The organism is Agrobacterium sp. 22-226-1, assembly GCF_053522345.1.
Window position 1 is genome coordinate 223776 of the sequence record NZ_JBNWCP010000007.1, and the last position, 40638, is coordinate 264413.

Genomic DNA, 40638 nt, shown 5'->3' on the forward strand with positions numbered 1-40638 from the left:
TATCTGATCGCGCAGGCCTATCTGCCGGCCGCCAAGGATGGCGACATCCGCTTCTTCATGATGAATGGCCGTCCGCTGATGCGTGAAGGCAAATATGCCGCCCTTCGCCGCGTGCCCGCCAAGGGCGACCTGCGCTCCAATATCCATGCCCATGGCACGGCGGAAGCCGTGAAGGTGACGGATGAGATCGTGGCGCTTGCCGAAATGGTGCGGCCGAAGCTGGTGGAGGACGGCATGTTCCTCGTCGGGCTCGATATCGTTGGCGACAAGATACTCGAAGTGAACGTGTTTTCCCCGGGTGGTCTTTCCAATATCCGCGATCTCACGGAGATGGATTTCAGCGACACGATCATCGAGGCCGTGGAAACCAAGATCACCATGCAGAGCGCTTCCGGCGGCACCATCTCCAACCGCCTGCTGGCGACGCTGTGAGGTTATTCCCGTAATTCGGCCGGGTGCATCTCGCGATACCAGGCGACGAGGGCCTTGATGCCCTCCTCGACCGGGGTTTGCGGCACATAACCGGTGAGGGCCCTCAGAAGATCGGGCGAGGCGAAGGTGCGGGGAACATCGCCCTGCTGCATCGGCAGCATGTTGCGGATCGCGGGTTTCCCGACCGCCTTTTCGACCGTTTCGACGAAATGCATCAGCTCCACCGGCTGGCCGCCGCCAATATTGACCACACGGAAGGGCGCGTGGTGCGAGAGCGTGTCGGTGACACCTTCCTGCGTGACGCGGTTTTCCTCGGAAGGGATGACCGCGCTCAACCGGACGATGCCCTCCACCAGATCGTCGATATAGGTGAAATCGCGGCTCATATTGCCTTGCCCGTAAATATCGATCGGCCGGCCGTTGGATACGGCGTCGACGAATTTGATCGGCGCCATGTCCGGCCGTCCCCACGGGCCGTAGACCGTGAAGAAACGGAAGGCGGTGGTGGGCAGCTTGTGCAGATGGGCATAGCTGTGCGCCATCAGCTCCATCGATTTTTTGGTGGCGGCGTAAAGCGTCATCGGCTCGTCCGCCTTGTCGCTTTCCGCGAAGGGTATTTTCTCGTTGGCGCCGTAGATGGAGGAGGTCGATGCCAGCATCAGATGCTTGACCTCAAGGCTTCTGGCGAGCTCCAGCATGTTGAATGAGCCGATGAGATTGGAATTGATATAGGCCCGCGGATTTTCAAGACTGTAACGGACGCCCGCCTGTGCGGCGAGGTGGATGATGATCTCAGGTTCGGCGGCCTCAGCCGCACGCTTCAGCGCATCCGTATCTTCCAGCATGCCGATTTCGGCCCGGAAGCCATTGGAGCGGGAAAGAATGGCGTGGCGTTTTTCCTTGAGGCTGACATCGTAATATTTCGTCATGCCGTCGAAACCGGTCACGAAGTGGCCGGCGTCCAACAGTCGCTTGGCAACATAAAAGCCGATGAAGCCAGCCGTGCCGGTAACCAGATAACGCATGATGATTATATCCCGAATCCGTTGGTGCGTTTGCGGCCTGACCGAAGCGCAGAAAACCTTTTAATGAAATGGCGAAAACGAAACCTCTATGCGCCCTTGTCGGAACCGCCTTCATGCGGGCGACCGACGGCGGCATAGATGAAACCATGCGCGGCGACCTCATCCGTGCGGTAGATATTGCGCAGATCCACCAGAACAGGGGTTTTCATGATCGCCTTCAGCCGCGGCAGGTCGAGCGCGCGGAACTGGTTCCATTCCGTCACGATCACCACGGCGTCGGCATCTTCCGCCGCCTCGTAGGGGCCGGCCGCGTATTCGATGTCTTCCATCAGATGGCGGGCATTCGCCATGCCTTCCGGATCGTAACCGACCACTTTCGCACCGCCATCCTGCAGGGTCTGGATGATGGCGATTGCCGGGCTGTCGCGCATGTCGTCGGTATTCGGCTTGAAGGTAAGGCCAAGCACGGCGATCTTCTTGCCGCGCACATCGCCGCCCACCGCATTGATGACCTTGCGGCCCATGGCGCGCTTGCGGTTGTCGTTGATGGCGATGGTGGTTTCGATCAGCCGCACCGGCGCATCATAATCCTGCGCGGTCTTGGCGAGCGCCAGCGTGTCCTTCGGGAAACAGGAGCCGCCATAACCGGGGCCGGCATGCAGGAATTTCGGGCCGATGCGGCCATCGAGACCGATGCCGCGCGAGACATCCTGCACATTGGCACCGACCTTTTCGCAGAGGTCAGCCATCTCGTTGATGAAGGTGATCTTCATCGCCAGAAAGGCGTTGGCGGCATATTTGATGAGTTCGGAAGCGCGCCTTGTGGTGAAAAGCAGCGGCGACTGGTTGAGATAGAGCGGGCGATAAACCTCGGTCATGACGGGGCGGGCGCGCTCATCCGAAAGGCCGACGACGATGCGGTCCGGCCGCTTGAAATCCTCGATGGCCGCACCTTCGCGCAGGAACTCCGGGTTGGAGACAACCGCAAAATCGGCCGAGGGGTTTTCCTCGTGGATGATACGCTCCACCTCGTCGCCAGTGCCGACGGGAACGGTGGATTTGGTAACGATGACCGTGAAACCGTCAAGCGCATGGGCGATCTCTTTCGCTGCCGCGTAGACATAACCAAGATCGGCATGGCCATCGCCGCGCCGCGAGGGCGTGCCGACCGCGATGAAGACGACATCGGCATTGGCGACGGCTGCGGAAAGATCGGTGGTGAAGCTCAACCGCCCGGCCTTTGCATTGTTGGCGACAATGGTCTCCAGACCCGGTTCGAAGATCGGAATATGGCCGTTTTTCAGGGCCTCTATCTTCTCCGGCATCTTGTCGACGCAGACCACATCATGGCCGAAATCCGCAAAACACGCGCCGGACACAAGGCCGACATAACCCGAACCGATCATCACAATCCGCATTCTTTTTCCTTTCGGTTAGCGAGGCCATGTTAACGCAGCAATATCAGCCGGGGAAATCGGCGGATGAAAATCGCACGATAATATTTAGCCGCCTTCATGCCCGTCGCCAAGCGCCACGATCAACACCGGCTAACCTCTTTCCATGACGGGGATGTGATGACCATGGCGGGACAAATTTGCCGCACCTTGCAGCCATTTGCACTGGCCGGGTCCAATCGGGCAATTTTGCCGTTTTTCCGGCTTGCACTCATAGGTAGCCGGGTCTAGCCATAGGGCTGAGGATCAAATCTGCCAGACTGTCTGTCCCTTGAAAGGGGCGTCCGGGTCGCGTTCCACGCGGCCGGGGGATGCTTTGCATTGCGGTCGGTGTTTGGGGACGTTCAAATGCAAAAGGGTTTTCTGCTCGGTCTGTTCGCTTATGCGACCTTTTCCATGGGCGATGCCACTATCAAGTCGCTTGGATCGCAGATCAGCGTTTTCGAAATCGGCTTCTTCAGCATTCTGTTTTCCGGCATCTTCATTTTCTTCAGTAAGCCGCGCGAGGAAAGGTGGCGTGAATTCTGGCGCATGAGCCGGCCCTTCGCCGTGCACGGGCGCGCGATCTCCGGCCTTTTCGCCGGTATTTTCGGCATCTATGCCTTCACCACCATTCCGCTGGCGGAAGCCTATGCGCTGATCTTCCTGTCGCCGCTCTTCGTGACCGTGCTTTCCGCCGTCGTGCTGAAGGAGAATATCGGCCCATGGCGCTGGGCGGCGGTTCTGGCGGGTATCGTCGGCGTGATCCTCGTCGTGCGGCCAGGCTTCAAGACGCTGGAACTCGGACATTTCGCCGCCATCGGCGTCGCCTTTCTGGCGGCAATGACCATCGTTTTGCTGCGCTCGCTTGCGGGCAAGGAAAAGCGCACCTCGATCATGGGCGTGCTGCTGATCTACGGCCTCACCTTCAATGGCATTGCCTCCATCCCCGAATTCGTCATGCCCAACCTGCACCAGCTCCTGGCCTTCGCCTTCATCGGCCTTTGCACGGCAACGGGGCAGATCACCCTTCTGGTCGCCACCCGCATCGCGCCGGCGAGCCAGATCGCGCCATCGCATTATTCGCAAATCCTCTGGGCCGTGGCGATCGGCATGGCTTTCTTCCACGAATATCCGGATGCTGTCGCCGTGCTTGGTCTGGCCGTCATCGCCGCATCGGGACTGCTGACGATGATCCGCGAAAAGGTGAGGCTCGGCACCGTGCGCTGGAACCCGTTTTTCCGCAATCGCCTGTGAATTCACCCTTGATCGGAAACAGTGCGTCAACCGAAGCGCGGCTTGTGAAGCGGCGGCAACCCGGCCCATAAGGCTTTCATCTTTAGATGAACGGAGAGCCGCAAATGCTCGTGGATGGAAAATGGACCGCCGAATGGCATCCGGTGCAGGCGACCGACAAGAAAGGCGGCTTCGTTCGCCAGACCTCCGGCTTCCGCAACTGGGTGACGCCTGACGGTTCGGCGGGGCCGACGGGTGAGGGCGGTTTTGCGGCCGAAAGCGGCCGTTATCATCTTTACGTCGCGCTGATCTGCCCATGGGCATCGCGCACGCTGATCGGCCGAAAGCTGAAGAAGCTGGAAGAGGTGATTTCCGTTTCCGTTGTCGAGCCCGCCCTTTCCGACGAGGGCTGGAAATTCGGCGACTATCCGGGTTCGGACCGCGATACGCTCAACGGCTTCACCTATATGCACGAGGTCTATACCAGCGCGGATCCGCATTATACCGGCCGCGCCACCGTGCCCGTGCTTTGGGACAAAAAGACGAAAACCATCGTCAACAACGAATCCGCCGATATTCTGCGCATGCTGAATTCCGGTTTCGGCGCTCTGGCCGATAATAGCCTGGACCTTTATCCGGAAGCTTTGCGCGATGAGATCGACGCTCTCAATGACCACATCTATCTGCGCCTCAACAACGGCGTTTACAGAACCGGTTTCGCCACCACGCAGGTTGCTTATGAAGAGGCCTTCGCCGATGTGTTCGCGACGCTTCAGGAGCTCGAAAGCCGCCTGGTCTCAGGCGGGCCTTTCCTGTTCGGCGATCTTTTGACCGAAACGGATGTCCGGCTTTTCGTGACGCTGGTTCGTTTCGATGCCGCCTATCATGGCCTGTTCAAATGCAATCTTCGCCGTATCGCCGATTACCCCGCCCTTCAGGCCTATATGATGCGGGTGCTGACCATTCCGGGCGTGCGCGACACGGTCAATATCGACCATATCAAGCGCGGTTATTATTCCATCAAGGCGCTCAACCCGACCCGGATCGTGCCCGTCGGTCCCGATCTTCCGGGGCTGTATGACGTTTCTCTCCGCCCGTCGAACTGAGCGGATGACGGATTACACCGGTTTGCCGACCTGATCGAGCAGCCAGGCCTGAAAGGCGCGGGCCAGCGCATTGTCCTGCCGTCCTTCCGGCAGGGCGACGTAATAACTCTTGTCGGTCTGCAGGGGAATGTCGAAGACGATTTCGAGGCGGCCGGAGGCGATCTCCGCCTCGATGAGATATTTCGGCAGAAGGGCAAAGCCGATGCCGCTTGCGGCTGCCTCGATGATCATCGAGAACTGGTCGAAACGGCTTCCCTGATAGGCATTCTCCGCCGTCACACCGTTCATCTCCAGCCATTCCGTCCATAGTTTCGGCCGTGTCGTCACATGCAGCAGCGGCTGCCCGGTCAGATCCTGCGGCTTGCTCACACTGGCGCGGCCCAGCAGGGCGGGGCTTGCGACCGGCACGATCACCTCGTTGCACAAAAATGTGCAGGTGCCATGCGCCCAGACCGGCTGGCCATAATGAATGGCGAGATCAAAACCTTCCTCGTCGAAGTCGAAGGGATGCGAGCGCGAGCCGATGGTGATCGTTATTTCCGGATTGGCGTCGATAAAGCGGTGGAGGCGCGGCATCAGCCAGCGGCTGCCGAATGTCGGCAGTGTCGCGACGGAAAGCGATGCGTGCGATGTTCCGGCTGAAACCGCGCGCACCATCAATTGTTCGGATTGCTGCAACAGGCGCCGCACATCCGGCAGGAATTTACGCCCCGCTTCCGAAAGCACGACCCGCCTGCGGATGCGCTCGAAAAGCTGCATTCCCGTCTGCGCTTCCAGTTCGCCGATCTGCCGGCTCACCGCGCTCTGCGTGAGGTTGAGTTCTTCCGCCGCACGCGTAAAATTGCCGTGCCGTGCCGCGCATTCGAACGCCTGCAGGGTAACGATGTCAGGGACCAGTCTTCTGCGCGGATCCATTCCATTCTCGCATCAACTTACCCGCTTTCCTCATTGGAAAAGGGTCATTATGGCCATATATGATTACGGGAAAGAATGGAACGGTGTAAAACATCAGTTCCACATAACGAATGGCAAATTCGGGGAAAGAAGAGTGACGGGAGTTGAAAGCGCCGTATCGAAACGGCCTTTCCTCCCCTTTTAAGCCAAAAGGACGATGGACATGGATGCGACCACGAAGCTCGACGTGAAACAGGAAGCCGCGGCCCTGCTCGACAGGATGGGCGTTGCCCGCGATCTCTATACCGGCGGCGATATGGCCTCCTTCAGCCCGGTGACGGGTGAACAGGTCGCGAGCCTGAAGACCGTTTCGGTCGCGGGTGTCGCAGCCGTGATCGACCGGGCCGATGCCGCCTTCAAGACATGGCGCAATGTGCCGGCGCCCCGCCGTGGCGAACTGATCCGGCTGCTCGGCGAGGAACTGCGCGCCTTCAAGGCCGATCTCGGCCGTCTCGTCTCGCTGGAAGCGGGCAAGGTTCCCTCCGAGGGCCTCGGTGAAGTGCAGGAAATGATCGATATCTGCGATTTCGCGGTCGGTCTTTCCCGCCAGCTTTATGGTCTCACCATCGCCACCGAACGCCCCGGCCACCGCATGATGGAAACCTGGCATCCGCTCGGCGTCGTCGGCGTCATCTCCGCCTTCAACTTCCCGGTCGCCGTCTGGTCGTGGAATGCGGCGCTTGCCATCGTCTGCGGCAATTCGGTTGTCTGGAAGCCTTCGGAAAAGACCCCGCTCACGGCGCTTGCCGTGCAGGGCATCTTCGAGCGCGCGGCCGCCCGTTTCGGCGATGCACCGGAAGGTCTTTCGCAGTTGCTGATCGGCGACCGTGCCGTGGGTGAAGCTCTGGTGGACAATCCCAAGGTGCCGCTCGTCTCGGCCACCGGTTCCACCCGCATGGGCCGCGATGTCGGCCCGCGTCTGGCGAAACGCTTCGCCCGCGCCATTCTGGAACTTGGCGGCAACAATGCCGGCATCGTCTGCCCTTCCGCCGATCTCGACATGGCGCTGCGCGCCATCGCCTTTGGCGCCATGGGCACGGCCGGCCAGCGCTGCACCACGCTTCGCCGTCTCTTCGTGCATGACAGCGTCTATGACCAGCTCGTGCCGCGCCTGAAGAAGGCCTATGCCTCCGTTTCCGTCGGCAACCCGCTGGAAACATCGGCACTTGTCGGTCCGCTGGTCGACAAGGCGGCTTTCGACGGCATGCAGAAGGCCCTCGAAGCGGCGAAAGCCCATGATGGCGTGGTGAATGGTGGCGGCCGCGTGGATACGGGTGCGCCGGATGCCTATTACGTCAAGCCGGCTCTGGTCGAAATGCCGAAGCAGGCGGGCCCTGTGCTGGAAGAGACTTTCGCGCCGATCCTCTATGTCATGAAATACAGCGATCTCGATCAGGCGATAGACGACCATAACGCCGTCGCTGCTGGTCTTTCCTCATCGATCTTCACCCGCGACATGCAGGAATCGGAGCGGTTCCTGTCGTCGGAAGGCTCCGACTGCGGTATCGCCAACGTCAATATCGGCACCTCGGGTGCGGAAATCGGCGGCGCCTTTGGCGGTGAGAAGGAAACCGGCGGCGGCCGTGAATCCGGTTCGGATGCGTGGAAGGCCTATATGCGCCGCGCCACCAACACCATCAACTACTCCAGGGCGCTGCCGCTGGCGCAGGGCGTTTCGTTCGATATCGAATAATCGCGTCCTCTATAGAGAAATTGATCCATCGTGCCGGCGCGGTTCCATCCGCGCCGGCATTTCTATTTGATGGGTCGGACGAGGGTGTCCGCGACGATTTGCGGAAAAGAGGCTTTTGCGCGGAATTTTATTCCCGCAATATTGCTCATATTGAATTATCGTCTCTCTATCGTTTTAATCGAAAATCCTAGCATTGCTCCATATCGCAACCCGGCAAGAGCGCCGGTGATAAGGAGATGAAATGCCAGCCGTCACCCGCCGCGCCCTTTCCGCCAGCATTCTTGTTGCCGCTGCTTTATCCGTTCTGCCTTTTCAGGCCCAGGCGGCGGAAGAGCTGAAGATCGGTTATCAGAAAACCGGCCTGCCGGTGATCGCCCGCCAGCAGGGCGTCATCGAAAAGGCGCTTGAGGCCAAGGGCGTGAAGGTTTCCTGGGTCGAATTCACCGCTGGCCCGCCGCTGGTGGAAGCCCTGAATGTCGGCTCCATCAATGTCGGTTGGACGGGCGACGCGCCGCCGATCTTCGGTCAGGCGGCAGGTTCCGCCATCGTTTATGTCGCTGCCCTTCCTTCGAACGGCAAGGGCGAGGCGATCTTCACCAAGCCTGAGAGTGGCATCAAATCGGTTGCCGATCTGAAGGGCAAGAAGGTCGGCGTCGGCAAGGGCACCAGCGCGCACAATCTACTGGTGGCGGCGCTGGAGAAGAACGGCCTGAAATTCAGCGATATCGAGGTGGTGTATCTCAGCCCTGCCGATGCTTCCGCCGCCTTCGCCAGCGACAAGATCGACGCCTGGGCCGTCTGGGATCCCTTCTATGCGATTGCCGAAACCCGCTACAAGCCGGTCACTCTGGCCCGCACAAGCGATGTGCTTGCCGTCAGCACCTATTTCCTCGCCAATCGCGACTACGCCAAATCCAATGCGGATACCATCAACATCACTATCGATGCTCTGGGCGAGGCGGCGAAATGGTCCGCCGCCAACCGCGACAAGGTCGCCGCAGCTTTGCATGAGGTGACGGGCGTGCCGCTGGAGGCGCAGACGCTCGCCGCGAACCGCTCGGAATTCGGCATTACCAAGATCGACGACAAGATCGTCGCCAGCCAGCAGGAAACCGCCGACCGCTTTTATCGTCTCGGTCTGATCCCGAAACAGATCAGCATCAAGGATGCCGTCTGGTCGGGCGCGACGAACTGAGCAAGAGCCGGAGGGTATGCCATGAGCACCGGAAAGCGTATCGAGATTGGCGGCATCACAGGCTGGCTGCTCCCCGCACTCATTCTTGCTGGCTGGGAGGCGGCAGCGCGTGCCGGTCTGATTTCCGCCAATGTGCTGCCGGCCCCTTCCGCCGTTGCGGAAGCCTTCTGGCGGCTTCTGCTTTCGGGGGAACTCATCGCCAATATCGGCGTGAGTTCTGCCCGCGCGCTCGCCGGTTTCGCCATTGGCGGCTCCATCGGCTTCATCTTCGGCCTGGCCAATGGCCTCTCGAAATTCTCCCGCAGCTTCACCGATACGACGCTGCAGATGATCCGTAACATTCCGCATCTGGCGCTCATTCCGCTGGTCATCCTCTGGTTCGGCATCGATGAGGAGGCGAAGCTGTTCCTCGTCGCGCTCGGCGTGTTTTTTCCGATCTACATCAATACGCTGCTCGGCATTCAGGGTGTCGATCCGCAACTGGTGGAAATGGGCCGTACCTACGGCATGTCGCCCTTCACGCTGTTCCGGCGGGTCATTCTGCCCGGCGCGCTGCCCGCCATTTTCACCGGCCTGCGTTATGCGCTCGGCATCATGTGGCTGACGCTGATCGTCGCCGAAACCATCTCTTCCTCGTCCGGCCTCGGCTATATGGCCATGCAGGCGCGCGAGTTCCTGCTGATCGACGTCGTGGTTCTGTCGATCCTCATCTATGCGCTTCTCGGCAAGCTGGCCGACAGTTTCGCCCGCTTCCTCGAAAGCATCTTCCTGCAATGGCATCCAGCCTTCAAGAAAGTCTGAGGTAACCCATGTCGACCGGCAATGTTACGACGCTGAGACGCCCGGATGCCCCGCCATCCCTCCCGTCCCAAGGGAAAATCGAACAACGCGAGAAGACGACAGAAGGCAAGGTCGCCTTCAGCTTCCGCAATGTGGCGAAGAGCTTCGGCGACAAACCGGTTCTGCGCGGCATCGATCTCGATGTGCGGGAAGGCGAGTTTCTGGCCATCATCGGCAAGAGTGGCTGTGGCAAGAGCACGCTCCTGCGCATTCTGGCCGGCCTCGACACGCCGACCACCGGAACCGTCTCGAAAGATGCATCGAGCCGCACCCGCATGATGTTTCAGGAGCCGCGTCTTCTGCCGTGGGAACGTATCGCGAGCAACGTCTCCGTGGGGCTGACCGGCATCGCCAAGGGCGAGGCGGCGCAGGAGCAGGCGCTTACAATTCTCGAAGAGGTCGGTCTGAAAGACCGGGCTGGCGAATGGCCCTATGTGCTTTCCGGCGGCCAGAAGCAGCGCGTGGCGCTGGCGCGCGCGCTGGTGGCCCATCCGCAAATCCTGGCGCTGGATGAGCCGCTCGGCGCGCTCGATGCGCTCACCCGCATCGAAATGCAGCTTCTGCTGGAGCGCATCTGGCGCAAGCAGAAATTCACCGCCGTTCTCGTGACCCATGATGTATCGGAGGCCGTGGCGCTTGCGGATCGCATCGTCGTCATCGACGAAGGGCGCATCGCGCTCGATCTCGATGTGAAGCTGCCCCGGCCGCGCCGTCATGGCACTGCGGAATTCGCAAGGCTGGAAGAGCAGGTTCTGAACCAGCTCTTCGGCCGCGGCGACACCAACGGATAAGGCATGAACCGGCACGGCAGAGACCCCGCCGGAACCTGTTTTAGCCAATGCTCATCAGGCTGGCATTGCCGCCGGCGGCCGTGGTGTTGACGCTGACGGAGACTTCTTCGACCAGCCAGTCGAGATTATAGGGCTGGCTTTCCCCGGAAAGCGCTTCCGTTGTCGCCGCCTGAACGAGAACCAGCGGGCCGGGCAGGGCGGCGATCTTTTTATTGACCGCCACGATACGCTCCGCATCGCCCTCGACCAGCGCGCCGGCGAAGGGCGCTGATTTTTCCCAGTCATCCGCCCAGACGATGCGCGAGGTCACGGTTGCCGGCAGTCCGTAAATGGATTTCTCCAGTCTCGAGGCATTATCGATGACAACCGCGTTTCCGGTTGCAAGCGCTGCCGCAAGCTGGCGGTAAAGCCCCTGTTCGGTTGCCGGAACCAGCAGAACCTTTCCACGCGGATGCAGTGCATAGACATTGCGCTCGCCGACGGGACCGGCCAGTTCGGTTTCGAAGCCGAGGCCGGAAAGAGCTGCCGCCTGCCGTGCGGCTTCGGCCGCGACTGTCTCGCCGTTTTCATCCAGCCAGCGGGCGAGATCGACGGCGGCCTGATCCTGCTGGCTGGCAATGCGGTCGATCTTCGGCGCTTCCTGTGTCATGCGGCCGAGATAAAGCGGGCCGCCGGCCTTTGGGCCAGTGCCGGAGAGGCCGCGTCCGCCAAAGGGCTGCACGCCGACGACCGCGCCGATGATGTTGCGGTTCACATAAAGATTGCCGGCCGCGACGCGCGACAGCACATGCTGGATCGTATCGTCAAGACGCGTATGCAGGCCGAAGGTCAGGCCGTAACCGGTGGCGTTGATCTCGTCGATCAGCCGGTCGAGATTGTCGCGCTTGAAGCGGATGACATGCAGCACCGGGCCGAAAACTTCGCGTTTCAGATCGGCGAGCGATTTCATCTCGATGATCGTCGGCGGCACGAAGGTGCCCTTGCCGGTTTCGCCGGCAAGCGTGATCTGTTCGATGCGATGGCCGAGCTCCCGCATTCCCTCGATATGCTTTTCGATGATGCCCTTCGCCTCGGCGGTAATGACGGGGCCGACATCGACGGAAAGCTTGTCGGTGCGGCCGATCCGCAATTCGTGCAGCGCGCCTTTCAGCATGGTCAGCGTGCGGTCCGCCACATCTTCCTGCAGGCAGAGGATGCGCAGCGCCGAGCAGCGCTGGCCGGCGCTGTCGAAAGCGGATGCAATGACATCGGCGACGACCTGCTCGGCAAGTGCGGAGGAATCGACGATCATGGCGTTCTGGCCGCCGGTTTCGGCGATCAGCGGCACCGGCTGGCCATTGGCCAGAACCCGGCCGGCAAGCTGGCCCTGAATGAGCCGCGCCACTTCCGTCGAGCCCGTAAACATCACGCCGGCTGTAAGGGGTGAGCCAACAAGTGCCGCACCCGTCTTGCCGTCGCCCGGCAGAAGCTGCACGGCATCCTGCGGAACGCCGGCCTCATGCAGCAGGCGCACGCCCTGCGCTGCGATCAGCGGCGTTTCTTCGGCGGGCTTTGCCAGAACCGGATTGCCGGCAACCAGCGCCGCCGTCACCTGACCGATGAAGATGGCGAGCGGGAAGTTCCACGGGCTGATGCAGACGACCGGGCCGAGCGGCGTTTCACCGGTCTTGAAGTTTCTACGGGCTTCCGCCGCGTAATAACGCAGGAAGTCGATGGCTTCGCGCACCTCGGCAATGGCGTTCGGCATGGATTTTCCCGCTTCGCGCATGATGAGGCCGAGCAGGGCAGGCATTTCAGCCTGCATCGCATCGGCGGCCCGCTCCAGGCAGGCGGCGCGTTCTTCCACCGGGGTGGAGGGCCAGCTTGAGGCCGCTGCCCGCTGCATTGCCGCTTCGACATCGCCTTCAGTCGGCTCTGTCACATGGCCGACGATATCATTGTGGTCGCCGGGGTTGAGAACCGGGCGCGTGTTGCCGCCTGCCTGCGGCGCCGACGCTTTCCATTCCGTCGCAGCACCTGCCTTCAGGGTTTTGTCCAGTGCGGCGAGCGTCGTTTCACTGGAGAGGTCGAGGCCGGCGGAGTTTTTGCGTTCCGGGCCGAATAGGCCTTCGGGGGCGGCGATGCGGTCGTGGCGCGCGCCGGGAACGGCATAGGCCTTGACGACGGCAACCGGGTCTTCCAGCAGGGAATCCACCGGTACGGCGGGGTCGGCAATGCGGTTGACGAAGGAGGAGTTCGCGCCGTTTTCCAGCAGGCGGCGGACGAGATAGGCCAGCAGCGTCTCATGGGTGCCGACGGGGGCATAGAAGCGGCAGGGCCGGTCGAGCTTCTTCTTGCCGACGACTTCGCTGTAAAGCGGTTCGCCCATGCCATGCAGGCACTGGAACTCATAGTCGCCGAGTTTGAAGCCGGGGCCGGCGAGATGGTAGATGGTCGCCATGGACTGTGCGTTGTGGGTCGCAAATTGCGGGAAGACCAGATCGCGCGCGGCGAGCAGCTTGCGGGCACAGGCGATGTAGGAGACGTCAGTGTGGACCTTGCGGGTGAAGACCGGGAAGTCCTCCAGTCCCTCCACCTGCGCGCGCTTGATTTCCGCATCCCAATAGGCGCCCTTGACGAGACGCACCATGATGCGGCGGCCCGAGCGGCGGGCGAGATCGATGATGTAGTCCAGAACGAAGGGGCAGCGGCGGCCATAGGCCTGCACGACGAAACCGAGGCCGTTCCAGCCGGCGAGGTCCTTGTCGAGCGCCAGCTCTTCCAGAAGATCGAGCGACAGTTCCAGCCGGTCGGCTTCCTCCGCATCGATGTTGAGGCCGATATCGTATTTTTTGCTGAGCAGCATCAGCGATTTGACGCGCGGCAGCAGTTCCGCCATCACCCGCTCGGCCTGCGCGCGAGCGTAACGCGGATGCAGCGCCGAAAGCTTGATGGAAATGCCGGGACCGCCATAGATGCCGCGCCCGGCCGATGCCCTGCCGATGGCGTGGATGGCGTTTTCGTAGTCCTTGTAATAACGCTCCGCATCCTTCGCGGTGGTCGCGGCTTCGCCCAGCATGTCGTAGGAATATTGGAAGCCCTGTTCTTCCAGCGGCTTCGAACGCTTGATCGCTTCGCCGATGGTCTCGCCGGTCACGAATTGCTCGCCCATCATGCGCATGGCCATGTCGACGCCGCGGCGGATGACGGGTTCGCCGGCGCGGGCGATCAGCTTGGTCAGCGCCGCCGAAAGGCCGCTATCGTTTACCGTCGAGGTCAGCTTGCCGGTGATGACGAGGCCCCAGGTGGCGGCGTTGACGAAGAGCGAACGCCCGCCGCCAATATGGGATTTCCAGTCGCCGCGGGCGATCTTGTCGCGGATCAGTGCGTCGCGGGTAGCGGTGTCGGGAATGCGCAGCAGCGCTTCGGCAAGGCACATCAGCGCCACGCCCTCATGGCTGGAGAGCGAATATTCCTGCACCAGCCCCTCGACGCCGGTGCCCTTGGTCTTGGCGCGCAATGCCTCGATCAGTTTGCGGGCCGTGTCGCGAATGGCTTTCGTTTCTTCCGCCGTCACCGTTGCGGCCTCGATCAGCGGCGCCAGGCATTCTTCCTCCGGGCGACGATAGGCGGCGGTGATCGCTTTGCGCAGCAGGCTTTGCTCGCGCACCGGCGGCGCAAAATTCTGGAAGATACCGTTCGCCACTACACCGGCGTTGCTTGCACCATCGGCCATTCTGAAAAATCCTGAAAACGCTGTTGAAGACAGACCTTCGGCGGCAGCGTGTCCTCCGCCCGCCGCTCGTCATCCTGGCACAGACAATATCATCACCGCAGAAATTGCTATGGCCCTATTTTCAGGATAAAATAGGCAATATGAACTTTTATTTTTGAGATATGGCGTTAAATCACATGGCAAATAGTCAAAAAACAGACGATCTGGATCACTTCGACCTCAAGATACTCGAGGCGCTGAGCGAAGACGGGCGCATGTCCGTGCTGCAGCTCTCGAAAAGGGTCGGTCTTTCCAAGACGCCCTGCCAGACGCGGCTGAAGCGGCTGGTGGATGAGGGCTATATTCTCGGCTTCCGCGCCATGCTCAATCCGCAGAAGCTCGGTGTCGATCACATCGCCTTCGCTGAGGTAAAGCTTTCCGATACGCGCGAAAAGGCGCTGGAGGAGTTCAACGCGGCGGTGCGCAAGATCAAGGAAGTGGAGGAGTGCCACATGATCGCCGGCGCCTTCGACTATCTTCTGAAGGTGCGCACCAGCGATATCCGCAAGTATCGAAGGGTACTCGGCGAGAAAATCTCAAGCCTGCCATCCGTCGCCAACACTTCGACCTTCGTGGTCATGCAATCGGTCAAGGAAAGGGGTATCTGAAGGGGTAACACGAAGACAGTGGCAGGCGCGCGCTCGCCGTATCATCCGCACACCGTCACCCCGGACTAGATCCGGGGTCCAGTGCGATCAAGTCATTGATCGCGAGAGAGTCCTTTCACGGCGCAGACACGCCGTGGCTGGATGCCGGATCGAGTCCGGCATGACGGAGGAGACGTTTGCGGCCTTTGTCATCGTCTCAACGGGCAGACGCAGGCCTGCCCGTTCGCCACTGTCCGAATTCAGCGCTCTCAACGCGCCGTGGCGGCGGCGGTGACCGCGCTCATCTGCGCGTCCGGACCGAACTCGTTTTCGTTTTCGATCCCGAGCAATTCCTGCAAGCGCAGCCTTGCGCGGCTGACACGGCTCTTGATGGTGCCGACGGGGCAACCGCAAATCTCGGCGGCTTCCTCGTAGGCAAAACCCGAAGCCCCGATCAGCAGGATCGCTTCACGCTGGTCGTCCGGCAGCTTTGCCAGTGCCGCGCGGAAATCCTGAAGGTCGACTGAACCATGCTGTTCCGGCGGCACCGACAGGCGCGAGGTATAGACCCCGTCCGTATCCTGCACCTCACGGCCGGATTTGCGGATCTGGCTGTAGAACTCGTTGCGCAGGATCGTTACCAGCCATGCGCGCATGTTGGTGCCCGGCTGGTAGCTGTCCTGTTTCGCCCATGCCTTCATGATCGTGTCCTGCACGAGGTCGTCGGCACGGTCCCGCGAGCGGATGAGCGAAATCGCGAAGGCGCGCAGGTTCGGCAGCGCCGCCAGCATTTCCCGTTTGAAATTGTATTCTGTCTGCTCCGGCTCTTTCGCCATCATTCCTCCGAAGCCTTCATTTTGGCTCTGCTTTCGGCTTCATCGAGTTTTTCGAGAAGGTCGAGGAATTTGTCAGGGATGCCTTCATCCTGAACGGCATCATAAAGCTCCCTGAGCTTACGGGAAATCACCGCCCGCCCGGAGTGTGGAACCTGGGGGGCGGCCGAATTGTCCGGCTGATCTTGGTCCGATTGAAATATGCTCATAACGTCCGGTATTCCTTTTGCGTCGTGGCAAAGAATGCGCCGTGAAAAAAATAGTTCCGGCGGTCCGGAACTTTTTTTGCAATGCGCACGTTGCTATCGTGGGTTTGCGTTGCAGACCGCATGAAAGGGGAGAATTCCATGTCAGTTTCTACACGCATCGCACCGCACCTGCCATATCTGCGCAGGTTCGCGCGTGCCGTTTGCGGCTCACAATCGACGGGCGATGCCTATGTTGCCGCCACCCTCGAAGCTCTGATCGCGGATATCAGCATTTTTCCGCAGACTAGCAATGATCGTGTTTCGCTCTATCAATTGTTCGTATCGATCTTTAGTTCCGTCACGATCAATATTAAGACCGACGAAAACCTGTCGGGATGGGAAAAACGCGCCTCGGCCAACCTCTCCGCCGTGCCGGCCTTGGCCCGTCAGGCATTCCTTTTGACCACGGTCGAAGAATTCACACCTTCGGAAACCGCCGAGGTTCTGAAAGTCTCCGAGGATCAGGTCGGCAAGCTGATCGACGAGGCAGCGTCTGAAATCGCCCGGCAGGTGGCGACCGATATCATGATCATCGAGGACGAACCTCTGATCGCCATGGATATCGAGCAGATGGTTACCGATCTCGGCCACCGCGTCACGGGCATCGCTCGCACCCATACGGAAGCGCTCGATCTCTTCCATCGCACCCAGCCAAAAATGATCCTCGCCGATATCCAGCTCGCCGACGGCAGTTCCGGTCTCGATGCGATGAAGGATATTCTGCAGATGACCACCCTCCCGGTGATCTTCATCACGGCTTTCCCCGAACGTCTTTTGACAGGCGAGCGACCGGAGCCGACCTTCCTTGTGACGAAGCCGTTTAATCCGGACATGGTGAAAGCGCTTATCAGCCAGGCCCTGTTTTTCAACGAAAGCTCACGCGTCGCGGCGTGAATTTTGCCGAAACCGCAGGCTGACCGGGAACCACTATGGTGCCCGGGCGTTGGCGGTTACGGTCGTGGGGCTGCCCCGCGGCTTTCTGCAAGGAGACGAATTTGCATCGGCTGGCATGGCATAACGCGGAGAGGGACGAAAGCGAACTTCACGATTCGCTCGTCCTCGCCTTGCTCGATTCGGGTGAGACAGTCATGCTGCAGGACTGGAACCGCGACTATATATTCGTGGCCAATCTGCCGGATGTCTGGAAAATTCCGGCAGAATCTCGCCCCACCGATGAAAATCTGTTCGGTAACGATCTCTCCGCCCGGCTGGCCGATCTCAAGAAGGACATGAATACGGCGGGCAGCCGCGGCATGCTGGAAGTCAATGCCGGCAATGATCGCGTCTTCCAGTTTCAGGTTCATTCCACCCTTAACCACACGAACCAGGTGGTGATGAAAACCACCATTCGCGAGGTGACCGCGGAAAGGCGGCGCGAGCAGCTTCTGCGCTCGCTGCTGCGCGAGGTCAGCCACCGTTCCAAGAATCTCCTGGCGATCATCCAGAGCCTTGCCGGCCAGACGGCCCGTTTCAGCCTCACCAAGGATGATTTCCTGCGCAAGTTTCGCGGCCGACTGCATGCTCTTGCCCAGAGTCAGGATCTCATCACGGATTCGGACTGGCGGGGCGCGCGCATATTCGAGCTGCTGCGCCAGCAATTCGATCTTTATGTGCCGGAATATCCGAACCTCATCCATATGGAAGGCGAAAACCTGCTGCTCAACCCGAATGGCGCGCTTTATATCGGGCTCGCCTTCCATGAGCTGGTCGTCAATACCGTCAGCCATAGCGGCAATCTCGCCTATCACCCGCCCATATCCCTGCAATGTCGTCAGGAGGGTGATTTTTATATCGTTGAATGGAATGAGCCGATGATGCCGTCGAAAGAGCCGGCGGAGACCCGGCGCGGCAGTTTCGGCAGCGTGGTGCTGGAAAAGGTGGTTCCGTCTGCATTGGGGGGAAGCGCCGAATACGAGTTGACGCCGGAGCGGATCGTCTACCGGCTGAAATTTCCTTCCATCGACGGCGCGGATGCCTGAAATCTCAAGATCGCGCGAAGCGCCGGGCTCATCTTTCATTTCATGAAAACCAAAACAAAAAGCACGGCTCATGAAAGAGCCGTGCTATTTTTATGACAGGTTTTCAGGGGCGAAACCTGTTTATTTTCAGCCAAGCTTCAGGCGGGGACGGGGGAATTGCTTGGCCTGCAGTAAAAACACGCCCAGCCGGATTCGGTTCCCAAAAAATGCGTTTTTTTAACGTTGCGCAAAATACCAGCCATTTTTGCCCCGGCTTTTTTGCCGTCTGCACAGCGGATAGGTCCGCAAGTTTCGGCCTCAATGCGTGCCTGTCTGTTCCGATCGTTTGGGCGTGAAGTAACGCATCGGCGCTTCCAGCGACCACTCGAAGCCGGTTTCACGATATTCCGTCAGCACCTGCCCGCCGAAGGCGCCTTCCGCATGCCTTTTGATGACCGTGGTGCCGAAGCCTTTGCGGCTCGGTTCCCTGGCGGGCGGTCCGCCCGTCTCGGTCCAGACGAGATGGATCATCTGCCGTCCGTCTTTTTCAAGCGACTGCCAGCGCACGGTAATTTTTCCCGATGGAACCGACAATGCGCCATATTTGATGGAATTCGTCGTCAGCTCGTGGATAACAAGACCGAAATTCTGTGCCGCTTCCGGAGAAAGCATGAAATCGTCTCCCGCCAGCACGATGCGCTGCGCCACGGTTCCGAAAACATCGAGGTGGGTCTCGATCAGCTTGCGGATCGGCAGACCCTGCCATTGAACCTCCGCCAGGGCCCGGATCGACATTCCAAGGCCGCGCAGGCGGTGATCGACCTCCTTTTGAAATTCCGGAATGCTTTTATTTTCGCGTCCCAATTGCCGTATCATCGCCTGAACCAGCGTCAGAATGTTCTTGGAACGGTGAACCAGCTCGTGAAGCAGCAGTTGCAGCCGCTCTTCCGACTGGCTTCTGTCGAAGGACGCGTTGGAGAGCGCGATGGCGACCTGGTTGGCCTCCTTTATCTTGGTATCGACGGGTGCGACGATCTCGCCTTCGCCGATGCGCTCGGCCATCAGGGTCAGGTCACGAATGGAGCTGCGCAATTGCCGGCCGACCAGATAGGCGCCGCCAATGGCAATCAGCACCAGCATCAGGCTGCCGATCATCATCTGCCGCCAGGTGTCTATCAGCGCCGCCTGACTTGCGGCGAGCGGACCCCACATCACCGTCTTCCATTGCCAGCCCGGCAATTGAGCATAGGCATAGAGGTTACCCTTGCCGTCGAAAAAATTGCCGCTGAAGGCCTGCATTTCCGAAAGGACATCGGGGGTGACAAACGGCTTGCCCACTTCCGCCTCTTCGGGCGCGCTTGAGACGACAACGCGGTTGTTGCCGTCAATGATGGCGGCCGCCCAGTGGCGCGGCAGGTTTTCCGTGGGGATGAGCCTGCTCAGGTCACTGGTATTCTGCGTCAGGATCAGGGCGTCTCCGGCGGGGTCCAGGTCCGGGCCGAGCGGCATGGTGACGTTGAACACCCATTCCTTGCTGGTCGAGCCGAAAAACATGTCCGAGACGGTGATGCGGCGGGAGTCGATCGCCCTGGTCAGATTGGCTTCCGCCGGCACTTTGCCGAGCGGTTGGCCATAGGGCACGCGCGTATTGAGACGCTGCTGGCCATCTTTGGTAGCGAGAATGGCGTAAAGGCCCTCCCGTTTCAGACTGTCGGCGACGCGCCCCTGAAACGCGGCGAGGTTGCCGCTCTCAAGTTCCGGGAATTGCGACAGGAGATTGAGCGAGGTGGCGATTTCCTGCAGGCGGCGGTCGATGTTGCGGGAGACCACCCGCACATCCTCGATGGTTTCCCGTTGCAGGTCGTCGCGTTTTTCCGCCTCGAGGCGCAGCATCAGATAGCCGCCGAAAAGAATGAGCGGCAGGGTAATGACGGTAGCCATCACCACCAGATAGGTGCCGATGGAGGCGGTCGGGAAAAAATTCGCACTGCGCCGACGCAAAGCCGAGATCATGTCTTTCAGTCTGTCGCCGGGTCGAGGCATACAAAAAACTCCGGCAGTTATGGCATTGTTACGACACGGATAATACCGTGCCGTCCCCCTTTAGCAATGCCTGATTTTTACCTTCGGTTGTTGCGGTAGGTCACAATTGCACTGGCTCGGTTGAAAAAATCGGAACTATTTCAACGACCAACCCGTTTGCCAGACGAACCGGCCGAGGAGCGGACATGAAATTCATCACCGCCGGCCAGTTGAGAACGATGAAAGGAAGGTACGAAATGGCTAAGAAATTTACGATCCTCGTCACTGCCGCTCTGATGGGCACGACGGCTTTCGCGCCGCTGGCCATCGCTCAGGGCACTACCCAGCCTGCGCCTGCAAATCCGGGTGCGCAGACGGAGCCGGCAACCCCGCCCGCCACCCCGATGACGCCTGCCGCTCCCGCGACAAATGACAGCGCGGCGACAACGACAGGCGGCGCTTATCTCACCGAACAGGGCGAAACGCAGGTCAGCGCCAACGATTATATCGGCAAGGCGGTCTATACCGCGGCCGATGAAAGCATCGGTAACGTCACCAACCTGATCATGGAAGAAGACGGTGGTCTGGTTGCGGCCGTGATCGGCGTTGGCGGCTTCCTGGGTATCGGCGCAAAGGACGTCGCTGTTCCGATGGACAAGGTGACGATGACGCGCAACGCGCAGGACGGCACCATCCGCCTGACAACGACGGAAACGGCGGAAACGCTGAAGGCCGCTCCCGAATTCAAGACGCTGGAACAGAAGGCCAGCGAAAAGAATGCGGCAACGCCGGCGGCTCCTGACAGCACGACGACGTCCGCCACCAAGCCCTAATTCCCGTCCCTGGGAGGCAGGAGCGGGACCGGCTTCAATCAGCTGTCCAGCGGAAGGCACCGGCCAACAGCCGGTGTCTTTTTTATGTTTGTTCGCCGGCTGTTCAATCCCCGGCATTGCGGGAGGAATGCCACGCCCAGGCGGATTTGATGATGTCCGACAGGGAATAACGCGGTTCCCAGCCGAGAACCTCCTTCGCCTTGTCGTTATTGGCAACGAGCGTCGTGGAATCGCCGTCGCGCCGTCCGGTATATTCAACGGGGAAGGGGCGGCCGGAAACGTCCGAAATCGCCGCCAGCAGTTCCTTCACCGTGGTGCCGGTGCCGGTGCCGAGGTTGAGTTCGACGGTTTCTCCGCCATCCAGCAGATAATCCACGGCCCGCACATGCGCATCGGCGAGATCGAGAATGTGGATATAGTCACGCACGCAGGTGCCGTCGCGCGTGTCGTAATCCGTGCCGAACACCTTGAAGCCCTGACGCCGGCCGAGGGCGGCTTCGATGGCCAGCGGGATTGCGTGGGTTTCCGGCTTGTGCCATTCGCCGATGCGGCCTTCGAAATCCGCGCCGGCGGCATTGAAGTAGCGCAGCATCACCGAGCGCAGCCCCTTATAGGTGCTGTAGTCCTTCAGCGCCTGCTCCACCACCCATTTGGTGCGGCCATAGGGGTTGATCGGCGCCTGCCGGTGCGTCTCGTCGATCGGCACCTGTTCCGGCAATCCGTAAGTTGCGCAGGTGGACGAAAAAACGAAGGCCGTGACGCCGGCATCGATGGCGGCGGAGAGCAGGTTGAGCGAGCCGATGACGTTGTTGTCGTAGAAAGCCACGGGCTGCTTGACCGATTCACCGACTTCGATCAGCGCGGCGAAATGCAGAACGGCTTCCGGCCGGTGTTTGGCGAAGACTTCGTCCAGCCGTGCCCGGTCGCGAATATCGCCCTGTTCGAAGGGTCCCCAGCGGACGAATTCCTCATGCCCGTTGGACAGATTGTCGAAAACGACCGGTTCATATCCTCGCTCAGACAGGAGAAGGCAGGTGTGCGAACCGATATAGCCGGCACCGCCGACGACAAGGACTTTCTTCTTCATCAATTGCCTTTCAGAAAATTACGGACGCGCCGAGACCGCCCGAGACTGTATGTCACTTTGTTCAAATAAGGGCGGCGTGGCGGGTAACGCCATCAACCAGTCTATCCTTCGCGGGTAACATAAAAAAAACCGCGCATCCATCGTCTGGACGCGCGGTTTGCCTTGTCGTGTCGCCAAGAAATTACTTGGACTTTTTCGTATTGACCCTTGTGGCCAGGAAACCGGCCGCGACAGCCACGGCGAGCGTCGCATAGGGACGCGCCTGGATCGCCAGGGTTAGCAGCGATTGCAGGGCGAGCGGCGCTGCGGCAAGCGGCGCCGCCGTCAAAGGCGCGACAGCGGGCCGTGCGGCATAGACCCTCGGACGTTTGACGATCGCCAGCGCCACCAGCATGATGACGCCGAGCAGGAAGGCGGTCCCGGCGACGACGAGCGCCGCAGGGCCTGCACCCACATGCCGGGCAAGATAGATGGACCCAGCCACCACGGCGGCGATGAAGGCGATCAGAAAAAATATCCCGGTCAGAACCGACAGGATTATGCTCGCGCGCAATCGCCGTGTAACGACGCGCCCCTCGCGCTGGGTCTCCCCCAGATAGACCAGCAATGCCTCAAGCATGAGCGCGGCCTTATCGACGCGTCAGAAGGGCGAGCACGAAACCGACGCCGACGGCGATGCCGAGGGACTGGAGCGGGTTCTTCTGGACGTGGTCGGTGAGGTTGTCGTTGAGCGTGGAGATTTCATTGCGAACGCTGTCGGCCATTTCTCCGGATGCGGTGAGGGCGTCATCGGCCACACGGGCAGCCTGCGCCTTCAGCTCATGCGAAGCGCCGACGCCGAGCGCCTTCACGCTCTTGGCAAGACTAGCCAGATCTTCGCGAAGCTGGGCGAGCTGCGCTGCCACATCGGCCGCATCGCCGTTTTCGAGGGATTGCTGGATCTTGTCGCTGACGCTGCTACGCACGCTTGCCATAGGGGAGGTCCTTCCTGAACATCATTGATGGGACGACGACACGTCACCGCCGTCCGTGAAGCTTCGTTTCGGCGGCCGAAACACCCGCCTGTCCGTCAGTCAAACGCGCCGATGCCGGCTTGGTTCCGCAACGGGACGGGTTTTCTTGATGGCACTTCGACTCGGGGGCGATTTTCGAGGAATTCGGTGCCGGACATTTGTTTTCCTGTCACAAGCATCCTATAAGGCCCATCATCGAGACGTACCTTGACTTCAATCAATATGTGAAACGACATGCTCCAGACGCCCTATTACCTCATCGACAAGACAAAACTTCTTCGCAACATGGAGAAGATTGCCTATGTTCGGGAAACATCCGGCGCCAAGGCGCTCTTGGCGCTGAAGTGCTTCGCCACATGGTCGGTGTTCGATTTCATGTCGCAATATATGGACGGCACTACCTCGTCCTCGCTCTACGAGGTGCGTCTCGGCCGCGAGAAATTCGGCGGCGAGACCCATGCCTATTCCGTTGCCTATGCCGATTATGAAATCGACGAGGTGATTGCCAATGCGGACAAGATCATCTTCAATTCCATCGGTCAGCTCGAGCGTTTTGCCGACAAGGCCTCCGGCATCACGCGGGGTCTGCGCCTCAACCCGCAGGTCAGCTCCTCGAGCTTCGATCTTGCCGATCCTGCGCGCCCCTTCAGCCGCCTTGGCGAGTGGGATGTCGCCAAGGTCGACAAGGTCATGGACCGTATTTCCGGCTTCATGATCCACAATAATTGCGAAAACAGCGATTTTTCGCTGTTCGACCGTATGCTGACGCAGATCGAGGAGAAATTCGGATCGCTGCTGTCGCGTGCGGAATGGGTGAGCCTCGGCGGCGGCATTCACTTTACCGGCGACAATTATCCGCTCGACCAGTTCTGCGACCGCTTGGCGGCCTTCTCGGAAAAATACGGCGTGCAGGTCTATCTGGAGCCGGGGGAAGCCTCGATCACCAGAAGCACGACGCTTGAGGTGACGGTTCTCGACACTTTGTTCAACGGCAAGAACCTCGCCATCGTCGACAGTTCCATCGAAGCGCATATGCTCGATCTGCTGATCTACCGCGAAACCGCCAAGGTGTCGCCGAACGAGGGCGAGCATCCCTACATGGTCTGCGGCAAATCCTGCCTTGCGGGCGATATTTTCGGCGACTTCCGCTTCGACAAGGAATTGAAGGTCGGCGACCGCATCTCCTTCCAGGACGCGGCCGGCTACACCATGGTCAAGAAGAACTGGTTCAACGGCGTAAAGATGCCGACCATCGCCATCAAGGAACTGGACGGCACCGTTCGCACCGTTCGTGAATTCGACTTTGCCGATTTCGAGCAAAGCCTGTCTTAAACCCTGTTTTTAACATGAAACGAAGCTCATCCCTGCGGGGAAAAGGAGGCATCACCTGAAATGAAGAAGAACGTTCTGATCATCGGCGCCGGTGGCGTAGCACAGGTCGTGGCGCATAAATGCGCCCAGAACAGCGATGTATTGGGAGACATTCATATTGCGTCACGGACTTTGGGAAAGTGCCGCAAGATTGTCGAGTCCGTACGCGAAAAGAAGAGCCTCAAGACAGATGTGAAACTTGAGGCCCATGCGCTTGACGCGATGGATATCGAGGCGACGAAAGCCTTGATCAGGAAAACCGGCGTGGAAATCGTCATCAACGTCGGTTCGGCTTTCGTCAACATGTCCGTTCTTCGTGCCTGCATGGACACGGGTGTTGCCTATATGGATACGGCGATCCATGAGGATCCGACCAAGATTTGCGAGACGCCGCCGTGGTACGGAAACTACGAGTGGAAGCGCGCGGAAGAGTGCAAGGAAAAGGGCATTACCGCCATTCTCGGCGTCGGCTTCGATCCGGGCGTGGTGAACGCCTATGCGCGTCTCGCCAAGGATGATTATTTCGACAAGGTCACCTCGGTCGATATCGTCGATATCAATGCCGGCAGCCACGGTCGCTGGTTCTCCACCAACTTCGATCCGGAAATCAACTTCCGCGAATTCACCGGTGTTGTCTATTCCTGGCAGAAGGGTGAGTGGCAGACGAACCAGATGTTCGAAGTCGGCCAGGAATTCGACCTGCCGGTCGTCGGCAAGCAGAAGGCCTATATGACCGGCCATGACGAAGTGCATTCGCTGTCCAAGAACATGGACGGCGCCGATGTGCGCTTCTGGATGGGCTTCGGCGATCACTATATCAACGTCTTTACCGTGCTGAAGAACCTCGGCCTCCTCTCCGAAAAGCCGGTCAAAACGGCGGAAGGTCTGGAAGTCGTGCCGCTGAAGGTCGTTAAGGCCGTGCTGCCCGATCCGTCTTCGCTGGCGCCCAATTACGTCGGCAAGACCTGCATTGGCGATATCGTCAAGGGCATCAAGGACGGCAAGGAACGCGAAGTCTTCATCTACAACGTGGCCGACCATAAGGACGCCTATGAAGAAGTCGGCTCGCAGGGCATTTCCTACACCGCCGGTGTTCCCCCGGTCGCGGCCGCGATGTTGATCGCCACTGGCGAATGGGATGTGAAGCAGATGGCAAACGTTGAAGAACTGCCGCCGAAGCCGTTCCTGAACCTTCTGAACAAGATCGGTCTTCCGAACCGCATCAAGGACGAAAACGGCGATCGCGCGCTGGAATTCTGAGTGATGGTGTTGTGATTGCGTTAAATAGAAAGCCCCGCGAAAGCGGGGCTTTTTTGTTGGTGGCGTCTGCCACCCGAATAATTTGGCGAATTCACAGCATCCTTACCGTCACCCGGGATTTAGTCCGGGGTCCAGCGCGATCAAGTCCTTGATCGCAGGAGAGTCTTCTCACGGCGCAGACGCGCTGTGGCTGGATGCCGGCTCAAGGCCGGCATGACGGTAGAAACCTTGCTGCCGGTCTCAAATCCCAGGTGAAGGGGAGCCGAAATTGCTGAGGTTTGTGAAGAGTGGCCCTCAGCCCTTCGTCGGCTTCGGCCCGCGCTTTTCGAAGGGCTTGTCCTTCTTGCCCTCGTATTTCGGCTTGTCGCCGAAGGGCTTTTTCTTCTTCCAGGGCTTGTCGTCGCCCTTGCGGTCATCGCGGGGGCCGCTTGCATTGTCCGATTTGCTGAATTTCCGTTGCGCCTTGGCCGGGCGCGTGTCTTCGCGGAAGCCGCCGGTCATTTCCGGCTTGCCTTCCAGCGCTTTCAGACGGATGCCCTTTTCGAGCGTCATGTCCTTGCCGATGGCGGAGGTGAAACGGTCGACGGCATCGGCCGCCAGTTCCACGAAAGTTTCCGTCTGCTGCATGCGGATCGCGCCGATATCCTGGCGGGTGATCTTGCCGAAACGGCAAAGCATGGGGATCAGCCAGCGCGGTTCGGCGCTCTGCTTGCGGCCGACGGACAGCGAAAACCAGGCGCTGTCGGCGAAGTCGGAACGTTCACGGCGCGGCGCATTGTTTTCGACCGTCTCGAAACTGTCACGACGCGGCTTGCGGTTGTTGTCGAGCGAGACTTCGGCGATGTCTTCCGGCGCGGAACGTCCGGCGTGATACAGGCGCACGAATGCGGCGGCGACCTTTTCAGCGCCGTGCTGCTCCAGCAGCCTGGTGACGAAATCGCGCTCGTCCTCGGCCACGGCCTCGGTCAGCGACGGGTCGGCCAGAAGTCGGGCGCCGTCACGCTCGACGATCTCTTCGGCCGAAGGTGGGCGAACCCATGCCGGGCTGACCTTGGCGCCTTCCAGCAGGCGCTCTGCCTTGCGGCGCTGGTTGATCGGCACCACGATGGCGCTGACGCCCTTCTGACCGGCGCGGCCGGTACGGCCGGAGCGGTGCAGAAGCGTTTCGGAATTGGTCGGCAGGTCGGCATGGATGACGAGTTCGAGACCCGGCAGGTCGATACCGCGGGCGGCAACGTCGGTCGCCACACAAACACGGGCGCGGCCGTCGCGCATGGCCTGCAGCGCATGGGTGCGTTCGTTCTGGGTCAGTTCGCCGGAAAGGGCCACGACGGCAAAACCGCGATTGTTCAGGCGGGCGGTCAGGTGGTTCACGGCTGCTCGGGTGGAGCAGAAGACGATGGCGTTGCGGGCTTCATAAAAGCGCAGCGCATTGATGATGGCGTTCTCGCGGTCGGCCGGCGTCACCAGCATGGCGCGGTATTCGATATCCACATGCTGCTTCTGTTCGGAAGCGGTGGCGATGCGCACGGCGTTCTTCTGGTAGCTTTCCGCAAGCTTGGCGATGCTGCGCGGAACGGTGGCCGAGAACATCAGCGTGCGGCGGGTTTCCGGCGATTCTTCCAGAATGAATTCCAGATCTTCACGGAAACCGAGATCGAGCATCTCGTCGGCCTCATCCAGCACCACGGCGCGGATGGACGACAGATCGAGCGCGCCACGCTTGATGTGGTCGCACAGACGCCCAGGCGTGCCGACGACGATGTGAGCGCCGCGTTCGAGCGCACGGCGCTCGTTGCGCACATCCATGCCGCCGACGCAGGAGGCAATCGAGACACCGGCGAATTCATAGAGCCACTCCAGCTCGCGCTTGACCTGCATGGCCAGTTCGCGGGTCGGCGCGATGGCGAGCGCCAGCGGTGCGGAAGCCTGACCGAAGCGGCCGTTCTCCGGCAGCAGCGTCGGCGCCAGTGCAATGCCGAAGGCAACGGTCTTGCCGGAACCGGTCTGTGCGGAAACCAGCGCATCCTTGTCGGCCAGTTCGGGTGCAAGCATCGCCTGCTGCACGGGGGTCAAATCTTTATAGCCGCGTTTTTCCAACGCCTGCGCGATCGCCGGGGCGATACCCTGGGTGTCTGTCATCTACCGTCTTTCGGATATGAAGCCGCCCGCATCCGCCCGAAACCAATAGGACCTAAAGTCTCCGGGGCAGCCGATACAGGCCATTTCGGCCATCTGGCCGGTTGCATTGCCGCGCTCATACTGCGAATGGGCCGGTTTGTACAGTGCACTGCGGTACGCTCTTTTGCGGGTGCTTTATCCCGCCGACGTTTTCATCCCGCCATTGTTCCGGAGCGACGCTGCGAAAAAGGCGTACCGCATGGTTCATAAACGGCATTGCGTGCCCCCCGCCTTTTCGCTAAGAGACCCGCAACTTGAGGCTCTTTGTCAGGAAGAGCCGACTGGGTTTGTTCTTGTCCGTCCGCTCTTTGAACGAGCCGGCGGGAAAATGGGATGGTACTGGTCAAGGCTATGGCTCGCATTGTCATGAAATTCGGCGGCACGTCCGTCGCGAACCTCGAACGCATTCACAATGTCGCACGGCATGTGAAACGCGAAGTGGATGCCGGCCATGAAGTGGCCGTGGTCGTTTCCGCCATGTCCGGCAAAACCAATGAGCTGGTGGACTGGGTGCAGAACGCCGCGAAGGTGGCCGGCGCCAACGCCGCCTCCTTTTTCGATGCGCGCGAATATGACGCGGTCGTCGCATCCGGCGAACAGGTGACATCCGGTCTTCTGGCGATCACGCTGCAATCCATGGGCATCAATGCGCGCTCCTGGCAGGGCTGGCAGATCCCGATCCGCACCGACAATGCGCATGGCGCCGCCCGCATTCTCGAAATCGACGGTTCGGATATCATCCATCGCATGGGTGAAGGCCAGGTGGCCGTTGTCGCCGGTTTCCAGGGCATCGGTCCTGACAACCGTATCGCGACGCTCGGTCGCGGCGGTTCGGATACGTCCGCAGTTGCCATCGCTGCCGCCGTCAAGGCGGATCGTTGCGACATCTATACCGATGTCGACGGCGTTTATACGACCGATCCGCGCATCGAGCCCAAGGCTCGCCGCATGAAAAAGATCGCCTTCGAGGAAATGCTCGAAATGGCGTCTCTCGGCGCGAAGGTTCTGCAGGTTCGCTCGGTCGAGCTTGCCATGGTACACAAGGTGCGCACCTTCGTTCGCTCCAGTTTCGAGGATCCCGATGCGCCGGGCATGGGCGACCTCATCAACCCGCCCGGTACTTTGATTTGTGACGAGGATGAAATCGTGGAACAGGAAGTCGTAACCGGCATCGCCTATGCCAAGGATGAAGCACAGATCTCGCTGCGCCGCGTGGCCGACCGTCCGGGCGTTTCCGCCGCGATCTTCGGGCCGCTTGCCGAAGCGCATATCAACGTCGACATGATCGTGCAGAACATCTCCGAAGACGGTTCGCGCACCGACATGACCTTTACCGTTCCTTCGGGCGACGTTGCCAAGGCGATCAAGCTTCTGGAAGACAACAAGGCCCAGATCGGCTTCGACGTCGCGCAGAACGAGACCGGTCTCGCAAAGGTTTCGGTCATCGGTATCGGCATGCGCAGCCACGCCGGCGTTGCCGCCAGCGCGTTTAAGGCGCTTGCCGAGAAGAACATCAACATCAAGGCGATCACCACCTCCGAGATCAAGATTTCGATCCTGATCGACGGCGCCTATGCCGAACTTGCGGTTCGCACTTTGCATTCCGCCTACGGTCTCGATAAGAGCTAAGCCGAGACATCGGTTCCCGATGCTCCGATTCTTCGGAGTTGCGTTCTTCCGATGTGGCGTTTCATGAAAGCGTGTCCCTTGCGGGACGCGCTTCTCGCGCTATAAATTTTTAAATGACCTTTTGATTCCCGAATATTATGACATTCGGATCGGAAGTGTCGGGGAGCAAACGCGATGAGAGACCTTTCCGCAGGTCCGCGCGTCCTGCTCAAGCGGCTGCGCGAAATGATGGCGGAGCACCTTGAACCGCAGGACCGTCTGGACCAGATCGTCCGTCAGATTGCCAGCAACATGGTGGCGGAGGTTTGCTCGGTCTATGTGCTGCGCTCCGACAGCGTGCTCGAGCTTTACGCTACCGAAGGTCTGAACAAGGATGCCGTGCATCTTGCCCAGCTGAAAATGGGGCAGGGTCTTGTCGGCACCATCGCCGCTTCCGCCCAACCTCTCAATCTTTCCGATGCGCAGGCGCATCCCGCTTTCCGCTATCTTCCTGAAACCGGTGAGGAAATTTATCATTCCTTCCTCGGCGTGCCGATTTTGCGTTCCGGTCGCACTCTTGGCGTTCTTGTGGTCCAGAACAAGGCCAGCCGAACATACCGGGAGGATGAAGTGGAAGCGCTTGAGACAACCGCGATGCTCATTGCCGAAATAGTGGCGAGCGGCGAGTTGAAGAAGATCACCCGCCCCGGAGTGGAGCTGGACCTGACGCGCGCCGTTTCCATCGATGGCGACGGCTATGGCGAAGGCATCGGTCTTGGCCACGTCGTGCTGCACGATCCGCGCATCGTCGTCACCAATCTCTTGAATGAAGATGCCGATACGGAAATCCGGCGTCTTGCCGATGCCATCGGTTCGCTGCGTCTGTCCATCGACGACATGCTGCAGCGTCGCGACGTGCCGACCGAGGGTGAGCACCGCGAGGTTCTGGAAACCTACCGCATGTTCGCCCACGACCAGGGCTGGGTGCGGCGCATGGAAGAGGCGATCCGCAACGGCCTGACGGCGGAAGCGGCGGTCGAGAAGGTGCAGAGCGACACCAAGGCGCGCATGATGCGCCTGACCGATCCCTATCTGCGCGAGCGCATGCATGATTTCGACGATCTCGCCAACCGGCTGCTGCGGCAGTTGATCGGTTTCGGCGGTCGTGGGCCGGAGCAGGATTTCCCGCTCGACGCCATCGTGCTTGCCCGCGCCATGGGTGCTGCCGAACTGCTGGATTACCCGCGTGAAAAACTGCGTGGTCTGGTGCTCGAAGACGGCGCGGTGACGAGCCATGTCGTCATTGTGGCCCGTGCCATGGGCATTCCGATCATCGGGCAGGCGGCAGGTATCGTCGCTCTGGCGGAAAACAACGACCCCATCATTATCGATGGCGATGACGGTCAGGTGCATTTGCGCCCGATGTCGGATTTGCAGCGTGCCTATGAAGAAAAGGTGCGGCTGCGCGCCAAGCGGCAGGAGCAGTTCCGCGCGCTGCGCAATGTCGAGCCGATCACCAAGGATGGCCAAAAGGTCAATCTGAAGATGAATGCGGGCCTTTTGGTGGACCTGCCGCAGCTCGACGAATCCGGGGCCGACGGCATTGGCCTGTTCCGCACCGAGCTGCAATTCATGATCGCCTCCAACATGCCGAAGGGCGAGGAGCAGGAGGCGTTCTACCGCTCCGTTCTGCGGCAGGCAAAGGGCAAGAGCGTCACCTTCCGCACGCTCGATATCGGCGGCGACAAGGTCGTTTCCTATATGCGCGGTCAGGAAGAGGAAAACCCGGCACTGGGCTGGCGGGCGATCCGCCTGTCGCTCGACCGGCCGGGCCTGATGCGCACGCAGATGCGCGCGCTGCTGCGCGCCGCCTCGGGTGCGGAACTGCGCATGATGCTGCCAATGGTGACGGAAGTGTCGGAAATCCGCGCCGCTCGCGACCTTTTGCAGAAGGAAGTGCAGCATCTTTCGAAATTCAGCCATGCGCTGCCGAAAAAGCTGCAATTCGGCGCCATGCTGGAAGTGCCATCGCTGATGTGGCAGCTCGATGAGCTGATGCAGGAGGTGGATTTCGTGTCCGTCGGTTCGAACGACCTGTTCCAGTTCTCGATGGCGGTAGACCGCGGCAATGCGCGTGTTTCGGATCGTTTCGATAATCTGGGCAAGCCGTTCCTGCGCATTCTGCGCGATATCGTCCGCGCCGGTGAAAGGCACCACACCTCGGTCACGCTGTGCGGCGAAATGGCGGGCAAGCCGCTTTCGGCCATGGCTTTGATCGGCCTCGGCTTCCGTTCTGTTTCCATGTCGCCGACGGCCATCGGTCCGGTCAAGGCCATGCTGCTCGGGCTTGATGCCGCGCGCCTAGCCGAAGAGCTGAACGCGGCGTTGGACGACCATAATTCGCTGGAAAGCGCGCGCGAGGTGTTGTTACGCTTTGCCGCGACGCATTCCATTCCCATTTAGAGCATTTCCAGGAAAAGTGGACCCCGGTTTTCCGTCCGGAAATGCGTTAAAGCAAAAGGTTAGAGCGTTTTCGCGTTTCGAAGAAAAGCGAAAACGCTCTAAAAGACCTGTATCATTATTGGAGTGACTGGTGGCGAAGCTTCCCGTCGAAAAAATGCGCGAGTTGGAAAGACGTTTCGGTGAGATCGAAGCGCGTATGTCAGCCGGGCCTGCCGCGGATGTTTATGTGAAGCTGGCTTCGGAATATTCCGAACTCGAGCCGGTGGTGAAGAAAATCCGCGACTACGAGAAGGCGGTTTCCGAGGCCGCCGATCTGGAGGCGCTGCTGGCCGACAAGTCGACCGACAAGGATATGCGCGAGCTTGCGGAAATGGAGCTGCCGGATGTCGAGGTCCGCATCGGCGAGCTTGAAAAGGACATGCAGGTTCTGCTGCTGCCGAAGGATGCGGCGGACGAAAAAAGCGCGATTCTCGAAATTCGCGCCGGCACCGGCGGCTCCGAGGCCGCGCTCTTCGCCGGCGATCTGTTCCGCATGTATGAACGTTTCGCTTCGACCAAGGGCTGGAAGGTGGAAGTGCTTTCCGCAAGCGAGGGCGAAGCGGGCGGCTACAAGGAAATCATCGCGACGATCAGCGGGCGAGGGGTGTTCTCCAAGCTGAAATTCGAATCTGGCGTGCACCGGGTGCAGCGCGTACCGGAAACGGAAGCGAGCGGCCGCATCCACACGTCTGCTGCCACCGTTGCTGTGCTGCCGGAAGCGGAAGATATCGATATCGAAATCCGCCCGGAAGACATTCGCATCGACACGATGCGTGCTTCCGGTGCGGGCGGCCAGCACGTCAACACCACCGACTCCGCCGTTCGCATCACCCATCTGCCGACGGGCCTGATCGTCACCAGCTCGGAGAAATCGCAGCACCAGAACCGAGCCAAGGCCATGCAGGTTCTGCGCTCGCGCCTTTACGACATCGAGCGCCAGAAGGTGGAGAGCGAACGTTCGGCCGACCGCAAGAGCCAGGTTGGTTCCGGCGACCGTTCCGAGCGCATCCGCACCTATAATTTTCCGCAGGGCCGCGTTACCGATCACCGCATCAACCTCACGCTCTACAAGCTGGACCGGATGATCGAAGGCGAGATCGATGAACTTGTGGATGCGCTGATCGCTGACTATCAGGCGGGGCAGCTTGCACAGCTCGGCGAACAGCTTTGAGCACGGCGGCTGAAGCGAGTGTTGCGAACGCGCTTGCCGCAGCCCGCAAAAGGCTGCAGGCGGCGGGGATCGCCGATCCGCTTCTCGATGCGCGGCTTTTGATTGCGGAGGTCGTCGGTTTTTCATTGACTGATTTCGTGATGAAGCCTGATCGTGCCGTGACGCCGGAAGAAAGCGCCCGTATCGCGGCCATGATCGAAAGACGGGCGAATGGCGAACCCGTTCATCGTATTCTCGGTCACCGGGAATTTCATGGCCTCGACCTTCTTTTGTCGAAGGAGACGCTTGAACCCCGGCCGGATACGGAAGTTCTTGTCGATACGCTGTTGCCGGCGCTGAAAAAAGCCGCTTCCGCCAAGGGCAGCGCCCGCATTCTGGATATGGGCACCGGGACCGGCGCGATCTGTCTGGCGCTGTTGAAGGAGTGCCCCGAAGCAACTGGGATCGGTAGCGATATTTCCGCCGATGCACTGGAAACGGCGGCCCGGAATGCGGCCCGAAACGATCTCGGCGGGCGCTTTGAGGCCGTTCGTAGCGACTGGTTTGAAAAAATCTCTGGCCGCTTTGACATAATTGTGTCGAATCCGCCTTATATAAGGACTGATATCGTCGCAACGCTTGACCAGGAGGTTCGTATCCACGACCCGATGGCGGCGCTGGATGGAGGTCAGGACGGCCTTGCACCGTACCGCCTCATCGCTGCCGATGCAGGCCGCTTTCTTGTGGAAAACGGGATTGTCGGTGTGGAGATCGGTTTCGATCAAAGGCTTGATGTTTCCGCTATATTTGCTTCCCACGGCTTCTCTCTTCTGGACGCCGTGAAGGATTATGGCGGTAACGACAGAGTTTTGACCTTCCGGAGATAGTTGTTCGCGATATGTCTGCGGATTTTTTGCAAGGATATTTTGCACAGCAAAAGAAAAGGCTTGGATTTCCGCAGGAAGCGGGATAGTTTGCGGCCACATGCCGGGTGGCTGAGGACGAACACAGATTCGTCAGGGTATGGGTCAGTCCCGAAGCGGGTTCTTTAAAGAGCCCTGAAAGGCTGGGCGTTTCCGGCATGTGAATCAGTAAACTTTGTTCGCAGGCGGCTCGGTGCAGCATTTGCGCAGCCGGTCGTCATACGCGAGGTCTTGCCCTGGGGTTATCTTCGGCAAGGCGCGTGATGGAGCAATTTCAGGAAAAATTTCCAGCGGTTTTCCGCCCGGAATTGCATGAAAACAACCAGATTGTCAGCAAAACAGAATTCAGGTGAGCAATTGATGAGGCCAGGACAGCAAAACAAGCGCGGCCGGGGGCGTGGAAACAACAACAATAACAATGGTGGCGGTAACAACAACTTCAACCGCAAGGGCGGCAACCCGCTTACCAGGACTTATGACAGTTCCGGCCCCGATGTTAAAATCCGTGGCACAGCCCAGCACATAGCGGAAAAATACGCGGCTCTGGCGCGCGACGCGCAGAGTTCCGGCGACCGCGTGATCGCTGAGAACTATCTGCAGCACGCTGAACATTATAACCGTATCATCGCTTCGGCTCAGGCCCAGATGCAGGAACGCTTCCAGCGCGACGACCGCGGCGAGTACAATGCTGCCGATGGCGACGATATGGATGTGAACGACGGCGATGAAGGCGTCGTTGCACCGCAGCAGCAGGCCGAACAGGCCGAGCGCGCGCAGCAGCCGGAACGTCAGGAGCGTACTGAGCGGAACGAACAGCGCCAGGAGCGTCGTGAGCGTCCGGACCGCCGCGAGCGGCAGGAGCGTCAGCCGCGCCAGCCGCAGGTGGCCGCCGAACAGCAGCCGCCGGTATACGATGCCAGCCAGGCGCCGCAGCCCGTCATCGAAGGCACGCCCATGGAAGTGGCCGTCGAAGAAGAGCAGCAGCAGGCGGAAGCTCCGGCGGGCGAACGCGCACCGAAGACGCGCCGTGCAACCGGACCGCGCCAGCGCCGCCCGCGCCGCACCGCCTCTGCGGAAGGTGCCGAAGGCGAAAATGCGCCGGCCGGTGAAGACGCTGCACCTGCCACGCTTGAGAACGCTGCTGAATAAGCAGCTTCTGCAAACCACTCTGCAATCGAAAAACTCCGGCCTGCCGGAGTTTTTTGTTTTTGGCGGTTGGCTATGCACATTCCGTTCGCAGCCGGTGGGATTTGATGCCTGTCAAAACATATGAAAATTTCCCGGATGATGGGTTTTTCTCCCTTTAAACCGATGAAAATGCCTCCCATATTCGTGCAGGACGGACGGAAGCCGCATTCGCCGGCAACCGACCGTCGAGAGGCGGCAATCGTGAAATCCTTTAAACACGGCTGTCGCAGCGGGGCTTGCCTTTTGAGGGAGCCTCAACCCTAACACCCGGAGCCGTGCCGAAAGCGGGCGGGCCGGTCTATGGAGGTTCGACTATGAATATTGAAAAATACTCCGAGCGCGTTCGCGGTTTTCTGCAATCGGCACAGACCTTTGCGCTGGCCGAAAACCATCAGCAGTTTTCGCCCGAACACGTTCTGAAGGTTCTGCTCGATGACGAGCAGGGCATGGCGGCATCGCTGATCGAGCGCGCCGGCGGCAACGCCAAGGAAGCGCGTCTTGCCAATGATGCGGCTCTGGCGAAATTGCCCAAGGTTTCCGGCGGCAATGGCGGCCTTTCCCTGACCGCTCCGCTTGCGAAGGTATTTTCGACTGCGGAAGATCTTGCCAAGAAGGCCGGCGACAGTTTCGTCACTGTCGAGCGTCTGCTGCAGGCGCTTGCGATTGAAAGCTCCGCCACCACCTCGGCTTCCCTGAAAAAGGCGGGGGCAACCGCGCAGGCGCTCAATCAGGTCATCAACGATATCCGCAAGGGCCGCACGGCTGACAGCGCCAATGCCGAACAGGGCTTCGATGCGCTGAAGAAGTTCGCGCGCGACCTGACGGAAGAGGCCCGCGAAGGCAAGCTCGATCCGGTGATCGGTCGCGACGACGAAATCCGCCGCACCATCCAGGTGCTCTCCCGCCGCACCAAGAACAATCCCGTGCTGATCGGTGAACCCGGCGTCGGTAAAACGGCGATTGCCGAAGGCCTTGCGCTGCGCATCGTGAATGGCGATGTGCCGGAAAGCCTGAAGGACAAGAAGCTGATGGCGCTCGATATGGGCGCGCTGATCGCCGGTGCGAAATATCGCGGTGAGTTCGAAGAGCGCCTGAAGGCTGTGCTCAATGAAGTGCAGGCCGAAAACGGCGGCATCATCCTGTTCATCGACGAGATGCACACGCTGGTCGGCGCCGGCAAGGCCGATGGCGCGATGGATGCGTCCAACCTCCTGAAGCCCGCCCTTGCCCGCGGTGAGTTGCACTGCGTCGGCGCCACCACGCTCGATGAATATCGCAAGCATGTGGAGAAGGATCCGGCCCTTGCCCGCCGTTTCCAGCCGGTGCTGGTGGATGAGCCGACCGTTGAGGACACGATCTCGATCCTGCGCGGGTTGAAGGAAAAATACGAACAGCACCACAAGGTCCGTATCTCGGATTCGGCCCTGGTTGCGGCTGCGATGCTTTCCAACCGCTACATCACCGACCGGTTCCTGCCTGATAAGGCAATCGACCTGATGGACGAAGCCGCTTCGCGTCTTCGCATGCAGGTGGATTCCAAGCCGGAAGAACTGGACGAACTGGATCGCCGCATCATTCAGCTCAAGATCGAGCGCGAAGCCCTGAAGCAGGAAACGGACCAGTCGTCCGCCGACCGCCTCAAGAAGCTCGAGGACGAGTTGGCCGATACGGAAGAAAAGGCGGATGCGCTGACTGCCCGCTGGCAGGCGGAAAAGCAGAAGCTCGGCCATGCCGCGGATCTCAAGAAGCGGCTGGATGAGGCCCGCAACGAATTGGCGATCGCCCAGCGCAACGGTCAGTTCCAGCGTGCCGGCGAGTTGACCTATGGCATCATTCCGGGCCTCGAAAAGGAACTGGCTGCGGCGGAAGCCCGCGATAGCAGCGGTGCCGGCTCGATGGTTCAGGAAGTGGTGACGGCGGACAATATCGCCCATGTCGTTTCCCGCTGGACCGGCATTCCGGTCGACAAGATGCTGGAAGGCCAGCGCGAAAAGCTGTTGCGCATGGAAGACGAGCTCGCCAAGTCCGTTGTCGGGCAGGGCGAGGCCGTTCAGGCGGTTTCCAAGGCGGTTCGCCGTTCGCGCGCCGGCCTTCAGGATCCCAACCGGCCGATCGGTTCGTTCATCTTCCTTGGCCCGACGGGCGTGGGCAAGACCGAGCTGACCAAGTCGCTCGCTCGCCTCCTGTTCGACGACGAAACCGCGATGGTTCGCCTCGACATGTCGGAATATATGGAGAAACACTCCGTTGCCCGGCTGATCGGTGCGCCTCCCGGCTATGTCGGTTACGAAGAGGGCGGCGCCCTGACCGAAGCGGTTCGCCGCCGGCCCTATCAGGTCGTGCTGTTCGACGAGATCGAGAAAGCGCATCCGGACGTGTTCAACGTCCTCTTGCAGGTGCTGGATGACGGCCGCCTCACGGATGGCCAGGGCCGCACCGTCGATTTCAAGAACACCATCATCATCATGACCTCGAACCTGGGTTCGGAATTCATGACGCAGATGGGCGACAATGACGATGTGGATTCGGTTCGTGATCTGGTTATGGAGCGGGTCCGATCGCATTTCCGGCCGGAATTCCTGAACCGCATCGACGATATCATCCTCTTCCACCGCCTGCGGCGCGACGAAATGGGTGCAATTGTTGAAATCCAGCTGAAGCGCCTCATCTCGCTGCTCGGCGATCGCAAGATTTCGCTCGAACTGGATGAGGATGCCCGCAACTGGCTTGCCAACAAGGGTTACGATCCGGCTTACGGCGCGCGCCCGCTGAAGCGGGTGATCCAGAAGGCGGTTCAGGACAGGCTTGCCGAAATGATCCTCGGCGGCGAAGTCCCGGATGGATCGCGGGTCAAGGTGACCTCGGGCACGGATCGGCTGCTGTTCAAGGTCAAGCCCGCCAAGGGTGAGGCCGAAGCTGAAACGGCCGATGCGGCATAAAATGAAAGGGCTCCGGAAACGGAGCCCTTTTCATATGACCGGGCCCTTTTCATATGACCGGGATTGTCGTTCGGGTCTCCCCGCAGATCAGCGGCTCGCCACCTGATTGGGCTTTTCGTCAATATTCAGCAGATTGTCGATGCGCTTTCTCTCATCGGAGAAACGCGCCAGCGCCTCGCCGGAAAGCGACTTGCCGCCCGGCAGGCGCACCTTCATGGCGTCCACCTTGGTGCCGTTGACGATCAGTTCGTAATGCAGATGCGCGCCGGTCGAAAGACCGGTCGATCCCACATAACCGATGACCTGGCCCTGCCGGACCTTTGCACCTTCGGTGACACCCTTGGCGATGGCGCTCTGGTGGTTATAGGAAGAGACATAGCCATTGGCATGGCGGATCAGCGTCTGGTTGCCGTAACCGGAGGCCCATCCGGCCTTCTCGACAGTGCCGTTGCCCGTCGCGATGATCGGCGTGCCGCGGGCGGCGGCCCAGTCGGTGCCGGTATGCATGCGGCTGAATTTCAAAACCGGATGGCGGCGCATGCCGAAACCGGATGTCATGCGGCCGTTCGGAACCGGGTTGCGCAACAGGAACTGCCGGATGCTTTTGCCGTTTTCATCGAAATAATCGATGCTGTTGTCGTCCGGGTTCTGGAAACGGTAAAAACGTGTCTCGTTGTCGCCGAATTTGGCGTTGACGTAGAGCAGTTCCGACTTGTCCGTCGCCTTGCCATCCGCGTCTTCCACGGAGAAGAAGGCTTCCAGCGTATCCGCCGGCTTGAGCTGCGCCTGAAAATCGACGCTGCTGGCCAGAAGCTTGATGAGCTGCGAAACCATGCCCTGGTTCATGCCGTAGGCCAGAGCCGCACGGTAGACCCCGTCATAAACGCTCGGCAGATCGCGTCCGGCGGCAGGTGCCGGGGTGCTGTCGAAGGCGGTCGCCACGGCATCGAGCTTCGGCGGTTCGCTGGCCTTGATGAAACGCTTGCTGTCATCGATGGCCATGGTGACCATGTGGCGGCCCTTGCGGTAAAGGCTCACGCGCACGATGTCGCTTTTCTCGTCTTCCTGAATAATGCCGACGCGCAGCACATCGCCGCTTTCGACATTGTTCGACTGGATTTGCGGCGATAGCAGCCCGGCGATTTCCGAGGACTGCACCTTGGAATAGCCGGCGCCGAACAGGGCCGCCTCGATGGTTTCGGTCTGGCGGGCAGGGATCACGTCGTCGGCATATTCCTTGACGGGCACCGAGGCTGACTGCGGGGTCGAGACCGACATGTTCTGTTCGACGACACGGGCGGCAAGGCCCGCGGTAATATCGACATCGCCGTCATCATTATCGAAACGGCGTGGGTCGATGTAATAGAGCGCGGCCAGCTGCTCGTTGCCATCCGTCAGGATCGAACCGTTCGAGCGCACCGCCTCCTCGACCTCGTCGAAGCTCAAGGAGCCGGCGAAGGCATATTTGGAATGCTGGACGGGAAAGGCGACAGTCTTCAGGCTGACTTCGGATTCAACCTCGGAGCCATAGATCGTTCCTGTCCGGCTTGGCGCGGGTGCCGATGCGTCCTTGTCCTCGTTGCTGGCAAAAATATTCAGGGGATCGAAGGCGGGATAGTCATCCTGCTTGGCGTAATTTGACGCCAGCGGAATCTTGACGTGGGAGAAGGGGACCTTGCGGACCACTTCCTTGTCGCCTTCATTGATGACGGTGGAAACTTCCATGATCGACCGGTCGGACGGCCGGGCCGCGATATTCGGTGCGACGAGGCGCGTTCCGCGACGGGCGGCTTCCGTGGCATTGTTGCCCATATCCGCCTTGGCGAAGGCTTCGGCGGGAATGGCGAGCTGCTGACGACCGTCAAGAGCGGCAAACAGCGCCACGCCCATCAATATGGAAGAGGTAATGCCGGTGAGGAACGTGCCGGAAAGCCATCGAAGCGAAATTTCGCGACGATCAGGTGCACGGCGCCCTTCCGCCAGAATTGGCGGTTCCGTGCCTAGCGACCGGATCACATTGCGATCCGCAGTCATACCAGCTGTGCCCCGTCGGTCATGCGCTCTCCAGAAACTTCAGGCGAAGGTGTGCAACTTTCAAAGCTGGGAGTCAAATCGGTCGACGCACCAGCGGGACATGTCGCAGCAGCCCATATAAGGACACGCGCAGGCATGTCTCGTATTAACGCTTCGTTGACGAAGCAATTAGCGAGGAAGGGGGCTAAAAGAAGGCGCGAGCCCTGCCTTGATGCCTGGCGGCCTGTTCTCCTGTGCAAAACCAGGAGTGTGGTTGCGTCTTTTTATGCCGATAAGCTCATGAAAACGAAATTCCCTTTTACAATCAGGTACCTATCACATTTCTGATTTTTTTTGATATTGCTGTGTTGACTTGTTTGAGGGTGTGGATTTATAAGTCCGCTCACTGAACGAGGGCGGCGGCGCTGCTGGCGACGGCGACTTTCGTTCTTAAGAAATCAAG

The 40638-nt window shown here is 60.0% G+C and carries 31 protein-coding genes (1 of these 31 cut by a window edge); 19 read left to right on the top strand and 12 right to left on the bottom strand.

The features are described from left to right. Positions 1-432 carry the 3' portion of a glutathione synthase gene (locus ACQZ5K_RS14675; protein ID WP_003522515.1) on the top strand. The gene continues 615 nt to the left of window position 1, outside the view, so 432 of the gene's 1047 nt are visible here — the last part of the coding sequence; the start codon falls outside the window, past its left edge; its stop codon occupies positions 430-432. Between the two features lie 2 nt (positions 433-434). Here the strand turns inward: ACQZ5K_RS14675 and ACQZ5K_RS14680 are convergent, their stop codons facing one another. Together ACQZ5K_RS14680 and ACQZ5K_RS14685 are read right to left on the bottom strand one after the other, a co-directional pair. Beyond that, complete coding sequence (locus ACQZ5K_RS14680) at positions 435-1457, bottom strand: NAD-dependent epimerase (RefSeq protein ID WP_448740667.1); 1023 nt, start codon at positions 1455-1457, stop codon at positions 435-437. Positions 1458-1543: 86 nt separating this feature from the next. After that, a complete protein-coding gene (locus ACQZ5K_RS14685) occupies positions 1544-2875 on the bottom strand; it encodes a UDP-glucose dehydrogenase family protein (RefSeq protein WP_196378951.1) in 1332 nt (443 codons plus the stop codon). A 384-nt stretch (positions 2876-3259) separates the two neighbouring features. On the opposite strand from ACQZ5K_RS14685, the gene ACQZ5K_RS14690 reads away from it, so the two are divergent. After that, positions 3260-4147 carry a DMT family transporter gene (locus tag ACQZ5K_RS14690; RefSeq protein WP_003522518.1) on the top strand — a complete coding sequence of 296 codons (888 nt, stop codon included), beginning with the start codon at positions 3260-3262 and terminating at the stop codon, positions 4145-4147. Between the two features lie 104 nt (positions 4148-4251). After that, positions 4252-5232, top strand: coding sequence for a glutathione S-transferase family protein (locus tag ACQZ5K_RS14695; protein WP_448740668.1), 981 nt, complete (start codon positions 4252-4254; stop codon positions 5230-5232). Between the two features lie 12 nt (positions 5233-5244). Here the strand turns inward: ACQZ5K_RS14695 and ACQZ5K_RS14700 are convergent, their stop codons facing one another. Continuing rightward, entirely contained in the window at positions 5245-6147 is a 903-nt protein-coding gene (locus ACQZ5K_RS14700) for a LysR family transcriptional regulator (protein WP_448740669.1), read from the bottom strand. A 202-nt stretch (positions 6148-6349) separates the two neighbouring features. Between ACQZ5K_RS14700 and amaB the strand changes: the two genes are divergently transcribed. From amaB to ACQZ5K_RS14720, 4 genes are all read left to right on the top strand, one after another. Further along, on the top strand, positions 6350-7879 hold the full coding sequence (gene amaB / locus ACQZ5K_RS14705) for an L-piperidine-6-carboxylate dehydrogenase (RefSeq protein WP_448740670.1): 1530 nt from the start codon (positions 6350-6352) through the stop codon (positions 7877-7879). A gap of 241 nt (positions 7880-8120) precedes the next feature. Continuing rightward, the gene (locus tag ACQZ5K_RS14710; protein WP_448740671.1) at positions 8121-9074 is read left to right on the top strand and encodes an aliphatic sulfonate ABC transporter substrate-binding protein; all 954 of its coding nucleotides are present in this window, start codon (positions 8121-8123) and stop codon (positions 9072-9074) included. 21 nt (positions 9075-9095) lie between these two features. After that, positions 9096-9875, top strand: coding sequence for an ABC transporter permease subunit (locus tag ACQZ5K_RS14715; protein WP_149743936.1), 780 nt, complete (start codon positions 9096-9098; stop codon positions 9873-9875). 8 nt (positions 9876-9883) lie between these two features. Continuing rightward, positions 9884-10705, top strand: coding sequence for an ABC transporter ATP-binding protein (locus ACQZ5K_RS14720; protein WP_020811555.1), 822 nt, complete (start codon positions 9884-9886; stop codon positions 10703-10705). 40 nt (positions 10706-10745) lie between these two features. On the opposite strand, the gene putA is transcribed toward ACQZ5K_RS14720, so the two are convergent. Further along, positions 10746-14420: a trifunctional transcriptional regulator/proline dehydrogenase/L-glutamate gamma-semialdehyde dehydrogenase gene (gene putA, locus ACQZ5K_RS14725; protein ID WP_448740672.1), complete on the bottom strand. Its 3675-nt coding sequence runs from the start codon at positions 14418-14420 to the stop codon at positions 10746-10748. 176 nt (positions 14421-14596) lie between these two features. Here putA and ACQZ5K_RS14730 point away from each other — a divergent pair, with 176 nt between their 5' ends. Next, positions 14597-15067 (top strand): Lrp/AsnC family transcriptional regulator, encoded by a 471-nt coding sequence (locus ACQZ5K_RS14730; protein ID WP_448740673.1) that lies wholly within the window; start codon positions 14597-14599, stop codon positions 15065-15067. 248 nt (positions 15068-15315) lie between these two features. Here ACQZ5K_RS14730 and ACQZ5K_RS14735 read toward each other — a convergent pair whose 3' ends face one another. Together ACQZ5K_RS14735 and ACQZ5K_RS14740 are read right to left on the bottom strand one after the other, a co-directional pair. Next, positions 15316-15882 (bottom strand): RNA polymerase sigma factor, encoded by a 567-nt coding sequence (locus ACQZ5K_RS14735; protein WP_003508744.1) that lies wholly within the window; start codon positions 15880-15882, stop codon positions 15316-15318. After that, complete coding sequence (locus ACQZ5K_RS14740) at positions 15882-16088, bottom strand: NepR family anti-sigma factor (RefSeq protein WP_003522527.1); 207 nt, start codon at positions 16086-16088, stop codon at positions 15882-15884. The genes ACQZ5K_RS14735 and ACQZ5K_RS14740 overlap by 1 nt, the downstream gene beginning before the upstream one ends. Before the next feature lie 138 nt (positions 16089-16226). Here ACQZ5K_RS14740 and ACQZ5K_RS14745 point away from each other — a divergent pair, with 138 nt between their 5' ends. Both ACQZ5K_RS14745 and ACQZ5K_RS14750 read left to right on the top strand, forming a co-directional pair. Then, complete coding sequence (locus ACQZ5K_RS14745; RefSeq protein WP_448738274.1) at positions 16227-17021, top strand: response regulator; 795 nt, start codon at positions 16227-16229, stop codon at positions 17019-17021. 101 nt (positions 17022-17122) lie between these two features. After that, the gene (locus ACQZ5K_RS14750; protein WP_174022500.1) at positions 17123-18106 is read left to right on the top strand and encodes a sensor histidine kinase; all 984 of its coding nucleotides are present in this window, start codon (positions 17123-17125) and stop codon (positions 18104-18106) included. 297 nt (positions 18107-18403) lie between these two features. On the opposite strand, the gene ACQZ5K_RS14755 is transcribed toward ACQZ5K_RS14750, so the two are convergent. Then, a complete protein-coding gene (locus ACQZ5K_RS14755) occupies positions 18404-20128 on the bottom strand; it encodes a sensor histidine kinase (protein WP_448740674.1) in 1725 nt (574 codons plus the stop codon). A gap of 236 nt (positions 20129-20364) precedes the next feature. On the opposite strand from ACQZ5K_RS14755, the gene ACQZ5K_RS14760 reads away from it, so the two are divergent. Then, positions 20365-20940, top strand: coding sequence for a PRC-barrel domain-containing protein (locus ACQZ5K_RS14760; RefSeq protein ID WP_003522532.1), 576 nt, complete (start codon positions 20365-20367; stop codon positions 20938-20940). A 103-nt stretch (positions 20941-21043) separates the two neighbouring features. Here the strand turns inward: ACQZ5K_RS14760 and galE are convergent, their stop codons facing one another. From galE to ACQZ5K_RS14775, 3 genes are all read right to left on the bottom strand, one after another. Next, positions 21044-22027, bottom strand: a complete 984-nt coding sequence (galE, locus tag ACQZ5K_RS14765) for a UDP-glucose 4-epimerase GalE (RefSeq protein WP_448740675.1) — start codon at positions 22025-22027, stop codon at positions 21044-21046. Positions 22028-22208: 181 nt separating this feature from the next. Then, the gene (locus ACQZ5K_RS14770; RefSeq protein ID WP_448740676.1) at positions 22209-22646 is read right to left on the bottom strand and encodes a hypothetical protein; all 438 of its coding nucleotides are present in this window, start codon (positions 22644-22646) and stop codon (positions 22209-22211) included. 10 nt (positions 22647-22656) lie between these two features. Continuing rightward, entirely contained in the window at positions 22657-23001 is a 345-nt protein-coding gene (locus ACQZ5K_RS14775; RefSeq protein WP_003522534.1) for a DUF883 family protein, read from the bottom strand. 273 nt (positions 23002-23274) lie between these two features. Between ACQZ5K_RS14775 and nspC the strand changes: the two genes are divergently transcribed. Both nspC and ACQZ5K_RS14785 read left to right on the top strand, forming a co-directional pair. Continuing rightward, positions 23275-24372 (top strand): carboxynorspermidine decarboxylase, encoded by a 1098-nt coding sequence (gene nspC / locus ACQZ5K_RS14780; RefSeq protein ID WP_448740677.1) that lies wholly within the window; start codon positions 23275-23277, stop codon positions 24370-24372. 60 nt (positions 24373-24432) lie between these two features. Next, positions 24433-25671, top strand: a complete 1239-nt coding sequence (locus ACQZ5K_RS14785) for a saccharopine dehydrogenase family protein (RefSeq protein ID WP_448740678.1) — start codon at positions 24433-24435, stop codon at positions 25669-25671. Between the two features lie 294 nt (positions 25672-25965). Here ACQZ5K_RS14785 and ACQZ5K_RS14790 read toward each other — a convergent pair whose 3' ends face one another. Continuing rightward, positions 25966-27813 carry a DEAD/DEAH box helicase gene (locus tag ACQZ5K_RS14790; protein ID WP_080820071.1) on the bottom strand — a complete coding sequence of 616 codons (1848 nt, stop codon included), beginning with the start codon at positions 27811-27813 and terminating at the stop codon, positions 25966-25968. A 390-nt stretch (positions 27814-28203) separates the two neighbouring features. On the opposite strand from ACQZ5K_RS14790, the gene ACQZ5K_RS14795 reads away from it, so the two are divergent. From ACQZ5K_RS14795 to clpB, 6 genes are all read left to right on the top strand, one after another. After that, positions 28204-29481 (top strand): aspartate kinase, encoded by a 1278-nt coding sequence (locus tag ACQZ5K_RS14795; RefSeq protein ID WP_003522538.1) that lies wholly within the window; start codon positions 28204-28206, stop codon positions 29479-29481. A 174-nt stretch (positions 29482-29655) separates the two neighbouring features. Then, on the top strand, positions 29656-31923 hold the full coding sequence (ptsP, locus tag ACQZ5K_RS14800; protein WP_448740679.1) for a phosphoenolpyruvate--protein phosphotransferase: 2268 nt from the start codon (positions 29656-29658) through the stop codon (positions 31921-31923). A gap of 130 nt (positions 31924-32053) precedes the next feature. Further along, complete coding sequence (prfA, locus tag ACQZ5K_RS14805) at positions 32054-33133, top strand: peptide chain release factor 1 (protein WP_338808553.1); 1080 nt, start codon at positions 32054-32056, stop codon at positions 33131-33133. Continuing rightward, positions 33130-33999 (top strand): peptide chain release factor N(5)-glutamine methyltransferase, encoded by an 870-nt coding sequence (prmC, locus tag ACQZ5K_RS14810; RefSeq protein ID WP_448740680.1) that lies wholly within the window; start codon positions 33130-33132, stop codon positions 33997-33999. The genes prfA and prmC overlap by 4 nt, the downstream gene beginning before the upstream one ends. Positions 34000-34395: 396 nt before the next feature. Next, entirely contained in the window at positions 34396-35184 is a 789-nt protein-coding gene (locus ACQZ5K_RS14815) for a DUF4167 domain-containing protein (RefSeq protein WP_448740681.1), read from the top strand. Between the two features lie 353 nt (positions 35185-35537). Then, on the top strand, positions 35538-38162 hold the full coding sequence (gene clpB, locus ACQZ5K_RS14820; protein ID WP_448740682.1) for an ATP-dependent chaperone ClpB: 2625 nt from the start codon (positions 35538-35540) through the stop codon (positions 38160-38162). Positions 38163-38249: 87 nt separating this feature from the next. On the opposite strand, the gene ACQZ5K_RS14825 is transcribed toward clpB, so the two are convergent. Then, positions 38250-40196 carry a M23 family metallopeptidase gene (locus tag ACQZ5K_RS14825; RefSeq protein ID WP_137005340.1) on the bottom strand — a complete coding sequence of 649 codons (1947 nt, stop codon included), beginning with the start codon at positions 40194-40196 and terminating at the stop codon, positions 38250-38252. Positions 40197-40638: the final 442 nt, after the last annotated feature.

What these genes read in the sequence shown, in the direction of transcription:
- ACQZ5K_RS14680 (WP_448740667.1), bottom strand. Translation starts at nt 1,457, where the DNA reads ATGCGTTATCTGGTTACCGGCACGGCTGGCTTCATCGGCTTTTATGTT.
- ACQZ5K_RS14685 (WP_196378951.1), bottom strand. Translation starts at nt 2,875, where the DNA reads ATGCGGATTGTGATGATCGGTTCGGGTTATGTCGGCCTTGTGTCCGGC.
- ACQZ5K_RS14690 (WP_003522518.1), top strand. Translation starts at nt 3,260, where the DNA reads ATGCAAAAGGGTTTTCTGCTCGGTCTGTTCGCTTATGCGACCTTTTCC.
- ACQZ5K_RS14695 (WP_448740668.1), top strand. Translation starts at nt 4,252, where the DNA reads ATGCTCGTGGATGGAAAATGGACCGCCGAATGGCATCCGGTGCAGGCG.
- ACQZ5K_RS14700 (WP_448740669.1), bottom strand. Translation starts at nt 6,147, where the DNA reads ATGGATCCGCGCAGAAGACTGGTCCCTGACATCGTTACCCTGCAGGCG.
- amaB (WP_448740670.1), top strand. Translation starts at nt 6,350, where the DNA reads ATGGATGCGACCACGAAGCTCGACGTGAAACAGGAAGCCGCGGCCCTG.
- ACQZ5K_RS14710 (WP_448740671.1), top strand. Translation starts at nt 8,121, where the DNA reads ATGCCAGCCGTCACCCGCCGCGCCCTTTCCGCCAGCATTCTTGTTGCC.
- ACQZ5K_RS14715 (WP_149743936.1), top strand. Translation starts at nt 9,096, where the DNA reads ATGAGCACCGGAAAGCGTATCGAGATTGGCGGCATCACAGGCTGGCTG.
- ACQZ5K_RS14720 (WP_020811555.1), top strand. Translation starts at nt 9,884, where the DNA reads ATGTCGACCGGCAATGTTACGACGCTGAGACGCCCGGATGCCCCGCCA.
- putA (WP_448740672.1), bottom strand. Translation starts at nt 14,420, where the DNA reads ATGGCCGATGGTGCAAGCAACGCCGGTGTAGTGGCGAACGGTATCTTC.
- ACQZ5K_RS14730 (WP_448740673.1), top strand. Translation starts at nt 14,597, where the DNA reads ATGGCAAATAGTCAAAAAACAGACGATCTGGATCACTTCGACCTCAAG.
- ACQZ5K_RS14735 (WP_003508744.1), bottom strand. Translation starts at nt 15,882, where the DNA reads ATGGCGAAAGAGCCGGAGCAGACAGAATACAATTTCAAACGGGAAATG.
- ACQZ5K_RS14740 (WP_003522527.1), bottom strand. Translation starts at nt 16,088, where the DNA reads ATGAGCATATTTCAATCGGACCAAGATCAGCCGGACAATTCGGCCGCC.
- ACQZ5K_RS14745 (WP_448738274.1), top strand. Translation starts at nt 16,227, where the DNA reads ATGTCAGTTTCTACACGCATCGCACCGCACCTGCCATATCTGCGCAGG.
- ACQZ5K_RS14755 (WP_448740674.1), bottom strand. Translation starts at nt 20,128, where the DNA reads ATGCCTCGACCCGGCGACAGACTGAAAGACATGATCTCGGCTTTGCGT.
- ACQZ5K_RS14760 (WP_003522532.1), top strand. Translation starts at nt 20,365, where the DNA reads ATGGCTAAGAAATTTACGATCCTCGTCACTGCCGCTCTGATGGGCACG.
- galE (WP_448740675.1), bottom strand. Translation starts at nt 22,027, where the DNA reads ATGAAGAAGAAAGTCCTTGTCGTCGGCGGTGCCGGCTATATCGGTTCG.
- ACQZ5K_RS14770 (WP_448740676.1), bottom strand. Translation starts at nt 22,646, where the DNA reads ATGCTTGAGGCATTGCTGGTCTATCTGGGGGAGACCCAGCGCGAGGGG.
- ACQZ5K_RS14775 (WP_003522534.1), bottom strand. Translation starts at nt 23,001, where the DNA reads ATGGCAAGCGTGCGTAGCAGCGTCAGCGACAAGATCCAGCAATCCCTC.
- nspC (WP_448740677.1), top strand. Translation starts at nt 23,275, where the DNA reads ATGCTCCAGACGCCCTATTACCTCATCGACAAGACAAAACTTCTTCGC.
- ACQZ5K_RS14785 (WP_448740678.1), top strand. Translation starts at nt 24,433, where the DNA reads ATGAAGAAGAACGTTCTGATCATCGGCGCCGGTGGCGTAGCACAGGTC.
- ACQZ5K_RS14790 (WP_080820071.1), bottom strand. Translation starts at nt 27,813, where the DNA reads ATGACAGACACCCAGGGTATCGCCCCGGCGATCGCGCAGGCGTTGGAA.
- ACQZ5K_RS14795 (WP_003522538.1), top strand. Translation starts at nt 28,204, where the DNA reads ATGGCTCGCATTGTCATGAAATTCGGCGGCACGTCCGTCGCGAACCTC.
- ptsP (WP_448740679.1), top strand. Translation starts at nt 29,656, where the DNA reads ATGAGAGACCTTTCCGCAGGTCCGCGCGTCCTGCTCAAGCGGCTGCGC.
- ACQZ5K_RS14815 (WP_448740681.1), top strand. Translation starts at nt 34,396, where the DNA reads ATGAGGCCAGGACAGCAAAACAAGCGCGGCCGGGGGCGTGGAAACAAC.
- clpB (WP_448740682.1), top strand. Translation starts at nt 35,538, where the DNA reads ATGAATATTGAAAAATACTCCGAGCGCGTTCGCGGTTTTCTGCAATCG.
- ACQZ5K_RS14825 (WP_137005340.1), bottom strand. Translation starts at nt 40,196, where the DNA reads ATGACTGCGGATCGCAATGTGATCCGGTCGCTAGGCACGGAACCGCCA.